The sequence below is a fragment of the Pseudomonas sp. B10 genome (assembly GCF_900156235.1).
GTDB classification, from domain to species: Bacteria; Pseudomonadota; Gammaproteobacteria; order Pseudomonadales; family Pseudomonadaceae; genus Aquipseudomonas; species Aquipseudomonas siliginis.
This window is the reverse complement of sequence record NZ_LT707063.1, coordinates 3,064,818-3,121,690: the sequence shown is the minus strand read 5'-3', so window position 1 is coordinate 3,121,690 and position 56,873 is coordinate 3,064,818. Positions and strand designations below refer to the sequence as shown.

Sequence of the window (56,873 nt, the reverse complement as noted above, 5' to 3'; positions counted from 1 at the left end):
TTGCCGTAGATCTGCTTGCGTCGGGCTTCTTCGGGGTAGTTGAGGTTGCCGATGCGCTCGACCTTCTTGCGCCAGTCGTCCTTGTACCAGGCGCCCTTGTCGCGCATGGTCGAGGCCGCGCTCAAGCGGTGGATGCGCGGGCGTTTGGCGTACAGCTGTTGTTCCTTGGCCAGCTCCGCCTCGAGGCTGGCGATGTCGCTGGACAACTGCGAGCTGTCGAACACCGGCGCGTCGACGGTCGGTTTGACTTCGGTTTTGCTTTCTTCTTTCTTGGTCGGCGCCTTTTTCGGTTTCGGCGCGACGGTGGTCACCGCTGCCTTCGGGGCGGCTTCCTGCACCACTGGCTTGGCGGCGGGCGGCGGGGTGACCTTTTTGACCTGATTGTCCTGGAACGGCGCGACTTCGGTGGTCTTGGGCAGGGCTTTCTTGTCCAGCGTGCCGCTGCCTTCCTGGTTTTCCTGAGCGAGAAAATCTGCCTTTTCCGGCTTCTTCTCGGCCTTGAAGGTGGCCAGGGTGATTTCCAGGGTTTTGCTGATCTGCTGCGGCTCGACCATGGTGAAGCCGACGCCTAGCAGCAGCGCCAGGTGAATCAGCGCCGCGAGAAACAGGGTAAAACCGAGGCGATCGGCCGGGCGCACGCCACGATGGGCGAGTTCAGCGGGCAGATCGGACGGCAGAGTCATCGTAGAAAAACCAACATCGCGTTTTTTTGGGCTCGGCATGATAACGCAATGTTGGTTTTTAGCTGCAAGCGACGAGCTTCAAGCGACAAGCTGCATAGGGGCATCTTCAAGCTTCAAGCTGACGCGGGCCGGCTTCAAGCTTGTGGCTTGCGGCTCGAAGCTTGCAGCTGCTTTTCGATAGCATCCATGAGCATGCCGCCGATGTCCGTGCCGAACGCATTGTCGATTTCGCGGATGCAAGTCGGGCTGGTGACATTGATTTCGGTCAGGTGCTCGCCGATCACGTCGAGGCCGACAAACAGCAGGCCTTTCTCGCGCAAGGTAGGGCCGACCTGGGCGGCGATCCAGCGATCCTTCTCGGTCAGCGGACGCGCTTCGCCACGGCCACCGGCGGCGAGGTTGCCACGGGTTTCGCCCAGAGCCGGAATCCGCGCCAGGCAGTAATCCACCGGCTCGCCATCGATCATCAAAATGCGCTTGTCGCCGTCGACGATCGCCGGCAGGTAGCCCTGAATCATGATCTGCTGCTTGCCGTGCAGGGTCAGGGTTTCGAGGATCACCGAGAGGTTCGGATGGCCGGCGGTGTGGCGGAAGATCGACGAACCGCCCATGCCGTCCAGCGGCTTGAGGATCACGTCACCGTGATGGTCGGCGAACTCACGCAATACGTCCGGGCGGCGGCTGACGATGGTCGGCGGCGTGCACTGCGGAAACAGCGTGGCGAACAGCTTTTCATTGCAGTCGCGCAGGCTCTGCGGCTTGTTCACCACCAGCACGCCGGCGGCTTCGGCCTGTTCCAGCAGATAAGTGGAATAGACGAATTCCATGTCGAACGGCGGATCCTTGCGCATCAGGATCACGTCCAGGTCGCTCAGCAGCTTGTCCTGCTCGGCGTCCAGTTCGAACCACTTGTCCGGGTTGGCGAAGACTTTCAGCGGGCTCATCCGCGCCCGCGCTTGGCCTTCGGCCTGATACAGGTCTTTCTGTTCCATGTAGAACAGTTCCCAGCCGCGCTTTTGCGCGGCCAGCAGCATGGCCAGCGAGCTATCCTTTTTATAGGAGATGCTGGCGATAGGGTCCATGACAATCCCGACGCGAACGCTCATTGGGTTTTCCTCGAAATTTGGCTACCGGATCGGTATTGAAAAAGTGCCGCCAGAGTGGCGCCGGGCGGGTTTCGGGTCAAGGAAAAACCCGTCGATAGATTGCATCTGGAGACTGTGCTAAAAAGGCTGGCAGATCGCGCCGCCCCATGGGTTTCAAGGGTTTCAGGCCATTATTCACAGCAAAACGGACAATTTGATTCGCAAAGGCGACGGTAGAACCCTCTTATGGAACAGCAGTCCAGCGCCTTGAAGGTCATGGTGATCGACGACTCGAAAACGATTCGCCGCACCGCCGAAACATTGTTGAAGAATGTCGGTTGCGAAGTGATCACCGCCATCGACGGTTTCGATGCGCTGGCGAAGATTGCCGACCACCATCCCGGGATCATCTTTGTCGACATCATGATGCCGCGTCTGGACGGTTATCAGACCTGCGCCCTGATCAAGAACAACAGCGCCTTCAAGGCGACGCCGGTGATCATGCTGTCGTCCAGGGACGGTCTGTTCGACAAGGCCAAGGGGCGGATTGTCGGCTCTGATCAATTTCTGACCAAGCCGTTCAGCAAAGAAGAACTGCTCAACGCGATCCAGGCCCATGTTCCGGGCTTCGCCGCCGTTTTGCCGCAGTAAGACACGCACAGTGACGCTCGGCCAGCGGGCCGGCAGTCGACCAGAAAAATGGGGAAGACCATGGCACGTATCCTGATCGTCGATGATTCGCCGACTGAAATGTACAAACTCACCGGCATGCTCGAAAAGCACGGCCATGAAGTGCTCAAGGCCGAGAACGGCGCCGACGGCGTGGCCCTGGCCCGTCAGGAAAAACCTGACGCGGTACTGATGGATATTGTCATGCCCGGCCTCAACGGTTTTCAGGCGACCCGTCAGTTGACCAAGGATGCCGACACTGCGCACATCCCGGTGATCATCATCACCACCAAGGATCAGGAGACCGACAAGGTCTGGGGCACCCGCCAGGGCGCCAAGGATTACCTGACCAAACCGGTCGACGAAGACACCCTGATCAAGACCCTGAACAACGTACTCAACGGCTGATCGCGCGATCATGAACGAATCGCTGACCGCGTTCGAACTGCTCTGGCAGATCGACCAGCGCTGCCGCCTGCTGGCAGCGGACCTGCCGTCGCAAGCGGCGCGCCCGGATCGCTGGAGCGGCATCGGCTTTCGCCTCGGCGAGCATTGGTATGTGGCGCCGATGGGCGAAGTCAGCGAAGTTTTGCATGAGCCGCGCTTCACCCAGTTGCCCGGGGTCAAGCCGTGGGTCAAGGGTGTGGCTAACCTGCGCGGGCGGCTGCTGCCGATCATGGACCTGTGCGGCTTCTTCGGCCATGAACTGTCGCCGCTGCGCAAACAACGGCGAGTATTGGTGGTGGAACATGAAGACGTGTTCGCCGGGGTAATGGTCGACGAAGTCATCGGCTTGCAGCATTTCGAGCAAGGCAGTTTCGAGCCGCTGTCGATCAGCAAGCGCCAGGGCTCCAAGGCCGAATTCGTCAAAGGCTATTTCCGCCGTGAACAGAACTGGCGGGTGTTCAGCCTGTTCGCACTGGCCAGGTCTCCGGTGTTCATGGGTGTGGCTCTATAGCAGGAACAACACAGAACCCATTGGACGGAATGGGCCATGTGATCAGGAAAATTGTGGGTCAGACAGACCTGTGGCGAGGGGATTTATCCCCGATGGTTGGCGAAGCCGACCCAAGACCTGTATTTGAGATGTAGCCGATACGACTCAGGTTTTTGGGGCCGCTGCGCGACCCATCGGGGATAAATCCCCTCGCCACAAAATTTCTTCATCATGAGGTTGCCTCCCACAGGGATTGCAGCAGGCCTCAAAGGTGTGGGTTAAGGCGAGGACCGATGACAAAAGCAAAAACAGGCAAGTCGGCAGAAGCATCGCGCAGCCGCGCACAGATCATCGTGCTGTTTATCGCACTGATCGTGTTCATCATGCTGCTGTTCGCCAACTTCGCGTACCTCAACACCCAGGCGAACTACGACAAGCAGTACATCGGCCATGCCGGTGAGCTGCGCGTGCTCTCGCAACGCATCGCCAAGAACGCCACCGAAGCGGCGGCGGGCAAGGCGGCCGCCTTCAAACTGCTCAGTGATGCGCGCAACGATTTTGCCCAGCGCTGGGGTTACCTGAAAAAGGGTGACCCGAACACCGGCCTGCCACCTGCACCCGTCGCCGTGCGCCCGGAAATGCGCGCCGTGCAAATGGATTGGGAACGCCTGCTGAAAAACACTGATGCGATCCTCACCAGCGAACAGACCGTGCTGTCGCTGCATCAGGTCGCCGCAACGCTGGCCGAAACCGTGCCGCAGTTGCAGATCGAATACGAAAAAGTTGTGGAAATCCTCCTCCAGCGCGGCGCTCCGGCGGCGCAGGTAGCGATGGCGCAACGGCAATCGTTGCTCGCCGAACGCATCCTCGGTGCCGTCAACACCGTGCTCGCCGGTGACGAAAACTCGCAGCAGGCCGCCGACGCCTTTGGCCGTGATGCCGCGCGTTTCGGTCTGGTGCTCAACGGCATGTTGCAGGGCAACCCGGCGCTGAAAATCAGCCAGGTCGAAGACCGCGACGCCCGTGCGCGTTTGAGCGAAATCTCCGAGCTGTTCCAGTTCGTTTCCGGCTCCGTGGATGAAATCCTCGAAACCTCGCCAGAGCTGTTCCAGGTGCGCGAATCGGCGAGCAACATCTTCACCCTGTCGCAAACCCTGCTCGACGAAGCCTCGCACTTGGCCACCGGGTTCGAGCATCTGGCCGGCGGGCGCAACACCGACACCATTGGCGGCTATGTGCTGGGCTTGCTGGCGCTGGCCTCGATCATCCTCATCGGTCTGGTCATGGTCCGCGAAACCAATCGCCAATTGCGTGAAACCGCCGAGAAGAACGAGCGCAACCAGAACGCGATCATGCGCCTGCTCGACGAAATCGAAGACCTCGCCGATGGCGACCTCACCGTGACCGCTTCGGTGACCGAAGACTTCACCGGCACCATCGCCGACTCGATCAACTATTCCGTCGACCAATTGCGCGATCTGGTCGCCACCATCAACCTCACCGCCGGCCAGGTTGCCGCCGCTGTGCAGGAAACCCAGGCCACCGCCATGCATCTGGCCCAAGCGTCTGAGCAACAGGCCCAGCAGATTTCCGAAGCCTCGACAGCGATCAGCGACATGGCCGAGTCCATCGATCAGGTCTCGGCCAACGCTGCCGAATCGTCGGCGGTGGCCGAGCGGTCTGTGGAAATCGCCAACAAGGGCAACGAGGTGGTGCACAACACCATCCACGGCATGGACAACATCCGCGAACAGATTCAGGACACCGCCAAGCGCATCAAGCGCCTCGGCGAGTCGTCCCAGGAAATCGGCGACATCGTCAGCCTGATCGACGACATCGCCGACCAGACCAACATTCTCGCCCTCAACGCAGCGATCCAGGCATCGATGGCCGGGGATGCCGGACGCGGGTTTGCCGTGGTTGCCGACGAAGTGCAGCGGCTGGCCGAGCGTTCGTCCGCCGCGACCCGGCAGATCGAAACCCTGGTGCGGGCGATTCAGGCCGACACCAACGAAGCGGTGATTTCCATGGAGCAGACCACCACCGAAGTGGTGCGCGGCGCGCGACTGGCGCAGGATGCCGGTGTGGCCCTGGAAGAAATCGAAGGCGTGTCCAAGACCCTCGCCGCGCTGATCCAGAGCATTTCCAACGCGGCGCAACAGCAGACGTCTTCGGCCGGGCAGATCTCGCTGACGATGAACGTGATCCAGCAGATCACCTCGCAGACTTCGTCGGGGTCCACGGCCACCGCCGAGAGCATCGGCAACCTGGCGAAAATGGCCAGTCAGTTGCGCCGTTCGGTGTCCGGTTTCACCTTGCCGGCGGCGACAGATAAAGCGTGAGTGGAGTGGTTATGGGTGATCGGCACGACTACGTGGCCCTGGAATGGGTCAAGGGCGAAATTGCCGAAACGCTGAGGCTGGCGCATCAGGCGATCGAAGCCGTGCTCGACGATCCGCAGGCCTTCCCCGGGCTGGACGAATGCCTGGCGTACATTCATCAGGTCCACGGCAGCCTGCAAATGGTCGAGTTCTACGGCGCAGCGTTGCTTGCCGAAGAAATGGAGCACTTGGTCGAAGCCCTGCAACATGATCGTGTATCGCACCGCGACGAAGCCTTGCACCTGATGCTGCAAGCCCTGGGGCAACTGCCGCTTTACCTCGACCGCGTGCAGAGCGCCCGCCGCGACCTGCCGCTGGTGGTGTTGCCGCTGATCAACGATCTGCGTAGCGCCCGTGGTGAAAGCCTGCTGGCGGAAACCAGCCTGTTCAGCCCGCCACTGCCCGAGCTGGCGCCGCTCGGCGACGAGGCGCTCGCGGCATTGGAACCACCCGATCTGCCGAACGTGCTGCGCAAACTGCGGCAGATGCTGCAAATGGCTCTGGTCGGTCTGCTGCGCGAACAGGACGACCAGACTCACCTTGGCTATCTGGCCAAAGTCTTCAGCCGTCTCGAAGCACTGAGCGGCGATGCGCCGTTGAGCCCTTTGTGGCAAATCGCCTCGGCATTGGTCGAGGGCATGCGCGAGGGCGTCATCGCCAACAGTCCGGCGCTGCGCAGCCTGTTCAAGGACGCCGACCAAGAGCTCAAGCGCCTGCTCGAGCAAGGCGTCGTCGGGCTCAATCAACCGGCGCCGGCCGAGCTGCTGAAAAGCCTGTTGTTCTATATTGCCAAAGCCGAACATCCCACCGGGCAGATGCTGACCATGAAAGATCGCTACTCCCTGGACGACGCGTTGCCCGACAGCGCGATGGTCGATGAAGAACGCGCGCGCCTCGCCGGCCCCGACCGCGATGCCATGCGCTCGGTGCTGGCGGCGCTGTGCGAAGAGCTGGTGCGGGTCAAGGAGCGCCTCGATCTGTTCGTGCGCAGCGACCGCCAGCACGCTTCGGATCTGGACAGCCTGCTCGCGCCGCTGCGGCAGATTGCCGACACCCTCGCGGTGCTGGGTTTCGGCCAGCCGCGCAAAGTCATCATCGACCAACTGGCAGTGGTGCTCAGCCTCGCCCAAGGCCAGCGCGAACCGAACGACGCGATCCTCATGGACGTCGCCGGGGCCTTGCTCTACGTCGAAGCGACGCTGGCCGGCATGGTCGGCACGGTGGAGACGCAAAGCGCCGAAGACGCGCGCCTGCCGACCACCGACCTGACGCAGATCCATCAGATCGTGATCAAGGAAGCGCGCATCTGCCTGCAACAGGCCAAGGACATGATCGTCGATTACATCGACGCCGATTGGGACCGCCAGCATCTGCACTCGCTGCCCGAACTGCTGACACAGGTGCGCGGCGCGCTGGCGATGATTCCGCTGGCCCGTGCGGCGAGTCTGGTCGAGGCCTGCAACGGTTTCATTCGCGAGCATTTGATGCTCGATGCCCACGAACCGGGCTGGGAACAACTCGATCATCTGGCCGATGTGATCAGCAGCCTCGAGTATTACCTCGAACGCCTGAGCGACGACCCGCAGGCGCCCGCCGAGCATCTGCTCGATGTCGCGCAAAACAGCCTTGCCAGCCTCGGCTTCTTTGCCAACGAGCAGCCCGGCGAAGCGCAAGTGCCGGTGCTTGATGAGGTACTCAGCCCCAGCGAAGCGCAGCTCATGCAGGATCTGCAAACCCTTGACGACCCTGACGTCGTGCAGTCGCTCGCCGAGGTGCTGGCCAGCCCGCTGTCGGCGCTCAACCCGCCGGCGCGCAACACCCCTGACAGCCTGATGCCGCCGCCGACCGATGAAGAGCCGGTCGACGATGAACTGCGCGAAGTGTTCCTCGAAGAGACCGACGAAGTCCTCGCGGTCCTCCACGAATACCTGCCGCGCTGGACCGCCAATCCCCAGGACCGCGCCGCGCTGACCGAACTGCGTCGGGCTTTCCATACCTTGAAGGGCAGCGGGCGCATGGTCCGCGCGTTGGTCCTTGGCGAGCTGGCCTGGGCCGTGGAAAACCTGCTCAACCGCGTGCTCGAACAAAGCGTCGAGCCCGGCGCAGTGCTGCGCCAGTTGCTCGGCGACACGCTGTTGCTGCTGCCCGAGCTGATCAACGAATTCGCCACCCAGCGCCAGCGCCAGCGCAGCGATGTCGATCAACTCGCCGCCCGCGCCCACGCGTTGGCCAAAGGCGATGAGCCGCTGGCTGCCGAAGATACCGACGACGTCGCCGCGCTCGATCCGCTGCTGCTGGAAATCTTCCGCAAAGAAGCCGAAACCCACCTCGCCAGCCTCAACCGTTTTCTCGATCAGGCCGCCGAACAGGTGCCGTTGCCGGCCAGCGACGAACTGCAACGGGCGCTGCACACGCTCAAGGGCAGTGCCTCGATGGCCGGCGTATTGCCGATGGCCGAACTGGCGGCTTCACTGGATCAACTGGCACGCGAGTTCAAAGCGCATCAGTTGCCGCTGGATCTGGACGAGGTCGAACTGCTGCTCGAAGCCGAGGGCCTGTTCCGCGTCGGCCTGCGCCAGCTCAAACACGATCCGCTGGCGCCGATTGTCGGTGCGCAGTCGCTGATCAAACGCACCGAAGCGCTGCTCGCCGAGCGCCTGCAAGCCAGCTCCGATGGCGCTGACAGCGGCCTGCGCCTCAAGCGCGATCCGCAGCTGATCAACAACTTCCTCGCCCAGGGCATGGACATCCTCCTCGACGCCGAAAACCTCTTGCAGCGCTGGCAGCAGCACCCCGGCGAACGCCAGGAACTCAGCGCCTTGCTCGATGAGCTGACCACTCTGGGCGAAGGTGCGCATCTGGCCGATCTGCTGGCGGTCGATGGCTTGTGCGAAGCCTTGCTCGACCTGTATGGCGCGGTGGAAGAAAGCAGCTTGGCGGTCAGTGAGCGGTTTTTTCACGAAGCGCAACTGGCCCACGAAGCGCTGATCAACATGCTCGACGAACTCGCCGCCGGCCAGGAGATCACCCCGCAGCCGGAGCGGATTCGCGCCTTGCAGGATTTGCTCGACGAAGGCCTCGACCCAGCGGCGATGGGCCTGATCCGCAGCGATGGCAGCCGCACCCTGGACATTCGCGAACTGGGCAGCGCCACCGCGCAATTGCAGCAATCGGTTGCCGCCCTCGAGCCTGACGACGAGATCGTCGAAATCTTCCTCGAAGAGGCGGTGGACATTCTCGACAGCGCCGGGCAAGCCTTGCAGCGCTGGCGCAAGGACCCGGACAACGCCGCGCCGCTGTCGTCATTGCAGCGCGACTTGCACACGCTGAAGGGCGGCGCGCGCATGGCCGAAGTCGAGTCCGTCGGCGACCTCGCCCAGGAACTGGAAAATCTCTACGAAGGGCTGGTCGATCGACGCTACAACCACAGCACCGCGCTCGAAGGTCTGTTGCAGCACAGTCATGAGCGTTTGGCGCTGATGCTGGAGCAACTGCAAGCGCATCAAGCGCTGACCCCGGCGCAGGATTTGATCGACGCGATCCGTCAGTTGCGTCAGGGCCAGGCCGCCAGCGAATCATCCCCCGCAGCGGTGGAACACGACAACGCCGGGCATGATCCGGAACTGTTGGAAATCTTCCTCGAAGAAGGTTTCGACATCATCGAAAGCTCCGGCGCCGCGCTGTTGCGCTGGCAGGCCGAGCCGGGCAACCGGCAGGAAATCGAAACCCTGCTGCGCGATCTGCACACCCTCAAGGGCGGCGCGCGCATGGTCGAAATCGGCCCGATCGGCGACCTCGCCCATGAGCTGGAATTTCTCTACGAAAGTCTTTCCACCGGTGCGCTGCAACCATCCGCCGAACTGTTCGCGCTGGTGCAGCGCGGCCATGACCGACTGGCGCAAATGCTCGATGGCGTGCGCGCCGGGCAACCGTGCCCGCCGGCCGATCGGCTGATCAATGCGATCCAGAATTTCAGTCACCCGGTGCAGGTTGAAGCGCCGCCAGCGCCAGCTCCGGTCATCAAGCCTGAGGCAGCGCCACCGGCCGCCGATGCTGGCGCGGACATGGTCAAGGTCTCGTCCGAACTGCTCGATGAGCTGGTCAATCTGGCCGGGGAAACCTCGATCTTTCGTGGGCGAATCGAGCAGCAGGTCAACGATGCGCAGATTGCCCTCAACGAGATGGAAACCACCATCGAGCGTATGCGCGATCAGTTGCGCCGCCTTGACACGGAAACCCAGGGGCGCATTCTCAGCCGCCAGCAAGTCGATGGCGAACGCCTCGGTTATGAAGATTTCGACCCGCTGGAAATGGACCGCCATTCGCAGTTGCAGCAATTGTCGCGGGCGCTGTTCGAATCCGCCTCGGACCTGCTCGACCTGAAGGAAACCCTCGACCGCCGCAACCACGATGCGGAGAACCTGTTGCAGCAGCAGGGGCGGATCAACACCGAGTTGCAGGAAGGCCTGATGCGTACGCGCATGGTGCCGTTCGAACGCATGGTGCCGCGTCTGAAACGCATCGTTCGTCAGGTCGCCGAAGAGCTGGGCAAGGATGTCGCATTCGTCGTCGGCAACGCTGATGGCGAGATGGATCGCAACGTGCTGGAGCGCATGGCCGCGCCGCTGGAACACATGCTGCGCAATGCCGTCGACCATGGCCTCGAATCTGCCGAGGTGCGATTGGCGGCGGGCAAACCGGCGCAAGGGCAGATCACCCTCGATCTGTCCCGCGAGGGCGGCGACATGGTTTTCGACATCCGCGACGACGGCGCCGGGGTGCCGCTGGAAGCCGTGCGGCGCAAGGCGATCAAACGCGGCTTGCTGGCGCCCGACGCCGAGATCAGCGACCGCGATGTGTTGCAGTTCATTCTCCAGCCGGGTTTCTCCACGGCGGAAAAGATCACCCAGATTTCCGGGCGTGGCGTCGGCATGGACGTGGTCCACGAAGAAGTGCGCCAACTCGGCGGCAGCATGAGCATCGATTCGGTACCGGGGCAGGGCGTGCATTTCCGCATTCGCCTGCCGTTCACCGTGTCGGTCAACCGCGCGCTGATGGTGCAGTGCGCTGAGGATCAATACGCGATCCCGCTGAACACCATCGAAGGCATCGTGCGCGTGTTGCCGAATGATCTGGAAGGGCACTTCCGTCAGGATCCGCCGAGTTATCAATACGGCGGCCAGCGTTATGAGCTGTGTTATATCGGCGAGCTGTTGAAGACTGCTCCACGGCCAAAACTGCTCGGGCAGAACCTGCCGTTGCCGGTGCTGCTGGTGCATTGCAACGACCGCCATGTTGCGGTGCTGGTCGACGCCATGGCCGGCACCCGCGAGATCGTGGTCAAGAGCCTCGGCCCGCAGTTCGCGGCGGTGCAGGGCGTGTCGGGGGCGACGATTCTCGGCGATGGCCGGGTGGTGCTGATTCTGGATCTGCTCGCACCGATCCGTGCGATGCAGGCGCGCCTGGCGCAAGAGCCGGCGCGCACGGAGATCGACAGCGAACCGCACAAGCCGCTGCTGATCATGGTCGTCGATGACTCGGTAACAGTGCGCAAGGTCACCAGCCGTTTGCTCGAGCGTCACGGCATGAACGTGCTGACCGCCAAGGACGGTGTCGATGCGATGCTACTCCTCGAAGAACACACGCCCGACCTGATGCTGCTCGACATCGAAATGCCGCGCATGGACGGCTTCGAGGTCGCCACCCAGGTGCGCGCCGACGAACGCCTGCGCCACTTGCCGATCATCATGATCACCTCGCGCACCGGGCAGAAACACCGCGACCGCGCCATGGCCATCGGCGTCAACGACTACCTCGGCAAGCCGTATCAGGAATCGGTGTTGCTGGAGAGCATCGCCCAGTGGAGCAAGAAACATGCATGAGCACCGGCACAACCCGCGCACCAGTCAGCTCACCGGGCTGTTGCTGCCGCTGGCCGATCGCAACCTGATCCTGCCCAATGTCGCCATCGCCGAGCTGATCGACTACCAGGCCAGCGCCTTCGATCTCGACACGCCGCCGTGGTACCTGGGCCGGGTAACGTGGCGCGAGCGGCAGATTCCGCTGATCAGTTTCGAATCGGCCTGCGGGCAGAAAATCGTCATCGGCGAACGGGCGCGGATCGTCATTCTGAATGCCTTGGGCGGCTTGCCCGAGCTGAGATTCATCGCCCTGTTGGTGCAGGGGATTCCTCGGTCGTACAAGCTCGACAGTCAGTTGAGTTATGTCGATGTGCCGTTGTGCGCGCTGGAGCAGGCGGCGGTGCAGGTGGGCGAGCAGGTGGCGAAGGTGCCGGATTTGTTGGGGCTGGAGAAGTTGTTGGTGGAGGCGGGATTGGCCCGCTGATCCAAGGCTTTCGCTTGATCGTTCCCACGCTCCGCGTGGGAATGCAGCCCGGGACGCTCCGCGTCCCTTTCAGAAGCCGAACGCGGAGCGTCCGTGGAGGCATTCCCACGCAGAGCGTGGGAACGATCAACATCAAGCCACGCCTGTGTTTAAAGACACCCAGTGTTACGCCGCACCAGCCTACAAATCCTTGCGCCGCTGCCTACGCCTGCGCCAGAATCCGCCGGCTTGTGCGCCCAGGGCTTGCTGCGTAACTTGGATCGGGTCACTGATTCCCAGTGATCGGGTTTAGCAGCCCGTGGTAAATCTGAGGTTGCACGAGCACCGTCAGCCAGGCTTCACGTCTGCACTTGATGGCGGCTGTGCGCAGGGCGCTTCGGCGCGCCGGCTTCCTTAGGTTCCCCGGTCTGCTAACCTGCGTTCAGCTGCCACCCCTTCTTTTAGCAGAGATGCGGTTGCGGCTTTATCCGGAACCTGAAGATGAAAAAACCATCGCCCAATCCGCCGACCAAAGACCCGGCATCGCCCTACCAATCCCCCGACTCAAAGAAATTCCACGAAGCCGCCGAGCGTGCCCTCGACCATTACCTCGGCCCGCCCAGCGCTGACTTCATGGCCCCTCCGTACACCCCCAGCACGCTGTACATGGCCAACCCCGAAGCCGACACCGAGTCCTTGCTGGCCGACGCCTGTGAAACCCTGGGTTCGGCGACAGTCATGTTGCACAACCACGCCGCCTCGGTGGACGGCTCACAGCGCAAGACCCTGCAGGGCATCGCGCAGATTGTCATGGTGGCGGAGATGGCGGTGAATCGGGTGCTGGACAAAATGGTGCCCACTGACTGAGCGAATGCGCTGAGGCGACTGGCCTCTTCGCGAGCAGGCTCGCTCCCACAATTGGAATGCGTCCAGACTGTGGGAGCGAGCCTGCTCGCGAAAGCGATCGTGACCATTACTCTCAGCGTAATGATTCACCACCCAGCTTGATTGATGCCCTCACCACACACGCCTAACTTGGCTCCACGACAGCGAACCCGTGGAGTGAGCATGACAACAACAATTTCCCCCGACTCGCGCTGGACGCGGCGGCGTGACGAGAAGCAGCGCCGGCTCGACAAGGTGCGCGGGCTGGCCGATGGTGCGGTGTTGCCCAGCGACAAAATCGTCGCCGCGCTCGAAGCGCTGATCCATCCCGGCGACCGCGTGGTGCTGGAGGGCAACAACCAGAAGCAGGCGGATTTCCTCTCGCGTTCACTGGCCAAGGCCGATCCGGGCAAGCTCCACGATCTGCACATGATCATGCCCAGCGTCGGCCGCTCCGAACACCTTGATCTGTTCGAACGTGGCATTGCCCGCAAGCTCGATTTCTCCTTCGCCGGCACCCAGAGCCTGCGCATCAGCCAGTTGCTCGAAGATGGCTTGCTCGAAGTCGGCGCCATTCATACCTACATCGAACTCTACGCCCGCCTCGTCGTGGACCTGATTCCCAACGTCGTGCTCTCGGCCGGTTTCATGGCCGACCGCGCTGGCAACATCTACACCGGCCCGAGCACCGAAGACACTCCCGCACTGATCGAACCGGCGGCGTTCAGCGATGGCATCGTTATCGTTCAGGTCAACCAATTGGTCGATGACGTCAGCGAACTGCCCCGCGTGGACATTCCCGCTTCATGGGTCGATTTCGTCGTGGTCGCCGACAAGCCGTTCTACATCGAACCGCTGTTCACCCGCGACCCACGGCACATCAAGCCTGTGCACGTGCTGATGGCGATGATGGCGATTCGCGGGATCTACGAAAAACACAACGTGCAGTCGCTCAACCACGGCATCGGTTTCAACACTGCCGCCATCGAACTGATCCTGCCGACCTACGGCGAATCCCTCGGTTTGAAAGGCAAGATCTGCCGCAACTGGACGCTCAACCCGCACCCGACGCTGATCCCGGCGATTGAAAGCGGCTGGGTCGAGAGCGTGCATTGCTTCGGTACCGAACTGGGCATGGAAAACTACATCGCCGCTCGGCCGGATGTGTTCTTCACCGGCCGCGACGGCTCGCTGCGCTCCAACCGCATGGTCTGCCAACTCGCCGGGCAATACGCGGTGGACCTGTTCATCGGCGCGACGCTGCAAGTCGACGGCGACGGCCATTCCTCGACCGTCACCCGAGGCCGTCTCGCCGGTTTCGGTGGTGCGCCGAACATGGGTCACGACCCGCGCGGCCGCCGTCACGGCACCCCGGCGTGGCTGGACATGCGCCACGCCGATGGGCCGCAACCGATGCTCGAACGTGGCAAGAAACTCGTGGTGCAAATGGTCGAGACCTTCCAGGAGGGCGGCAAACCGACCTTCGTCGAAGCCCTCGACGCCGTGGAAGTGGCGAAGAAAAGCGGCATGCCGCTGGCGCCGATCATGATCTACGGCGACGACGTCACCCACCTGCTCACCGAAGAAGGCATCGCCTACCTGTATAAGGCGCGCTCGCTGGAAGAGCGCCAGGCGATGATCGCAGCGGTTGCCGGGGTTACCGCCATCGGCCTGCGGCACAACCCGAAAGACACCGAACGCATGCGCCGCGAGGGCCTGATCGCCCTGCCCGAAGACCTCGGCATCCGCCGCACCGACGCCACCCGCGAATTGCTCGCGGCGAAAAGCGTCGCCGATCTGGTCGAGTGGTCCGGCGGCCTGTACAACCCGCCCGCCAAATTCAGGAGCTGGTAATGCACGCATTCAACCTGCAAGCGAAACCGCTTTCTCTGGCTGATCGACTGGCCGATCTGGCAGTGGACGCGTTGATCGACGAAGCCGATCTGTCGCCGAAACCGGCGCTGGTCGACCGTCGTGGCAACGGCGCGCACACCGATCTGCACCTGGGCCTGATGCACGCGTCGGCGTTGGCCTTGTGGCCAGCGTTCAAGGAAATGGCTGAGGTGGCGCTGGAGCTGGGCGAAGTCGGTGTGCCGTTACGCGAAGCGATTGGCCGCATCGGTCGCGAGGGCGAACAAGCCATGCTTGTGACCACCAACGGCGTCAACACCCATCGCGGTGCGATCTGGGCGTTGGGACTGTTGGTGACGGCCGCCGCGCTGCAACCGAAATCCATCGCCCTGTGTGCCGCACGCCTGGCACTGCTCGACGACCGCTACGCACCGACACCGCTCAGCCACGGCGCACAAGTCGCCCAGCGTTACGGCGCACGCGGTGCTCGCGAGGAAGCGCAACTGGGCTTCCCGTCCGTGCTGCAACGGGGCCTGCCGCAACTGCAGAAAAGTCGCGCCAACGGCCACGGCGAACAGAACGCCCGGCTCGATGCGTTGCTGGCGATCATGACCGAGCTGGCTGACACCTGCGTGCTTTACCGCGCCGGGGAACCGGGCCTGCACGCCATGCAGGCCGGCGCGCAAGCGGTGCTCGATGCCGGCGGCAGCGCCAGCCTCAGCGGTCGTCGGCGCCTGCACGAACTGGATCAACAACTCATCGCATTGAATGCCTCGCCCGGTGGCGCCGCCGACCTGCTCGCCGCCACGCTGCTGCTTGATCGTATCGAGCACGACGGCATCTCTCAGGGAGCGTTTTGATGGAAAACCTATCGTTTGAATTCCCCGCCGGGCAGCCGCCACGCGGGCGTGCGCTGGTCGGTTGTGTCGGCTCCGGTGATCTGGAAGTGCTGATCGAACCGGGTCTGGCCGGCAAACTGACGATCAACGTGCAGACCTCGGTCAACGGCGCGCAGCTGCGCTGGCAGCACCTGTTTGCGCGGATGTTCGACGGCACCACGCCACCGGCGATGGCCATCGATATCCACGATTTCGGCGCGACGCCGGGGGTGGTGCGCTTGCGTCTGGAACAGGGTTTCGAGGAGATCGGCCATGACTGACAGCGCAGCGTTGCTCAACAAACACAGCTTCGTCGAACTTGGCGCACGGCAGCGGGCGCAAGCCTTGCTCGACGCCGGGACCTTTCGCGAACTGCTCGATCCCTTTCAACGGGTCATGTCGCCATGGCTTGAGCGCCAAGGTGTGGTGCCGCAAGCCGACGACGGCGTGATTATCGCCAAGGGCCGCCTCGACGGTTTGCCGGTGGTCATCGCGGCGATTGAAGGTGCGTTTCAGGGCGGCAGCCTTGGCGAAGTCGGCGGGGCGAAGATTGCCGGCGCGCTGGAACTGGCTGCCGAAGACAACCGCAACGGTATCCCCACCCGCGCGGTGTTGCTGCTGGAAACCGGTGGCGTGCGCTTGCAGGAGGCCAATCTGGGGCTGGCGGCGATTGCCGATATCCATGCGGCGATTGTCGATTTGCAGCAATACCAACCGGTGGTCGGCGTGGTCGCCGGCAGTGTCGGTTGCTTCGGCGGCATGTCGATTGCTGCTGCGCTGTGCAGTTATTTGCTGGTGACTCAGGAAGCACGTCTCGGCCTGAACGGCCCGCAAGTCATCGAGCAGGAAGCCGGGATCGAAGAATACGACTCCCGCGACCGGCCATTCATCTGGAGCCTGACCGGCGGCGAACAGCGTTTCAACACGGGACTGGTGGACCGTTATGTCGGCGATGACGTGGCGCAGATTCGTCAGCAGGTTGGCGAATTGCTCCAGCAAGGCCTGCCGGCACAGCCGCGCAGTCAACGCGCCGAGTGGTTCCTGCAACGCCTCCGCAAGCTGAACACTGACCAGCAAATCGAACCGTCGGTGGTTCGCGATCTGTATCAAGGAGAGCGCTCATGAGCGGTTATTCATTGCGCGGTTTGCACTGGTTCAATGCGCTCAGCGCTGGCGCCAGTGTCGTCGAAGGGTTGCCGCCGTCGTTGAAAGTCGCCGACGCTGAGCTCGGCCGCTTTATCGCCGTGGTCGCCGACCCGGACAATCGTTTCCCCCGCGCCCGCAATGGCGAGGTCGGTCTGCTCGAAGGCTGGGGGCTGGCCAAGGCTGTGGATGACGCGATCAGCGCCGACCGCGACAACGCGAAGAAGCGCCCGATCATTGCCATCGTCGATGTGCCGAGCCAGGCGTACGGCCGCCGCGAAGAAGCCCTCGGCATTCATCAGGCGCTGGCCGGCGCGGCGGACAGTTATGCCCGTGCGCGTCTGGCCGGGCATCCGGTGATTGCGCTGCTGGTGGGCAAGGCCATGTCGGGTGCGTTTCTCGCCCACGGTTATCAGGCCAATCGCCTGATCGCGCTGCGTGATCCCGGCGTGATGGTCCACGCGATGGGCAAAGCCTCGGCGGCGCGGGTCACCTTGCGCAGTGTCGAGGAACTGGAAGCGCTGGCCTCCAGCGTGCCACCGATGGCCTATGACATCGACAGCTACGCCAGCCTCGGTCTGCTCTGGGAAACCCTCTCGGTGCAGCAGATTGAACAGCCGACAGAGGAAGATCTGACGCGCGTGACTGAGTGCCTGAAGCAAGCGATCAGCGATGTGACCAGCACTGATTTGAAAGGGCGCCTTGGTGCGAGCAATCGTGCCGCCTCCAGCAAAGTCCGCGAATTGCTGAGGGCGCAGTGGTGAACCTGCCCCTGGCCCACGATCTGCTCTGGGGCATGACCCCGGCGCAGTTGCCGGCGGATGCGCCGCAGTGGGCGATCGCGGCGCTGGCGGCCGGGCAACCGGTGGTGGTGCGGCGGGCCTTGAGCGAGGAAGGTCTGGTCGCGGTCGGCGTTCGTGGTGTGTTGCGCGAGCAGCGGCTGGCGACGTTTATGCCGCTCGATTCGATTGCCTGTCGGGTCAGTCCGGAGGCCCTCTGTCAGGTTGAGTGCGAGCGAGATCTGCCAGTGATGCAGGCGCTCAAACAACTGCGGCCGATGCTCGATGACTGCGGTTGGGTCTGGGGTGTCAGCGGCAGTGTCGGGTTTGAATTGGCCAGCGGTTTTTCAGCGATGCACGCGGCCAGTGATCTCGATCTGATTCTGCGTGCGCCGCAGATGATCACGCGCAATCAGGCATGCAAACTCGTGGAGCTTTTCGATCAGGCTGTGTGCCGGGTCGACACGCAATTGCAGACCCCATTCGGCGCTGTGGCCTTGCGGGAATGGGCCAGCGGTTCGGCCCGGGTGCTGCTGAAAAATGCGCATCAGGCTGCATTGGTGACGAATCCGTGGCACCCGCAGGAGCAGGCAGCGTGAGCAGCCTGTTGGTGTTTCCCGGCCAGGGCGCGCAGCAAGCGGGCATGCTCCAGCGTTTGCCAAGGGAAGCGCTGGTCGAGGCCAGTGATGTGCTCGGCGAGGATGTTTTGCTGCTGGATTGTGCCGAGGCATTGCGCACGACACGAGCGGTGCAGCTGTGCCTGCTGATCGCCGGTGTCGCTGCTTCGCGGCAGTTGTTGCAGGACGGACTGACTGCGGATTACGTCGCCGGCCTGTCCATCGGCGCCTACCCGGCAGCAGTAGTAGCGGGAGCCTTGAATTTCAGCGATGCGCTGCATCTGGTCAGCCTGCGCGGTGAGCTGATGCAGCAGGCTTATCCACAGGGCTATGGCATGACCGCGATCATCGGCTTGCAGTTGTCCACCGTCGAAACCCTGCTGGCGCAAGTGCACAGCGAAGATGCGCCGGTGTATCTGGCCAATATCAACGCGGATAACCAAGTGGTCGTCGCCGGCAGCGACAAGGCCATGCAAGCGGTGGCCGAACTGGCGCGCAGTCGCGGCGCCGGAGTGGCGAAGCGGCTGGCGGTGAGCGTGCCGTCGCATTGCCCGTTGCTGGAAAAACCGGCGCAGGCGCTTGCCGAGGCCTTCGCCAAGGTTGAACTGAGGAGCCCGAAAATCGCTTATCTGAGCGGCAGTCGCGCAAGGCCTGTTGCCAAAGTCGAAGCGCTGCGCGATGACCTCGCTTTCAACATGTGCCGCGTGGTGGACTGGCGCGGCACCGTGCAAAGCGCCTACGAGCGCGGCGTACGTCTACAGATCGAACTGCCGCCCGGTGCGGTGCTGACCGGGCTGGCGCGCCGGGTGTTCGAGCAGGGCACCGTCACTGCCTTCGACAGTGCCCGCCTCGATACCCTGCAAGCGCTGTTGCGCGAGGAGGGTGGCCGCCAACTCTAAAACCGCCGCGACTCAAGCTTCGAACAACAAAAACAACATTCGACGATGCACTTTGAGGACTACAACAATGATTATTTACGGTGTGGCGTTTCTCGCCTTTTGCACGCTGGTCGGTATCTGGGTCGGTGAATTGCTCGGCAAGCTGATCGGCGTGCCGGCCAACGTCGGCGGTGTCGGCATTGCGATGCTGCTGTTGATCGGCCTGGGCAGCTACCTCTACAAGAGCGGCTGGCTCAAGGGCAAGACCGAGCAGGGCGTGGAGTTCTGGAGCGCGATCTACATCCCCATCGTGGTCGCCATGGCCGCGCAGCAGAATGTCTACGGTGCGCTGAAGGGCGGGCCGATGGCGATTCTTGCCGGCACCCTCGCCGTAGTGATCGCTTTTGCCTTGGTGCCGGTGCTGACACGCATGGGCAACAAGCAAGAAACGCCGATTGCTCCAGCCAAGACTGCGGGGTAATCGCCATGTACGAATCAATGATGAAAGTGATCACCGGCTACGGTCTGATCAGCGGCTTTTTGATTGTCGGCCTGACCATGTGGGTGTCCTACTGGATGTCCAACACCTTCACCAAGGGCCGTCTGCACGGTTCGGCGATTGCGATTCTGCTCGGGCTGGTGCTGTCGTATATCGGCGGCGCACTGACCGGTGGGCAAAAAGGCGTGGTGGATATTCCCCTGCTGTCCGGCATCGGCCTGCTCGGCGGTGCGATGCTGCGGGATTTCGCGATTGTGGCGACGGCGTTTGGCGTGAGTGTCGATGAGCTCAAACGCGCCGGATTCGTCGGTGTGCTGGCGCTGTTTGTCGGCGTTGGCACCTCGTTCGTCGCCGGCGTCGGCGTGGCGATGGCGTTCGGCTACACCGATGCGGTAAGCCTGACTACCATTGGCGCGGGTGCCGTGACCTACATTGTCGGCCCGGTGACCGGCGCGGCGATTGGTGCCAGTTCCGAGGTGATGGCGCTATCGATTGCGGCGGGGCTGATCAAGGCGATTCTGGTGATGGTGATGACACCGTTCGTGGCGCCGATGATCGGCCTCAACAATCCGCGCAGCGCGGTGATTTTCGGTGGCTTGATGGGTACCTCCAGCGGCGTTGCCGGCGGCTTGGCGGCCACCGATCCGAAGCTGGTGCCGTACGGTTGCCTGACGGCGGCGTTCTACACCGCGCTCGGGTGTCTGCTCGGGCCTTCGCTGTTGTTTCTGGCGATGCGCGGGTTGATGGGTTAGTCAATTTTGATCGTTCCCACGCTCTGCGTGGGAATGCAGCCCGGGACGCTCCGCGTCCCAAAGCGGACGCAGAGCGTCCATTGAGGCATTCCCACGCAGAGCGTGGGAACGATCATAAGCTGGCCTGGCGATTGGCATACATCCGACACTCCGCCAGCAACGCCAGCAAATTCGGATCACGCTCCTTGGCCTTCAGAAACACCACGCCAATGTGCTGCTGCAACCGGTACTTCTCCTGCAACGGGATGAGCTTCACCCGGTTCTCGTACACCGCCGCAATCCGCCCCGGCAGCAACGCATAACCCACCCCCGAGCTGACCATGCTCAGCAGGGTGAAGATGTCATTGACCTGCATCGCCACCTTCGGCTCGAACCCCGCTTGCTTGAATACCCGCACACCGTCCTGATGCGTGGCGAAGCCTTGGGTCAGGGTGATGAAGGTTTCATCACGCACTTCCGCCAGATCGACTTCACTGCGCTGGGCGAATTTTGAATCGGCCGGGGTGGCGAGGAAGATGTCGTCGGAGAACAGCGCAATCTGTTCGCAATCGGGGTCGTTGATGCTGTCGTCCAGCGACACCAGAATCGCGTCGACTTCCATGTTTTTCAGCTTGTAGAGCAGGTCGATGTTCGAGCCGAGGATCAGGTCGATGTTGAGTTCGCTGCGGCGGATTTTCAGGCCCATGATCAGCTGCGGCACGGTTTTCACCGTCAGCGAATACAGCGAGCCGAGCTTGAAGCGCTCGGCGGAAAATCCGGCGGCTTCGCGGGTCAGGCGCACGCTGTCGACGACGTCGTTGATCAGCTTCTGCGCACGTTCTTCCAGCACATAAGCGCTTTCCAGCGGCGTCAGATTTCGGCCTTCGTGTTTGAACAGCGGGCAGCGCAGGGCGTTTTCCAAAGAGTGAATGGCGCGGTGCACGCTGACGTTGCTGGTCTGCAGTTCAGCGGCGGCGCGGGCGAGGTTGCCGGTGCGCATGAAGGCGAGGAACACCTCGAGTTTTTTCAGGGTCAATTCTTCGTCGATCAGCATGGCGCGGACTCTTTTTGGTATCGGCCGATTGTGCCCAATTCCTGCGGGCCGCGCAGGCGAGGTTGAACGGAAACATTGCGCTTTTACGCTCAAGGCCCGAGCCTTGCGCGCTGCGGTAACGAATGTGAGGTGAGCAATACATGTATCACGGGGAAAAACTCAACGCCTGGACCCATCTGGTCGGAGCCATCGCCGCGTTTATTGGCGGCGTGTGGATGCTGGTGATTGCCAGCCTCGACGGCAGTCCGTGGAAGATTGTCAGCGTGGCGATCTACGCCTTCACCTTGCTGGTGCTCTACAGCGCCTCGACCGTTTACCACAGCGTGCGCGGGCGCAAGAAAGCGATCATGAAGAAGGTCGATCATTTCTCGATCTACCTGCTGATCGCCGGCAGCTACACGCCGTTCTGCCTGGTGACGTTACGCGGGCCGTGGGGCTGGACGCTGTTCGGGATTGTCTGGGGGCTGGCGCTGATCGGCATCCTGCAAGAGATCAAACCACGCTCAGAGGCACGGATTCTGTCGATCGTGATTTACGCGGTGATGGGCTGGATCGTGCTGGTCGCAGTCAAACCGCTGATTGCCGCACTGGGCACGGCCGGGTTTGCCTGGCTGGCGTCGGGCGGGGTTTTGTATACGGTGGGGATTATCTTTTTCGCCCTCGATCACCGGCTGCGGCATGCCCATGGCATCTGGCACCTGTTCGTGATTGCCGGGAGTCTGCTGCACTTTGTGGCGATTCTGTTTTACGTCCTGTAGCCCGGCTGACTGATCGTTCCCACGCTCTGCGTGGTAACGCCTCCTGTGACGCTCTGCGTCACGCTGTTTGGGACGCGGAGCGTCCCGGGCTGCATTCCCACGCAGAGCGTGGGAACGATCAGTCCGGCAAAAAGGTTTAGAAGTCACCCCACAGTTGCTGGGCCACCGCCAACGCCACCACCGGCGCGGTCTCGGTGCGCAGCACCCGTGGGCCGAGGCGGGCGGCGTGGAAGCCATTGCCTTTGGCCTGCTCGACTTCGCCGTCCGTCAAGCCACCTTCCGGTCCGATCAGGAACGCCAGCGTCGCCGGTTTGGCATGGCTGACCAGCGGTTCTGCGACCGGGTGCAGCACCAGTTTCAATTCGGCTTCAGTCTGCTTGAGCCAGTCCGCCAGCAATACTGGTGGATGAATCACCGGCACCCGTGAACGCCCGCACTGTTCGCAGGCACTGATCGCCACCTGGCGCCAGTGCAGCAAGCGCTTGTCGGCGCGTTCGTCCTTGAGGCGCACTTCGCAGCGTTCGCTGAAGATCGGGGTGATTTGCGTCACGCCCAGTTCGGTGGCTTTCTGAATCGCCCAGTCCATCCGCTCGCCCCGGGACAGGCCCTGGCCGAGGTGGATCTGCAGCGGCGATTCGATTTGCCCGGCGAATTGCTCGTCGATCTGCACGACCACGCGTTTCTTGCCGACGTCCACCAAGGACCCGCGAAATTCATGGCCGGAACCGTCGAACAACTGCACCGCATCGCCTTCGGCCATGCGCAACACGCGGCTGATGTAATGCGCCTGGGCCTCCGGCAGTTCGTGTTCGCCAGTGCTCAGCGGGGCGTCGATAAAGAAGCGGGACAGTCTCATTTCGGGTCTCTCAGATTAGATCGTTCCCACGCTCTGCGTGGGAATGCCTCATCGGACGCTCTGCGTCCGCTTTTGGGACGCGGAGCGTCCCGGGCTGCATTCCCACGCGGAGCGTGGGAACGAGAAATTACGGTTAGCCCGGGTCGCGGAAGCCGGGGTGGAAGTCTTTCGGCACCGCCACGCTGACGCTGTCACGCGTAGCGATATCAATACCTTCACTGGCCACTTCGGCCAGGAAGTCGATCTGCTCCGGGGTGATCACATACGGCGGCAGGAAATACACCACGCTGCCCAGCGGGCGCAACAACGCACCACGTTCCAGCGCATGCTGGAAAACTTTCAAGCCACGACGCTCCTGCCAAGGGTAGGCCTCTTTCGTGGATTTATCCTTGACCATTTCGATCGCCAGGACCATGCCGGTCTGGCGCACTTCCGACACGTTAGGGTGATCGACCAGATGCGCCGTCGCCGAGGCCATGCGCTGAGCGAGCGCCTGGTTGTTCTCGATGACGTTGTCCTGCTCAAAGATATCCAGAGTCGCCAGTGCCGCAGCGCAGGCCAGCGGGTTGCCGGTGTAGCTGTGCGAGTGGAGGAAGGCGCGCAGGGTCGGGTAGTCGTCGTAGAAGGCGCTGTAGACCTCGTCGGTGGTCAGGCACGCCGCCAGCGGCAGGTAGCCGCCGGTCAGGGCTTTCGACAGGCAGAGGAAGTCCGGGCGGATGCCGGCTTGTTCGCAGGCGAACATCGTTCCGGTACGGCCGAAGCCGACGGCGATTTCGTCGTGGATCAGGTGCACGCCGTAACGGTCGCAGGCCTCGCGCAACAGCTTGAGGTACACCGGGTGATACATGCGCATGCCGCCGGCGCCCTGAATCAACGGCTCGACGATCACTGCCGCGACGCTGTCATGATTTTCCGCCAGGGTCTGTTCCATGGCGGCGAACATGTTGCGCGAGTGTTCCTCCCTGCTCATGCCTTGCGGGCGCAGATAGCAATCCGGGCTCGGCACTTTGATGGTGTCCATCAACAGGGCTTTGTAGGTCTCGGTGAACAGCGGCACATCGCCGACCGCCATCGCTGCCATGGTTTCGCCGTGGTAGCTGTTGGTCAGGGTGACGAAGCGCTTTTTGTTTGGCTGGCCGCGATTGAGCCAGTAGTGAAAACTCATCTTCAGCGCGACTTCGATGCAGGACGAACCGTTATCGGCGTAGAACACCCGGTTCAAGCCTTGCGGGGTCATCTTCACCAGACGCTCGGACAGCTCGATCACCGGTTGATGGCTGAAACCGGCAAGGATCACATGTTCGAGTTGATCGACCTGATCCTTGATGCGCTGGTTGATGCGCGGGTTGGCGTGGCCGAACACGTTGACCCACCAGGAACTGACTGCGTCGAGGTAGCGCTTGCCTTCGAAGTCTTCGAGCCAGACGCCTTCGCCGCGCTTGATCGGGATCAGCGGCAGCTGTTCGTGGTCTTTCATCTGGGTGCAGGGATGCCACAGCACCGCAAGATCGCGTTGCATCCACTGGTTATTCAGGCCCATTTACAGTCTCCTCGAGGCGGCTCGCGTCTGGCGCGGGCGAACAATCGCGCAAGCCTATGCAATGCATCGCGCGGGAACAACCCATTGTGTCGATTGAGCTACTTTGTCTGAGCCGATAGACGTCGCTGGCGGCGTTTTGATGGCTAACGTATTCTTCGCGGTTCTTTGAGTCGTCTGACTCGCAAAGCTGCTTTTTCCCACATGTTTTTCCGGAGTTCGCTGAATGTCTGTCGGTTGGCTGCGCGCCTGTGCGCTGGTGATGTTGGGGCTGTTCAGCGTTACGGCGCTGGCCAAGGATAAAACCGCAATCGTGATCGGCGGCGGCCTGTCGGGTCTGACCGCCGCTTACGAACTGCAGAACAAAGGCTGGCAGGTCACCCTGCTGGAAGCCAAACCGAGCCTGGGCGGCCGCTCGGGCATGGCCACCAGCGAGTGGATCGGCAACGACAAGACTCAGCCGGTGCTGAACAAGTACGTGTCGACCTTCAAGCTCGGCACCACGCCGGCGCCGGAATTCGTCCGTACCCCGGGCTATCTGATCGACGGCGATTATTTCTCCGCCGCTGATCTGGCCACCAAGCAGCCAGCCACCGCCGATGCGCTCAAGCGCTACCAGAAAACCCTCGACGATCTGGCGCGCTCGATCGACGACCCGCAGAACCCGGCGGCGACCGCCACCCTGCATGCACTGGACCAGATCACCGTATCGAGCTGGCTCGACAAGCAGAACCTGCCGGCCACCGCGCGTCAGTTGATCAACCAGGACATTCGCACCCACTACGACGAACCTTCGCGTCTGTCGCTGCTGTATTTCGCTCAGCAGAACCGCGTTTATCGCGGCGTTTCCGACCGCGACCTGCGCGCCTCGCGTCTGGTCGGCGGCAGCCAGGTCCTGGCCCAGGCCTTCGTCAAACAGATCAAGACCATCAAGACCAGCTCGCCGGTCTCGGCCATCATCCAGGACAAGGACGGTGTGACCGTCAAAGTCGGCAGCGTCGGCTATCAGGCCGACTACGTTGTGCTGGCGGTACCGCTGCGCGCGCTGAACAAGATCGCCCTGACCCCTGCGCTGGATGCCCAGCACCTCGCCGCGATCAAAGGCACCAACTACGGCTGGCGCGACCAGATCATGCTGAAGTTCAAGACGCCAGTGTGGGAAAGCAAGTCGCGCATGTCCGGTGAGATCTACAGCAACGCGGGTTTAGGCATGCTCTGGATCGAGCCGGCGCTGAAGGGCGGCGCCAATGTGGTGATCAACCTGTCCGGCGATAACGCCCGTGTGATGCAGGCGTTCGGCGACAAGCAGATGGTCGATCAGGTGCTGATCCGTCTGCACGCGTTTTACCCACAGGCCCGTGGCTCGTTCACCGGTTATGAAATCCGTCGCTACAGCACCGACCCGTCGATGGGCGGCGCCTACCTGGCTTACGGCCCGGGGCAGATCAGCAAGTTCTGGCGCCTGTGGGAACGTCCGCTGCAACGCGTAGCGTTCGCCGGTGAACACACCGACACCTTGTACCCGGGCACCTTGGAAGGCGCACTGCGCACCGGCCAGCGCGCGGCCAGCCAGGTTGAAGATCTGGCGGCAGGCAAGTCGTTCGAACCGGCCAAAGTGGTTCCGGCTGCAGCTGCGGCAGGCGCGGCGGGTGCGGTAGCGGCGAAGAAGGGCAACTTCTTCAGCAACCTGTTCGGCGGTTCGGATGACGAGAAGAAGCCTGAGCCTGCGAAAGCGCCAGAGCCAGCACCTGCTCCGGTTGCTCCAGCGCCTGCGCCGACCCCGGCACCTGCACCTGCGCCGGTGGAAGCACCGAAACCAGCGGCCCCGGTAAAAGCCGAGCCAGCGAAGAAAGCGGCGGCCAAGCCAGCAGCGAAGAAGCCTGCGGCCAAAACCGAAACGAAAAAGCCGGCGGCCAAACCGGCAGCGAAAAAGGCTGAACCGGCGAAGAAGCCAGCGGCCAAGCCTGCTGCAACGACCGAGACCAAGGCGCAGTAAGGCTTTGCGGTGAACGAAGAAGCGCGGCGTATATGCCGCGCTTTTTTTTGCCTGCAAAATCGCTATCGCGAGCAGGCTCATTCCCACCTTTGACCGAGTACTGTCAGTAGGAATGCGATTACCTGTGGGAGCGAGCCTGCTTGCGAAGGGGCCAACTCAGACACCCAAATTCCATTGCCTGGCGACAACAATCCGCCACTCTTTCGCCTTTAATCTTTTCTTAACTCGTCACTTCCAGACTCTTGATCGTATTTCTCGATATTTCAAAGCAAAATTTTCCGCTTTAATTCGATAGATAACTCGCTAGTCTTGGTTCGCAGTTCTCACAGGATTTGGGCAATGCAGCTACGTAACTCTTCTTCGCGCTATGGTTGGGTCAGCATCTTCATGCACTGGGGCGTGGCGCTGGCGGTCTTCGGGCTGTTTGCGCTGGGTCTGTGGATGGTTGGGCTGGATTACTACAGCACTTGGCGCAAAGACGCGCCGGACCTGCACAAGAGCATCGGTCTGGTGCTGCTCGGTGTGATGGTGTTGCGGGTGTTGTGGCGTTTCATCAGTCCGCCGCCGCCAACGCTGCAAAGCTACAGCCGCATGACCCGTATCGGCGCTAAGTTCGGCCACGGGTTTCTGTATCTGGCGCTGTTCGCTGTGATGATTGCCGGTTACCTGATTTCCACCGCAGACGGTGTCGGGATCCCGGTGTTTGGCCTGTTTGAAGTCCCTGCTCTGCTCTCCGGGCTACCGGATCAGGCAGATACCGCTGGGGTGATTCATCTGTGGCTGGCGTGGGCACTGGTAATTTTTTCCGGTCTCCATGCGTTGGCAGCATTGAAGCACCACTTTATCGATCGTGATGCGACCCTCAATCGAATGCTCGGTCGCAAAGCCTGAAATTCAACCTCGACTCAAAGGAAAAGAAAGCATGTTGAAAAAGACTCTGGCCGCTCTGGCAATCGGTTCTGCCGTGCTGTCCGCCAACGTAATGGCTGCTGACTATGTAGTAGACAAGGAAGGCCAGCACGCCTTCGTCGACTTCAAGATCAGCCACCTGGGCTACAGCTACATCACCGGTACCTTCAAGGACATCGACGGCAAGTTCAGCTTCGACGCTGCCAAGCCTGAAGACAGCAAGATCGAGTTCAACGTCAACACTGCCAGCGTGTTCACCAACCACGCCGAGCGCGACAAGCACATCGCCAGCGCTGACTTCCTCAACGCCAGCAAATTCGGCAAGGCCACCTTCGTGTCCACCAGCGTCAAGTCCACCGGTGCCAATACCGCTGACGTGACCGGCGACCTGACCCTGCTGGGCGTAACCAAGCCGGTTGTCGTCAAGGCCACCTTCCTGGGCGAAGGCAAGGATCCATGGGGCGGCTACCGTGCCGGCTTCGAAGGCACCACCACCATCAAGCGTTCCGATTTCGGCAAGCAGAAAGACCTCGGTCCGAAGTCCGATGCGGTCGAGCTGTATGTTTCGTTCGAAGGTGTGAAAGCGAAATAAATTTCGCCGTCACATGAAAACGCCCCCGGTCGCAAGGCCGGGGGCGTTTTTTATTGCTGTAACACGCTATTCCGTGTGGGAGCGAGCCTGCTCGCGAAAGCGGTGTGTCAATCGGCAAAGATTCAGCTGACCCGCCGCCTTCGCGAGCAGGCTCGCTCCCACAGGGGTATTGCGGTGTGGCAGAGATAATCGAGGTAAAAAAATGCCCCGGCTCTTTCGAGTCGGGGCATTTTTTATGCGGTTTGAGACTCAGCGATTGCGGGTCAGCAGTGCTGGTTTCTCGCCACGCGGGCGGCTTGGCAGTTGATCGAGCTGCTCAGGCGTCGGGAAGCGGTCGGCTTTCGATTCCTTGTGCATGATCTTCGGACCGTTGCTGCGCGGGTTCTGCACGGCCGGTTCGCTGCGTGGCTGATCGTCACGGGCCGGGCGGCGGTTGCGTGGCGCGGATTCGTCGCGACGACCCTGACCGTCACGCGGTGCGCCATTGCGCGGGCCGCTGCGTTTGGCTGGTGGCGTCCCGGTGCTCGAGCCGTTGCTGTTGCGCGGACCGTTCTGACGACCCTGAGGCTGGCCACCGCGTGGTGCGCCCGCGCCTTGCGCCGGTGCGCCCGGACGACGGCCACGGCCACCGGCAGGAGCGGCTTTCGGCACGTAGTCGACGCGGTTGCCGAAGTTATCGATATCGTCGTCAAGGAATTCGTCCGGGGCACGGTCAGCCGCTGCACGCGGTGGCTGGCTCGGGCGCTGTTCGCGGCTCGGGGTGCCTTCGCGCGGTTTCTGCTGACGGGCAGGGCGCTCGCCACGTTCACCGGCCGGTTTTTCCTTGCCCTTGTCTTTGCCTTTGTCCTTGCGACCGCCGCCACCGCCGCCGCCATTCGGACCGTCGCCACGCGGGCCACGAGAATTGCGCGGGTTGCGGATGTCCGGACGCTCGCGGGCTTCCGGCTTCTCGGCTTCGATGGTGCTGGAGTCGAAGCCCATCAGATCGCCGTCGGCAATCTTCTGCTTGGTCATGCGCTCGATGCTTTTCAGCAGTTTTTCTTCGTCCGGTGCGACCAGGGAGATCGCCTCGCCGGAACGACCGGCGCGGCCGGTACGGCCGATACGGTGCACATAGTCTTCATCGACGTTCGGCAGCTCGAAGTTGACCACATGCGGCAACTGATCGATGTCCAGGCCACGGGCAGCGATGTCGGTGGCAACCAGAATGCGTACTTCGCCGGCCTTGAAGTCGGCCAAGGCTTTGGTGCGCGCGTTCTGGCTCTTGTTACCGTGGATCGCCACCGCCGGCAGGCCGTGTTTGTCCAGGTATTCAGCGAGACGGTTGGCGCCGTGCTTGGTGCGGGTGAACACCAGTACCTGTTCCCACGCGCCGGCGGTGATCAGGTGTGCCAGCAGCGCACGTTTGTGGCTGGCGGGCAGGCGGAACACGCGTTGTTCGATGCGCTCGACCGTGGTGTTCGGCGGCGTCACTTCGATGCGTTCCGGGTTGTGCAGCAGTTTGCCGGCGAGGTCGGTGATGTCTTTGGAGAAGGTCGCCGAGAACAGCAGGTTCTGACGCTTGGCCGGCAGACGCGCGAGGACTTTCTTCACGTCGTGGACAAAACCCATGTCGAGCATGCGGTCGGCTTCGTCGAGAACGAGAATTTCCACGTGGGACAGATCGACGCTGCCCTGGCCGGCGAGGTCGAGCAAGCGACCCGGGCAGGCGACGAGAACGTCGACGCCACGGGACATGGCCTGGACCTGCGGGTTCATGCCGACGCCGCCGAAGATGCAGGCGCTGACGAATTTCAGGTCACGGGCGTAGATCTTGAAGCTCTCGTGCACCTGGGCCGCGAGTTCGCGGGTCGGGGTCAGGACCAGCACGCGCGGTTGGCGCGGGCCGTGACGCTGGGATTTGTCCGGGTGACCGTTGGGGAACAACCGCTCCAGAATCGGGAGGGCGAAGCCGCCGGTTTTACCGGTACCTGTCTGAGCCGCCACCATCAGGTCGCGACCTTGCAACACGGCGGGAATGGCCCGCTGTTGCACCGGAGTAGGCTCGGTATAGCCCGCATCTTCGATGGCACGGACTAAAGCCTCGGAGAGACCGAGGGAAGCAAAGGACATGAGTAATCCTGTTTTAGTTAGGGCTTGGCCCAATGGGAGTCTTGCCTGGCGCGAATCACGTTTAAGAGGACGCAATCCCGTCCGGTCCAGCGGCGGTTCCGAAGGCACGTCAGGAGCGCTCGCGCGGGCTGGAAGCTGCGCTGTAGCGGGTCGAGAGGCCTGTTACGGTTCCGGGCGTCCGGGCGTGAGCCTGGCGGGAACGCCGGAGTATAACAGAGCAATCACTGCGCGCTGCTTTCCTGCTGCTCAACGGTTTCGCCGCTGGCCGTAGCCGAGCGCAGTGATGCGCTATCAACAGGCGCGGCACCATAGCGCGCGCTGAGCTCGGCGTAGGCCGGTTCGCGCTTGAAACGCTTGAGCTCGGCGCCGAAACGCTGCACCAGCAAATCCATACCGGCATTGCGCCGAACCGCAAGAAACTGGCTCTGGCGGCTGATCACCGTCGGGTTTTCCGTGATCAGATCGCGAATATCCAGTTCATCGAGCAAATGCTGACCGACGCGGCGATCGGTAATCAGCAGGTCGATCCGCCCGCGCACCAGTTTGCCGAAATTGGCTTCATGAGTTGGCGCCGGCTCACGGGTAAACAGGTCCGACTGGCTGAAGTCAGGGCTGTACAGATAACCCGGCGAGGTGCCGATGGTCAGGCCTTTGAGTTGTTCGAGGGTGTTGAAGGGATGCGGCCGCTCGTTGGCGTAGAACATCACGAATTCGACGTCGGACAAAGGTTCGCTGGGATATAGCAGGGTGGCGTCGCGTTCGGCGCTGTGAAAGATGTCCAGCGCACCGTCGGCCTGGCCGGTCTCGAGCATCGACAGGCAGCGCTTCCACGGCAGGAACTGCCATTCCACTTCAATGCCCAGGCGCTGGAACACGATGGCGGTAGTTTCGTAGTCAAGACCAAGGTTTTTGCCACCCTGTTCGTAGACGTACGGCGCCCACGGCTCGGTGACAATACGCAACTTCTCCCCCCGAGCGGCGACGCTCAGGCAAGCAAAAACCAGCACGGCGAATAACTGCGTGATCAAAGGCATGGCTGGAGATTACGACGAGAATCGCGAAAGAGCCAGAAAGCCGCTGCACAAGCTCTGTTTCGCGGCTTCAAACAAAAAAAATCGCAGCCCTGACAACCCAACAAAGACGTTGCCAAAGACTGCGATCTCTTGGTCCAGCTTGTAGCTTTCAGCTCGAAACTTGCAGCTGCTTCACCGCGGCAGCTTCAGGTTGTTCCAGATGGCCAGGCTAGGTTCGGCCTGGTTCATCGAGTAAAAGTGCAGCCCCGGTGCGCCGCCCTGCAGCAGGCGTTCGCACATTTCGCTGACGACTTGTTCGCCAAAGCTTTGAATGCTTCGCGTGTCATCGCCGTAGGCTTCCAGTTGCTTGCGGATCCAGCGCGGAATTTCCGCACCGCAGGCATCGGAGAAGCGCGCGAGTTTGCTGTAGTTGGTGATCGGCATGATCCCCGGCACGATCGGCAGATCCACGCCCAGCGCCTGCAAACGGTCGACGAAGTAGAAGTAGCTGTCGGCGTTGAAGAAGTACTGGGTGATCGCGCTGTCGGCACCGGCCTTCGCCTTGCGCACGAAGTTGGCGAGATCGTCTTCGTAGTTGCGCGCTTGCGGATGCATCTCCGGGTAAGCGGCGACTTCGATGTGGAAATGATCGGCGGTTTCTTCACGAATGAATTCCACCAGTTCATTGGCGTGACGCAGCTCACCGCTGGTCATGCCCATGCCGGACGGCAGGTCGCCACGCAGGGCAACGATGCGCTTGATGCCGGCAGCCTTGTATTCGTTCAGCAGGCCGCGCAGGTCGTCCTTGCTGTCACCGACGCACGACAGGTGCGGTGCGGCGGGTACTTTGACTTCGCTTTCCAGCTGCAACACGGTGTTGAGCGTGCGATCACGGGTCGAACCGCCAGCGCCGTAGGTGCAGGAAAAGAAATCAGGATTGTAGGTGGCCAACTGGCGGGCAGTGGCAAGCAGCTTTTCTTGCCCGGCATCGGTCTTGGTCGGGAAAAACTCGAAGCTGTAGCGACGGTCTTGGGACATTGGAGGGGGCCTCCAGCTACGAGCTGCAAGCTTCAAGCTGCAAGAGGGCGGAGCGCCGGGATCCTGTGCCTGAAGCTTGCAGCCAGCGGCTGCGTAATAACGATGAAGAAGCCAGCGACAGCTACAAGCCTCAAGTAAACCAACCGCTTTTACTTGCCGCTTGCAGCTTGAAGCTCGCAGCTGCTCTTAATAGCGATAGGCGTGCGGCTTGAACGGGCCTTCGACGGTGACGCCGATGTAGTCAGCCTGTTGCTTGGTCAGTTGGGTGACCACGCCGCCGAAGCCGCGAACCATTTCCAGGGCCACTTCTTCGTCGAGTTTCTTCGGCAGCACTTCAACGGTCAGACGCTCGGCTTTCTGCGCTGGCGACAGGTCGGCGTATTTCTGGCCGAACAGGAAGATCTGTGCCAGAACCTGGTTGGCGAACGAACCGTCCATGATGCGGCTCGGGTGACCGGTGGCGTTGCCCAGGTTCACCAGACGGCCTTCGGCCAGCAGGATCAGGTAGTCGTCGTTCTGTGGATCGAAGCTGCCAGCGCCGGTGCGGTGAACCTTGTGCACCTGTGGCTTCACTTCTTCCCAAGCCCAGTTCTTGCGCATGAAAGCGGTGTCGATTTCGTTGTCGAAGTGACCGATGTTGCAGACAACGGCGCGCTTCTTCAGGGCTTTGAGCATGTTCGCGTCGCAAACATTGACGTTACCGGTGGTGGTCACGATCAGGTCGATCTTGCCCAGCAGCGCTTTGTCAATGCTTGCTTCGGAACCGTCGTTGATACCGTCGATGAACGGCGACACCAGTTCGAAACCGTCCATGCAGGCTTGCATGGCGCAGATCGGGTCAACTTCGGAGACTTTAACGATCATGCCTTCCTGACGCAGCGACTGAGCCGAGCCCTTGCCCACGTCACCGTAACCGATGACCAGCGCTTGCTTGCCGGACAGCAGGTGGTCGGTGCCGCGCTTGATCGCATCGTTCAGGCTGTGACGGCAGCCGTACTTGTTGTCGTTCTTGGACTTGGTCACCGAGTCGTTGACGTTGATCGCAGGGATCTTCAGCTCGCCCTTGGCCAGCATGTCCAGCAGACGGTGTACGCCAGTGGTGGTTTCTTCGGTTACGCCGTGAACGCGATCGAGCACTTGCGGGTATTTCTTGTGCAGCAGCTCGGTCAGGTCGCCGCCGTCGTCGAGGATCATGTTGGCGTCCCAAGGCTGGCCATCCTTGAGGATGGTCTGCTCCAGGCACCACTCGTACTCTTCTTCAGTCTCGCCTTTCCAGGCGAACACCGGGATACCGGCGGCAGCGATAGCGGCAGCGGCCTGATCCTGAGTGGAGAAAATGTTGCAGGACGACCAGCGCACTTCGGCACCCAGGGCAACCAGGGTTTCGATCAGCACGGCAGTCTGAATGGTCATGTGGATGCAGCCGAGGATTTTCGCGCCCTTGAGCGGCTGCTCGGCAGCGTATTTGCGGCGCAGACCCATCAGGGCAGGCATTTCCGATTCGGCGATGATGGTTTCGCGACGGCCCCAGGCAGCCAGGGACATGTCGGCAACTTTGTAATCGGTAAAATCGGCAGGCGTGTTGACAGCGCTCATGAAGAGCCTCCATTCGTAAAGTATGCGAATGGGCGCCGTTGTGCGTTTAGTGTCCGGCGTGAGCCGGTCAACGCCCCATCCGAGCCTGACAGGTCGAACCTGCTGCAGCGCCCCTCGGACAGGTGGCGGGAAAACGGCATAGCCGTTCTGAATCGGTGGCGATTATAGCGGTCTTCGCCCGGCTAGTGGCAAGCGGCAAGCTACAAGCGGCAAGTAAAAGCCAATCCGCTTTTACTTGCAGCTTGTAGCTGAAAACTTGAAGCTGGGGGCCAATACCCCTAACGCTCAAACGCCTCGACCCAGGAGCCCCCCATGAATTTCCACACCCGCAAATGGGTTAAACCCGAAGACCTCAACCCCAACGGCACCCTGTTCGGTGGCAGCCTGCTGCGCTGGATCGACGAAGAAGCGGCGATCTACGCCATCGTGCAACTGGGCAACCAGCGCGTGGTGACCAAGTACATCTCGGAAATCAACTTCGTCAGCGCCTCGCGCCAGGGCGACATCATCGAACTGGGCATCACCGCCACCGAATTCGGCCGCACCTCGATCACCCTGACCTGCGAAGTGCGCAACAAGATCACCCGCAAGAGCATCCTCACCGTCGAGAAGATGGTTTTCGTCAACCTCGGCGAAGACGGCCTGCCGGCGCCGCACGGGCGGACCGAGATCAGATATGTGAAAGACCAGTTCAAGGATGACGAAGCTGTTCAATAAGATCGGCGGCGCATTCTTCGCGAGCAGGCTCGCTCCCACAGGTACAGCGTGATCCTTGTGGGAGCGAGCCTGCTCGCGAAAGCGGTTGCCAATTCAGCGGAGATTCGCCTGGCCACTGAACAGCCATGAAGCGCAACGGTCGTAGCTACATCCCCCCCACCGGTTGCCACGCCATGACCACCCCCACCAGCGAAAAGACCCCCGACCTCTCGGCCAAGGAGCAGCACGAAGTCGAGAAGAGCCAGCCGCCGCGCGCGGCCGTTCTGCATGAAATCATCCGCACTCAGGGCGACCAGGAACTGGAGCGCAGCATTGCCGCGCTGTGGTGGTCGGCGCTGGCGGCAGGGTTGACCATGGGCCTGTCCCTGATGGGCATGGGCCTGCTCAATTCGCGTCTGCCCGATGGCGATGAGTTCAAGGTGATCGCCAGCTTCGGGTACTGCGCCGGTTTCCTCGCGGTGATCCTTGCCCGCCAGCAACTGTTCACCGAAAACACCCTGACCGCCGTGCTGCCGGTGATGACCAAGCCGACGCTGAAGAATTTTCTGCGACTGATCCGTCTGTGGACAGTGGTATTGGTCGGCAACCTCTGCGGGACGATTCTGGTCGCGTACGTGATGCTGGAACTGCCGATCTTCGACAGCAAGACCGACGTCGCCTTCCTCGAGATCGGCCGCAAGGTCATGGAACACAGCGCCAGTCAGATGTTCGCCAAGGGCATCGTCTCCGGCTGGATGATCGCCACCATGGTCTGGATGATCCCCTCCATGGAGAGCGCGAAGATGTGGATCATTATCCTCATCACCTACTTCATGGCGCTGGGCGACTTCACCCACATCGTGGTCGGATCGGCGGAAGTGTCCTATCTGGTCTTTGCTGGCGAGTTGCCGTGGAGTGATTTCTGGGCGGTGTTCGCCGGGCCGACGCTGGCGGGAAATATCATCGGCGGCAGCTTTATCTTCGCGCTGATCAGCCATGCGCAGATTCGCAGCGAAAGCGGTGCGCCGAAGGAATCTGCGGATCAGGCTGTTAAGCCCGATCCGCAGTCGATCAAGAAATGATCAATGGTGAGCTGGCTCAGGCACGCTGGCCGGCTCATTGCGCGTCGCGTGCTTGACCAGTTTGCCGATGGTCAGGCCCTGCAGCAGGATCGACGACAGCACGACGATGTAGGTGATGCTCAGCAGCAGATCGCGTTCCGGGCCCAGCGGCAGGGCCAGCGCCAGTGCCACCGAAACACCGCCGCGCAAACCGCCCCAAGTGAGGATGCGGATGGTGCCGGCCGGCACTGAGCGCCAGCGCCGCAGCAGCAGGATCGCCGGCGCCACGGTAAGCAGGCGCGACAACAGAATCGCCACCGCCAGCAGACCTGCGGCGGCCATGTGCAGCCAGTTGAACGGCAGCAGCAACAACTCCATGCCGATCAGCGCAAACAGCAGCGCGTTGAGCATGTCATCGAGCAATTCCCAGAAACCGTCCAGATAACGGCGGGTCATGTCGTTCATCGCCAGATTGCGCCCGAGGTTGCCGATGATCAGACCGGCCACCACCATCGCAATCGGCGCCGAAACGTGCAGTTCGGTGGACATCGCCGAACCGCCGATCACCAGGGCCAGGGTCAGCATCACGGTGATCTGATGCTGCTCGACGCTTTTGATCATCCGATAGACCAGATAACCGATCAGCCCGCCGAACAACACACCGCCAATGGCCTCATGGACGAAGAGCATGGCCGTGGCGCTGACGGTCGGGGTTTCGCCCAGTTGCGCGATGCCCAGCAGCACGGTGAAGACCACCACCGCCGTGCCGTCGTTGAACAGTGATTCGCCGACGATGGTGGTTTTCAGTGGCTTCGAAGCGTTGGCGGTACGCAACACGCCGAGTACCGCAATCGGGTCGGTCGGTGAGATCAGCGCGCCGAACAACAGGCAGTAGAGGAAACTCACGTGCCAGCCGAACAGGGCAAAAATGTAGAAGGCCAGGCTGCCGATCACCACGGTGGCGATCAACACGCCGAAGGTCGCCAGCAGGCCGATCGGCCAGCGGTAACTGCGCAAATCATTCAGGTTGACGTGCAGGGCGCCGGCGAACAGCAGGAACGAGAGCATCCAGTTCATCAGCAGATCGCCGAAATCGATCTGGCCGATCAGTTGTTGCACGCGATCTTCGAGGCCGGGAAAGCCGAGGACGCTGAGGCCTTGCAGGAGCAATGAGAACAGCAGTGCGGTAACCATCACGCCGATGGTCGGCGGCAGGCCGATAAAGCGGAAATTGACGAAGGTCAGGAGGGTGGTGAGGCAGATGAAAGCGGCGACAAGTTCAAGCATCCGGGGTCCTTTGGATGGAGAGTGAATGGAGCGCGACCGGAGGTTGGACGCAGGGGTTTGATGGGCGAACAGCGACATGGGACACACCACAGTTCATTGTGGCGAGGGGATTTATCCCCGCTCGGCGGCGAAGCCGTCGCAATCCGGTTTATCGATTATTCCTGACAAAACCCGATTGAAGGTTTTTGGGGCTGCTGCGCAGCCCAACGGGGATAAATAGAGGTCTCAGCCAGGCACATTGACCGCACTCGCCTGCCGACGTTGCAGGTAAATGAACAACAGCGCCGTCAGCACCGTCAGCACGCCGACCAGCGCCCCGGTCCACGGCAGGTCCGCCAGATCCGCGCCGCTGGCAACCACCAGTCCACCGATCCAGGCACCTGCTGCATTGCCAAGGTTGAACGCGCTCTGGTTCAGCGTCGAACCCAGATTCGGCGCTTCATGCGCCTGATCGATGATCAGCAGCTGCAGAATCGGGCACAGCGCAAAAGCGAAAATCCCCCACAGCACCAGGGTGATCGCCGCCGGAATCACCGCACGGCTGGTCTGGCTGAACGCCGCCAGAATCACCACAACTGCCAGTGCCACGCCGACCAGTGACGGCAGCAAGCGGCTATCGGCCAGACGCCCGCCGAGCATGCTGCCCGCTGTCAGGCCGACGCCGAACAACAGCAGCATCACCGTCACGCCGTGGGGGCTGACGCCAGTGATGTCTTGCAGAATCGGCGCGATATAGGTGAACACGCTGAACAGGCTGGTCGAGGCCAGCACGCTCATGCCCAGCGCCAGCAGCACGTTGGCCTTGCCCAGCACTTTGAATTCGCTGGCGAGGTTGGCTTTGTCCATCGCGATGTGTTTTGGCAGCCACAACCACTGCGCCAGCGCCGCAACAATGCCGATCACCGACACCGCCCAGAAGGTCGAGCGCCAGCCAGCGTATTGGCCAAGCGCTGTGCCGAGTGGCACGCCAAGCACGTTGGCCAGGGTCAGGCCGGTGAACATCATGGCAATGGCTTGCGCGCGTTTGTTCGGCGCAACCAGGCCGGCAGCAACCACCGAGCCAATGCCGAAAAACGCGCCATGACACAGTGCCGTGACCACCCGCGCCGCCATCAGCGTCGCGTAGTTCGGCGCGAGCGCGCAGAGCACGTTGCCGAGGATGAACATCAGCGTCATGCCCAGCAGTGTCGCTTTGCGCGGCATATTGGCGGTGCCGATCGCCAGGATCGGTGCGCCGAACACCACGCCCAGGGCGTAACCGGTGATCAGCAGCCCGGCGTGAGGAATGCTCACCGCCAGATCGCGGGCGACGTCGGGCAGCAGGCCCATGATGACGAATTCGGTAGTGCCGATGCCGAACGCGGCAACGGCGAGTGCAATTAAAGCGAGGGGCATGCGCAAGGTCTCTGTCGGTAGTCTTGACGCTTTGATCAGGCATACGCGTGCCAGCGACCGTTTTCGAAGAAAGCGGAGCAGGCAGCTTTTATTGGAGTTTTTGGTGTGCAGCTGAGTACGGCGTGGTGGGTTGCAGTATAAACAGCTGCTGACACATGACGAATCAATAATCTGACTAATCGACGGCTCACTGGAATTGCCGTGTTATATCCAGCTGAAAGAACCTTTCGGCCGGGCGCTGCTCTTAGCCTGTGGGCAGGTGCTGATCGGCATGCTGGTGATGAAGTTCTGACCGCTCGCCAATTTCTCCAATCGAAAAAAGGACGACGTTATGACAGTGGCTCTGTGGTGTGTGTTGATCGCGATTTTCCTGCCGTACGTGTGCACGATCGTGGCGAAGGCCACCGGCGGTTTCCGCCTCAAGGACAATTATGATCCACGGGACTTTCTCGACAGCGTCGATGGCGTCGCCCGTCGCGCCCATGCCGCGCAACTGAACAGCTTTGAAGTAACGCCTGCGTTTGCCGCTGCGGTGATCGTTGCCCACTTGGTCGGCACTGCGCAGCTGGTGACGGTCAATGTGCTGGCCGTGCTGTTTATCACCAGTCGCCTGCTGTACATCATCTGCTACCTGGCTGACTGGGCTGCACTGCGTTCGGTGGTGTGGTTTATCGGGATGGGGCTGATTGCTTCGTTCTTCTTTGTGTCGATCTGATTATCGGCTGTTGCTGCCGGCCTCTTTGCGAGCAGGCTCGCTCCCACATGGAAATGCATTCCAGATGTAGGAGCGAGCCTGCTCGCGAAAGCGATGGATCAGGCCACGAAGAATTTAAGATTTTTGCTTCGGTGTATCCGCCACCTGCGGGACCTGCGGCAACGCCGCCCCTTTAGGCCAGAGCATCCATATCTGCCCCTGCTGTTTCATGTCCCCGGCCAGTTGCCCGGCCGCATCACCCGTGCCCCAGAACAGATCCGCGCGCACCTCACCGGCAATCGCGCCGCCGGTATCCTGCGCCGCGACCGGGCGCACCAGTGGGGTGCCATCCGGCTTGGTGGTCGACAGCCATAACAGACTGCCCAACGGAATCACCTTGCGATCCACCGCCGCGCTGTAGCCGGCGGTCAGCGGCACGTTCAGCGAGCCGCGCGGGCCTTCGTTGCTGTCCGGGTTGCGGGTGAAGAACACGTAGCTCGGGTTGCTGGCGAGCAGTTCCGGAATGCGCGTCGGGTTGGCCTTGGCCCAGTTGCTGATCGCGCTCATGGTCACGTCTTCTTTCTTCAGCTCGCCTTGCTCGACCAGCCAGCGACCGATCGGCCGGTACGGGTGGCCGTTCTGATCGGCGTAGGCGATGCGCAACTGTTTGCCGTCCTCGGTCTGAATCCGGCCCGAACCCTGGATCTGTAGAAATTGCAGATTCATCGGATCAGTCAGATAGGCGACCACTGGCGCTTTCACGCCTTTGGATTCGATGGTCGCCGCGTCGTCGTAAGGCTTGAGCACGCGACCTTCGAGGCGGCCGCGCAGGCGCTTGCCTTTCAATTCCGGGTAGATGCTGTCGAGCGAGACGATGATCATGTCTTCCGGCACGCCGTACACCGGCACGTTCGCCGTTGCGGTGGGCGTCAGGCTGCCGGGGTACACCGGTTCGTAGTAGCCGGTGATCAGACCGTTGGGGTTGTCGTTCTCGGCGCGCAGGCCGTAGACATCGAGATTCTGCTTGAGGAATGCACGAATCTCGGCGGCGCTTTGCGGCACATTCACCGCCGCAGCGCAGGTCGGCCCCCAGACTGCGTCGGCTTTGAGTCGTGTGCAGGCGCTGCGCCACGAGCCGAAACCGGCGACCAGATCGCTGTCGGAGACCGCGGGCAAGGCTTCCCAGGTCGCGCTGGAATAGGTGGCCAGCGCATGGGTTTTTGGTTTGGCGCTGTCGCCGCCTGTGCAACCGGCGAGGATGGCGAGCAGTGGAAGGGTGACGATAAGCGGGTGACGCCAGGCCGTGAAGCGGCTGTTCATGGAGTGATTCCTGTGCCGGTTGGCCGAGAGCTCCATGCGCTCGACCAACCCGTATTTTTAATAGGGCTATTGGTGTTTGGCGGTGAGCCGAGGATACTGGCCGCCGATTTCCGCGACCTGAAGCCATCATGACTCTGAAACCAATTGCTGTTGTATTGCTGGCCTGTCTGACCTTGTCCGCCTGTGGCGGCGTCGACCCGAATTCGCCGCTGGGCCAGCGCAAGGTCATCTTCAAGCAGATGCTCAAGACCAGCGAAGACCTCGGCGGCATGTTGCGTGGGCGCATTGCCTTCGACGGGCCGAAATTTGCCGAAGGTGCGGTCAGACTTGATGCGTTGGCCCATGAGCCGTGGAAGCATTTTCCGCAGGTGCGCGAGCAAGATCACACCAGCGCCAAGGACGATGTCTGGCAGAAACAGGCGCGTTTTCAGGAACTGGCCCGCGCCCTTGAAGCGGCTACCGGTGAATTGGTGGTCGCCAGTCAGGTTCAGCCGTACAGGGCCAGCAATCTTGGGCCGGCAGTGCAGAAAGTTGAAGATGCCTGCAGTGCTTGCCATAAAGAGTTTAGGGATCATTGATTCCTGAAGCTGCTGAGTGCCTTGTGGCGAGTGAGTACCTTGTGGCGAGGGGATTTATCCCCGATGGGCTGCGAAGCAGCCCCAAAACCATACAACCGGTTTTTTTCAGTCGGACCCGACTAGCCAAATTTGCGACGGCCTCGCCGCCGGACGGGGATAAATCCCCTCGCCACAGGGCTTTGGTTACTTATCGATCTCGTCCAGCGCTTCCTGCAGTTCCTTGCGCGACTCCGCGAGCTTTTCCTTGCGCTTGTTGATCTTCTCCGGATCGCCTTTCTTCATGGCCTTGTCGAGGTCCGCCTGACGCTGGCTGACTTCATGCTTGGCCTCAAGCACCTTGTTCTCACGTTCTTTCTTCAGCCCTGCGTCGGTGCAGTGTTCGGTCACTTCGCGCAGTGTGGTTTCCAGGCCCGCCTGCTGCTCCATGTTGCCGCGCGACTTGGCCTGTTCGATCTGATTGATGATGCCCTGCTTCTTGGCAGCGCAACCGGTCAGGCCCGGGCCGTCTTCTTCGGCCATGACCGGGGCGGCCATGACGCCGCAAAGAGTAAGCAGGGCGAGCGGTGCGAGAAATTTCATAAAAGCTCCATGTGCAAAGGCAATCGGGGTGGGAGGGCACTGCGCTGTTGGAGCGTCTGGCCGGCCGTTGGGTTCCCGCCGGGCGGGGATTGCAGGTTCAGAAGCCGTCGATTCCGGCGGCTTTCAAGGTTTCACTCAAAGCCAGTACCTGCGGGTCGCGAAAGAATGCGCTCAGTTGCGCCGCGCGTCCCGGGCCGATGCCGGCTTCTGCCTGCCATTGTTCAGTGTCGCGTTGTGCCAAGGCCTGCCACGAATCGTCCAGTTGTGCCTGTCCGGTCGGCGGCATGCCCAGCGCTTTCAACCATCGAGCAAGCGGCTGTTGCCGCGCGCCGTGAAAACTCTGGATCAGGCGTGCGCTGCTGCGCTCGCCGAGGCCGGCAATGTTAGCAAGCTCTGACGCATCGAGGGTCAGCCAATCCAGCAGGTGTTTCAGACGGCCTGTTTCCAAAAGTTTCTCCCAGGTGCCGCGACCGACATGCTGCATGGCCAGGCCCTGCTTGCCACTGAGCCAGGTCAGACGCGCGAGAAACTGGCTTTCACACCCCGGCGTCGGTTGCCAGCAGCTCAGGGCGTGGTAGTCGCCAGCATCGGGGATGTTGATGTCCGCCCGTTCGCTGGTGCGCAGCACGACACTGTCGAGGCGCGGAATGGTCAGCCCGGCCAGACTGATTGCCACCTGATCGCCGGGACGGATGTCGAGGGTTTGCCAGCGCTTGAGTGAGCTGACGCTGACCCGTTTGATTTCGCGGTCATCGAGTCTGACCGGCAGCAGTTCCAGCACCGGCGTGATCCGCCCGGTGCGGCCGATCTTGAAATTGACCTTGCGCACTTCGGCCAATGCCTGGGCGAAAGGGTATTTCCAGGCGATCGCCCAATACGGCGCGCGAGCCTGCCAGCGTTCGGCGGGTGGCCGTTGGCTCTGGCGCAGCACCACGCCGTCGCTGGCAAAGGGCAGTGGCGAGCGATACCAGTGCTCGCGCCATTTTTGCGCGTCTTCGAATCGGGTGACGGGCTGGGTATAGGGCTCGGTTGTGGCGAACCCCAATGTCTGAAGTTCGGACAATCTTTCCGGCAGCCGCACAGGACCTTGCGGCCAGTCCCAGACAAACAGGCCGATCCCGGCAGCCTGTTCAACATCGAGTGTTTTACGTCCCATCAGCCCGGCGACGGTGGCGCGGGCATTGACGCTGCCGGACTGTGATTGAACATGCGCGCTCAGGCGCCAATAGAGTTCGCCCTGTACCAGCAGATCCCGTGGCTGCCTCAAACGTTGCGGAATGGCTGCAATCCTGCGCGCGGAGGCTGTCCAGTCCTGGCCGTTGACCCCATCACCGCGACTGATCGCCTGCTGCAATACCCCCTGGCGGTAGATCAGCGTGACAGCCACGCCGTCGACCTTGGGTTGCACCCAGACGTTCTGGCGATCACGCAACCAGTGGGCGACGTCTTCGACTTTGTGCAGCTTGTCCAGGCCGGTGTGGGCGATGGGGTGGGTGACCGTGCCGGACGCGGTGCGCAACGGCTGCGGGGATGAGGGCTGGTTGAAACAGGCTTGCCATTCTTTCAGCCGCAGTTGGGACTGGTCATAGAGTTCGTCGCTGATCAATGAGCGGCCTTCGCGGTGATAGGCGTCGTCCCATTGGTCGATCTGGTTTTGCAGGGTGGTGATTTCGCGTTGGGCTTGGGAAAGATCCCAGTTCGGGCAGTTGGCTTGGCTGACGAGGGTGATGAGTGCCAGCAGGAAGGCCAGCAACAGGCGCAGTGTGAAGAGCATCGTTGAGCGTCCTTGCTCGGGGGTAATATTTGAAGGGTAGGTGAGGATTCGAAATGCGTTACCGGGGGTGTTTTTCGAGGTGTTTCCGGATTCTGAATTGACGTTGCATGAGCGGGCGCCTTCGCGAGCAGGCTCGCTCCCGCAGGGATCTCAAAAATCTGTCAGGCATGAAAAAGCCCCGCACGGCGCGAACCGTGCGGGGCTTTCTTGCAGCCAGGGTATTACAGGCCAGCGGCGGAACGCAGGGCGTCGGCGCGGTCGGTTTTTTCCCAGGTGAACGTGGTGAAGCTGTCTTCGCCAACGGTCTTGGTCTGCGGCGCGCGACCGAAGTGGCCGTAGGCTGCGGTTTCCTGGTACATCGGGTGCAGCAGGTCGAGCATGGTGGTGATCGCGTATGGACGCAGGTCGAACACTTCACGCACCAGTTTGATGATCTTGTCATCGCTGATCTTGCCGGTGCCGAAGGTGTTCAACGAGATCGACGTAGGCTGGGCCACACCGATCGCGTAGGACACCTGAATCTCGCAACGCTCGGCAAGGCCGGCCGCAACGATGTTCTTGGCCACGTAACGGCCTGCGTAGGCAGCCGAACGGTCAACCTTCGATGGATCCTTGCCGGAGAACGCGCCGCCGCCGTGACGGGCCATGCCGCCGTAGCTGTCGACGATGATCTTGCGACCGGTCAAACCGCAGTCACCTACCGGGCCGCCAATGATGAACTGGCCGGTCGGGTTGATGTGGAACTGGGTGTCCTTGCTCAGCAGTTCGGCAGGCAGTACGTGCTTGACGATCAGCTCCATTACGCCTTCGCGCAGGTCTTTGTACGACACTTCCGGGTTGTGCTGGGTCGACAGAACCACAGCGTCGATGCCGACAACCTTGCCGCCTTCGTAACGGCAGGTCACTTGCGACTTGGCATCCGGACGCAGCCAAGGCAGCAGGCCCGACTTGCGTGCTTCAGCCTGACGCTGCACCAGCTGGTGCGAGAAGGTGATCGGCGCTGGCATCAAAACGTCGGTTTCGTTGCTGGCGTAGCCGAACATCAGGCCCTGGTCGCCGGCGCCCTGATCTTCAGGCTTGGCGCGGTCAACACCCTGGTTGATGTCAGGGGACTGCTTGCCGATGATGTTCATCACGCCGCAGGTCGCGCCGTCGAAGCCGACTTTGGAGCTGGTGTAGCCGATGTCGCAAATCACGTCACGAACGATCTGCTCCAGGTCGACCCAGGCGCTGGTGGTCACTTCACCGGCAACGATGGCCACGCCGGTCTTGACCAGGGTTTCCACAGCCACGCGAGCGTGTTTGTCCTGGGCAATAATGGCGTCCAGCACCGCATCGGAAATCTGGTCGGCGATTTTGTCCGGATGTCCTTCAGACACGGACTCGGAGGTGAAGAGGGAGTATTCGCTCATCTCGATGTTTTCCTGAATTTACCGATGGTGAGTGTCGCCAGCCGGTCGCTGAAAGTGGCGAACCTGGATCTGGAAACCATTACGTAAGCCTACATAGAGGCTTTCCCCGGGAACGAGTCCCGCAGCGGTGGCCCAACGGGCCAGATCGTCCTGTTCAAACCCCAACCAGAGATCACCGCAGGCCTCCCTGGCCCAACTCTGGTTGTGGCTACATAACTCTGTCACGAGCAGGCTACCGCCCGGTTGCAGCAAATCGGCCATGTGCCTGAGCGCATCGGCCGGAGCGGCGAAATGGTGCAGGACCATGTTCAACACTACGCAATGGGCCTTGAGGCTGGTGCCGTTCAATGCATCGGCCAATTGCAGGCTGACGTTAGCCAACTGTTCACGTTCACACACCTGACGCGCCAGTTCGAGCATCGCCGGGCTGTTGTCCAGCGCGGTTACGGTGCCGAAGCGACGGGCCAGTTCCGGCAGAAAAGCACCATCGCCGGGGCCGACTTCAATGGCCGTGGCTGCACCATCGAAGTTCAGTTTGTCGAGCAGGGCCAGCACGCTGTCACGGTACTGCGGCAGGCCTGCGATCAAATCCTGCTGGGCACGGAATTTTTCCGCGACCCGGGCGAAAAAATCCCGGCTGGCGGCGGCACGCTGGCCGTGAACCTGCACGATGCGCGCTTGCACTTCATCAGGCAGATCCAGATCGTCGACTTCTTCCAGCAATGCCGCGTGCAGCTTGCCGCCGAGCAATCCGCTGTGGGGCAGCGCGCGACGATAAAAAATCGCGTTGCCCTCACGGCGTGTCGCCACCAGGTCGGCTTGCGCCAGCACCTTGAGGTGGTGGCTCATGCCCGACTGGCCGATGCCGAAAATCTGCGCCAGCTCCAGCACGCCAAACGAATCGTTGGCCAGCGCGCGCAATACATTCAGCCGCAGCGGATCGCCGCCGGCCTTGCACAGGGCCGCCAGCTCGTCGCAATCGTCATGGCGAATGGAAGGCACGCGTAAGTTCATAGGGCTGGCAGTCTAGAGACGGGGGCAAGGCACCGCAAGGCCAATATCAAAAAGTTTTGATATTGCTCGATAAATGGCACTTCTCAGCGCACGGCAGTCTCTACAAACGAATAGCGGAAAGGTTTCACCAAGCGAAACCTGTGCTATCGATTGGAAAAACGCCTGCCGATGACTATCTGTCATTGCCCCGAGGCGCATGGGTGAGGGAAAATGCCCTCCTTTTTTCCGTTTCAGTCTATTCACACCCAGGAGATCAGCGATGCCTAGCCGTCGTGAGCGTGCCAACGCCATTCGTGCCCTCAGCATGGATGCCGTGCAAAAAGCCAACAGCGGCCATCCCGGTGCCCCTATGGGTATGGCAGATATTGCCGAAGTGCTGTGGCGCGACTACCTCAAGCACAACCCGAGCAACCCGTCGTTCGCCGACCGTGACCGCTTCGTGCTGTCCAACGGCCACGGCTCGATGTTGATCTACTCGCTGCTGCACCTGACCGGCTACGACCTGTCCATCGACGACCTCAAGCAGTTCCGTCAACTGCACAGCCGCACTCCAGGCCACCCGGAATTCGGTTACACCCCGGGCGTCGAAACCACCACCGGCCCGCTGGGTCAGGGTCTGGCCAACGCCGTCGGTTTCGCTCTGGCTGAAAAAGTCATGGGCGCGCAGTTCAACCGTCCCGGCCACAACATCGTTGACCACCACACCTATGTGTTCCTCGGTGATGGCTGCATGATGGAAGGCATTTCCCACGAAGTCGCTTCCCTGGCCGGCACGCTGGGCCTGGGCAAGCTGATTGCCTTCTACGATGACAACGGCATTTCCATCGACGGTGAAGTCGAAGGCTGGTTCACCGATGACACGCCGAAGCGTTTCGAAGCCTACAACTGGCAGGTGATCCGCAACGTCGACGGCCACGATCCGGAAGAGATCAAGACCGCCATCGAAACCGCACGCAAGAGCGCTCAACCGACGCTGATCTGCTGCAAGACCACCATCGGTTTCGGTTCGCCGAACAAGCAGGGCAAGGAAGATTGCCATGGCGCCCCACTGGGTGACGCGGAAATCGCCCTGACCCGTCAGGCGCTGAACTGGAACCACGGCCCGTTCGAAATCCCGGCCGAGATCTATGCCGAGTGGGATGCCAAAGAAGCTGGCCGCGCGGTCGAAGCCGAGTGGGATCAGCGTTTCGCCGCTTACTCCGCTGCATTCCCGACTGAAGCCAATGAGCTGATCCGCCGTCTGAGCGGCGAACTGCCGGCCGACTTCTCGGAAAAAGCCTCGGCCTACATCGCCGAAGTCGCGGCCAAGGGCGAAACCATCGCCAGCCGCAAAGCCAGTCAGAACACTCTCAACGCCTTCGGCCCGCTGCTGCCGGAAATGCTCGGCGGTTCGGCTGACCTTGCCGGCTCCAACCTGACCCTGTGGAAAGGCTGCAAAGGCGTCAGTGCTGAAGATGCCAGCGGCAACTACATGTACTACGGCGTGCGCGAGTTCGGCATGACCGCGATCATGAACGGCGTCGCCCTGCACGGCGGTCTGGTGCCTTACGGCGCGACCTTCCTGATGTTCATGGAATACGCACGCAACGCGGTACGTATGTCGGCTTTGATGAAGAAGCGCGTGATTCACGTCTACACCCACGACTCCATCGGTCTGGGCGAAGACGGCCCGACGCACCAGCCAATCGAGCAATTGACCAGCCTGCGCAGCACGCCGAACCTCGACACCTGGCGTCCAGCCGATGCCGTGGAATCGGCAGTGGCCTGGAAAAACGCTCTGGAGCGCAAGGACGGCCCGTCGGCGCTGATCTTCTCCCGGCAGAACCTGCAGCACCAGGAACGCGACGCTGGCCAGATTGCCAACATCAGCCGTGGTGGTTATGTGCTCAAGGATTGCGCAGGCGAGCCTGAGCTGATCCTGATCGCCACCGGTTCGGAAGTCGGTCTGGCGGTTCAAGCCTTCGACAAACTGACCGAGCAGGGCCGCAAGGTTCGCGTGGTCTCGATGCCGTGCACCAGCGCGTTCGATGCTCAGGATGCGGAGTACAAGCAGTCGGTTCTGCCGTTGCAGGTCAGCGCGCGTATCGCCATCGAAGCGGCCCACGCCGATTTCTGGTTCAAGTACGTGGGTCTGGAAGGTCGTGTGATCGGCATGACCACCTACGGTGAGTCGGCGCCGGCTTCGGCATTGTTCGAAGAGTTCGGTTTTACCCTGGAAAACATCTTGGGTCAGGCTGAAGAGCTGCTGGAAGACTAAATCTGACAGTTATGTTGTCCGGGCTGACGCCTTCGCGAGCAGGCTCGCTCCCACATTGGAATGCATTTCCCTGTGGGAGCGAGCCTGCTCGCGAAAGCGTTGGTTCGGGCAACATCGCACTGCCTGATACACCACGGTAATCGAGAACCCCATGCCTCAACCGCGTCCCTACAAAGTTGCACTCAACGGCTACGGCCGCATTGGTCGTTGCGTCTTGCGGGCGTTGTTCGAGCGCGGCGCGAAGGCCGGGTTTGAAATTGTCGCGATCAACGATCTGGCCGACATGGCCAGCATCGAATACCTGACACGCTTCGACTCCACCCACGGCCGCTTTCCCGGCGAAGTGCGGGTTGAAGGCGATTGTCTGCATATCAATGGCGACTGCGTGAAGGTCTTGCGCAGTGCCACCCCCGAAGGCATCGATTGGGCGTCGCTGGGCGTCGATCTGGTGCTGGAATGCTCCGGCGCTTACCACACCCGTGCCGATGGCCAGCGGTTTCTCGACGCCGGCGCACCGCGCGTGCTGTTCTCGCAGCCGATGGCCAGCGAAGCGGATGTCGACGCCACCATCGTCTACGGCGTCAATCAGGACTGCCTGACCGGCGACGAACTGCTGGTGTCCAACGCCTCCTGTACGACAAATTGCGGTGTGCCGCTGCTGCGCCTGCTCGATCAGGCGATCGGTCTGGATTACGTGTCGATCACCACCATTCACTCGGCGATGAACGATCAACCGGTGATCGACGCCTATCACGACGAAGACCTGCGCCGCACGCGTTCGGCGTTCCAGTCGGTGATCCCGGTGTCCACTGGTCTGGCGCGTGGTATCGAGCGCCTGCTGCCGGAACTTGCCGGGCGAATTCAGGCCAAAGCCGTGCGCGTGCCGACAGTCAACGTGTCCTGCCTCGACATCACGATGCAGACCGCCACCGCGACTGACGCCAATGAGGTCAACCGGATCCTGCGCGAAGCCGCCACCAGCGGCCCGCTCAAAGGCCTTTTGGCCTACACCGAGTTGCCGCACGCCAGCTGTGATTTCAACCATGACCCACATTCGGCCATCGTCGATGCCAGTCAGACCCGTGTTTCCGGCCCCAAGCTGGTGAACATCCTGGCCTGGTTCGACAACGAATGGGGTTTTGCCAACCGAATGCTGGACGTTGCAGACCACTATCTGCAAACAGCAACTTCAAAAAAACCGTAGGAAGTGCGACCCATGACCGTGTTGAAGATGTCCGACCTCGATCTGCAAGGTAAGCGCGTATTGATCCGCGAAGACCTCAACGTCCCCGTCAAGGACGGTGTTGTCACCAGCGACGCGCGCATCCTGGCTTCGCTGCCGACCATCAAGCTGGCCCTGGAAAAAGGCGCGGCAGTGATGGTCTGCTCGCACCTGGGCCGTCCTACCGAAGGCGAATTCTCCGCCGAAAACAGCCTGAAACCTGTCGCCGACTACCTGAGCAAAGCGCTGGGCCGTGAAGTGCCGCTGGTGGCTGACTACCTCGGTGGCGTGGAGGTCAAGGCTGGCGACATCGTGCTGTTCGAAAACGTACGCTTCAACAAGGGCGAGAAGAAGAACGCCGACGACCTGGCGCAGCAATACGCGGCCCTGTGCGACGTGTTCGTGATGGACGCCTTCGGTACTGCTCACCGCGCCGAGGGTTCGACCCATGGTGTAGCCAAGTTCGCCAAAGTCGCTGCCGCCGGCCCGTTGCTGGCCGCTGAGCTGGATGCGCTGGGCAAAGCCCTCGGCGCGCCGGCCAAGCCAATGGCAGCCATCGTTGCCGGCTCCAAGGTGTCGACCAAACTCGACGTGCTGAACAGCCTGAGCCAGATCTGCGATCAACTGATCGTCGGCGGCGGCATCGCCAACACCTTCCTCGCGGCGGCTGGTCACCCGGTCGGCAAGTCGCTGTACGAACCGGACCTGCTCGACACCGCGCGTGAAATCGCTGCCAAAGTCAGCGTACCGTTGCCGGTTGACGTCGTGGTCGCCAAGGAATTTGCCGAAAGCGCTGAAGCGACCGTCAAGCTGATCGCTGACGTGGCGGCTGACGACATGATTCTCGACATCGGTCCGCAAACTGCAGCCAATTTCGCCGAGCTGCTGAAGTCGTCGAAAACCATTCTGTGGAACGGCCCGGTTGGCGTGTTCGAGTTCGATCAGTTCGGCAACGGCACCAAAGTGCTGGCCCAGGCTATCGCCGAAAGCTCGGCATTCTCCATCGCGGGCGGTGGCGACACCCTGGCGGCGATCGATAAATATGGCGTGGCTGAGCAGATCTCCTACATTTCCACCGGTGGTGGCGCGTTCCTCGAATTCGTCGAAGGCAAGGTGCTGCCGGCCGTTGAAGTCCTGGAAAGCCGGGCCAAGGCCTGAGGCCGCCCGTTTGGCCAGGCAAAGGAGTGTTTACATGGTCAAGTCGTTAGCGCTGTTGTTGCTGACCGGTACGCTGGCGGCCTGCGGAAGTAACCCGAAGGCCGAAGCCACGCCGGCGCCGAGCGAGCCGCAGAAGGGCTGTTATCAGGCCGACTGGCAGGCCGAAACCAACCCGGTGCTGAACAAGCGCTCGGGGCCGGACGGCCTGGACAAATACGAGACGCAAACCCCGGTCAAGGAACATGGTTGTCCTTGACGGGTCTGACTCTTTAACTCAGGGCTGGCGGCATGCGTCGTCAGTCGAGGAACACGGATGAAAGGCTTGATCGCCGTTGCGGCGTTGGCATTGTTGGGCGGTTGCGCGCAGTTGAACCTGTTTCAGTCGTCCGCCCCGGCAGACGACTGGACGACCTGGACCTGCGACAGCCAGGCCAAGGTGTTGTGGCGTTACGCCGATGCCGGCCAGAAGGAAGTCGACGTTCGCCTCGGCGGCGGTGATCAGGTCTATCGCCTGAAAGAAGAGCCGGGCGCCTCTGGCACGCTGTACAGCGATGGCATGCTGGCGTTTCACGTCAAGGGTGACGAAGGCCTGGTGTACTGGGTCGCCACCAATGACCTGATTGGCCGTGGTTGCAAGGCCGAGTAAGACGATTGAATTGGTGTACAGAGATCCAAATGTGGGAGCGAGCCTGCTCGCGAAAGCAATCTTGCCGTCGATGATGCAGTGTCTGTCAGACCGCTTTCTCGAGCAGGCTCGCTCCCACAGGGATTCTCTGTTGTTCACACAGTTTTGGTAACACCGAATCACCAGGCCGGGCCTCAACCCCCGATCTGCATTAACTTGAATAGCCGCCGCCGCTCCGGCAGGCTGGCACGATCAACGACCCTCAACCGGGAGAGACACACACAATGGCACTTATCAGCATGCGCCAGATGCTGGACCACGCAGCCGAGTTCGGCTACGGCGTTCCAGCCTTCAACGTCAACAACCTTGAGCAGATGCGCGCCATCATGGAAGCCGCTGACAAGACTGACTCCCCGGTGATCGTCCAGGCTTCGGCCGGCGCCCGCAAATACGCCGGCGCGCCATTCCTGCGTCACTTGATCCTGGCCGCGATCGAAGAATTCCCGCACATCCCGGTGTGCATGCACCAGGACCACGGCACCAGCCCTGATGTCTGCCAGCGTTCGATTCAACTGGGCTTCAGCTCGGTGATGATGGACGGCTCGCTGGGCGAAGACGGCAAGACCCCGACCGACTACGACTACAACGTCCGCGTTACCCAACAAACCGTGGCCATGGCCCACGCCTGCGGCGTTTCGGTAGAAGGCGAGCTGGGCTGCCTGGGTTCGCTGGAAACCGGCATGGCCGGTGAAGAAGACGGCATCGGCGCCGAAGGCGTTCTGGATCACAGCCAGATGCTGACCGACCCGGAAGAAGCCGCTGACTTCGTCAAGCGCACCCAGGTCGACGCCTTGGCCATCGCCATCGGCACCAGCCACGGCGCCTACAAGTTTACCAAGCCACCTACCGGCGACGTGCTGGCGATCGACCGCATCAAGGAAATCCACAAGCGCATCCCGAATACCCACCTGGTGATGCACGGTTCGTCCTCCGTGCCACAAGAGTGGCTGGCGATCATCAACCAGTACGGCGGCGACATCAAAGAAACCTACGGCGTACCGGTTGAAGAAATCGTCGAAGGCATCAAGCACGGCGTGCGCAAGGTCAACATCGACACCGACCTGCGCCTGGCCTCCACTGGCGCCATGCGTCGCCTGATGGCCACCAACCCGAGCGAATTCGACCCACGTAAATTCTTCGGCGCCACCGTGACCGCAATGCGCGATGTATGTATCGCTCGTTACGAAGCGTTTGGTACTGCCGGCAATGCTTCGAAGATCAAACCGATCTCCCTGGAAGCGATGTACCAGCGTTATCTGAAGGGTGAGTTGAACGCCAAGGTCAACTGAGCCTGAGTGTTGAGCTGATTAAAAAGAAACCCGCCGAGAGGCGGGTTTTTTTTGTGGTGCAAACGCCGTGACAAGACATCGGCACCCTTTTGCTTGATATGTCACCTAAAGTGGACTTTACTACCGATAATCTACTTAAAGTCCGATATGGGTGACATTTTGCTTCTCGATAATCCAGCAACGTTTGCCCAGCGTATTCGCCAATTGCGCAAAGCCAAGGGCTACAGTCAGGCGTTGCTTGCGCATAGGGCTCATTGCAGCCGCAAAACCATCATCGATCTCGAAGCAGGCGAAAACGTCGCTTTTTATACGGTGTTTAGAGTTATTGCCGCGTTAGGCATGGCGTTGGAGATTGTCGATAACCGAATCGATCTCAAATCACTCGCCGAATTGGTGGAGCATGATGAGTAAGGTGAAACGACTGAATGTCATGACGCCTCAGGGCCATTCCGGCGAGTTGTCCAAAGGTTCGCAGTTTTCATTCGCTTACCAGTCAGCGTCGCCACTCAGGGAAGTTTCCCTGGTCATGCCCTATGACCCGACACCGTCGGTGAGCAGCATATTGCAGCCCATCTTCGATATGAATGTGCCTGAGGGATATCTGGCCGACCAAATCAAGCGGCGCATGGCCAAGCATATGCAAGTGGATGAAATGCGCCTGTTGTCCGTCATCGGCGGTAATCAGATCGGTCGCCTCACGTATGAGAATCCGATAGAACCTTCAGGCTCTGTTCGTGCGCAGGTCGGCTTGCAGGAGATCCTGTCGGCGGACACCTCTCAGCATGTTTTCGGTTTTTTGGTCGAAACCTACTTCGAGTCGGGCATTTCAGGTGTTCAGCCCAAGGTTCTGGTGCCCGATCTGGACAAGCTGACTGGTAGCCGAAAAACAGTGATCAGCTCCGACCTAATCGTCAAATCAGGAGCGGAAGAGTATGAGCACCTGGCTCAAAACGAGTTTCTGTGTCTGGAAGCAGCGCGGCTGGCTGGACTGCACACGCCGCCTTTCTGGCTTTCCGATAACGGTGAGCTGTTTGTCATGGAGCGTTTTGATCTGACGGCGTCTGATCGCCTTGGCTTTGAAGACATGGCGGTGCTGCTGGGGTTAAACAAGGATCCCCACGATAACTATAAATATTCGCAGAGCTACGAAACCCTTGCTGCAGTGATCCGTCAGGTATGCAGGCATGCCGACCCGATACGAGAACTGGAACGTTTTTTTTCATCCGTCTGTCTTTCGGTCATGGTGCGTAACGGCGATGCGCATTTGAAAAACTTCGGGGTGACCTACACGCACCCTGCGGCCACTGAAACGGTGCAGTTGGCGCCGGTATACGATGTCACGACCACAACCGTATACGAGAACTACAACCCCAGGACCGGGCGATCGCTGGTTGACCGTACTCTCGCCATCAAGATGAACAAGGCCAAAGCTTATCCGGATCGTCAGCAATTGATTGAGTTTGGTCGTAAACACTGCGCTGTGGATAAGCCAGCACTGGTCGTCGACCGGATAGCCGAGGCAATGAGTCAGGCGCTTTTGATTCACCGACCACGGATAGACGTTGAATTGTTTGCAAGGATGCAACGCGAATGGGACACCGGGCGCATGGTTGCGTTGAATGACTCGGTCGGTTCGGGTTTGAAGCGTCATCCTTTATCAAGCGGTAGAAAGGAAAAGGCTGATAAATGATGCGCGGTGTACCGCTACCGTGACATTTGCTTCTCAAAGTCGCGTATGCGCGACATTTCGCCAATGCAGCGGCCCGCATGTTGAGGCGGCGCATTCCGCGGCCCACCCCTGAAGCCCTTGTAGGAGTGGGCCTGCTCGCGATAGCGGAGTTTCAGACGCATGAATATTGAATGGCACACCGTTAGCGCGAGCAGGCTCACTCCTTCAATTGGAGCGAATGTGGTCTGCAAGTTATGGGTTGTTTGTCATTTTGGCGGCTAGCTACTTGTCGTGATCAATATCCAGTTTGGTAAACGTCACCTGTCCACCCTCACTCGTATACCCAGTGTTGTCCTGCACATACACCCCGGCCTTGAAGTACAGCGGCTTGTCGCGCCAGGTCGCGCTGATCTGGGAGTCCCACTGATACCCCGCCGCACTCACGCCCAGGGCACCGCCGGGGCTCAAGTGGATGAGGTAGTTGAATTCGCGATCAAGCTTGACGCCGGTGGCGAGGGTGATGACGCGGCTTTCGGCGTCGTCCGGGCGCATGCGCACTTTGATCACCAGATTGCCGGTCTGGGTTTTTTCCTTGTACTGATATTCGAGCTTGACCATCGGCCGCTGGCTTTCGTACGCGTGAATCTGGCCGATGACGATCTTGCCCGAGCTCGGCACCTTGTTTACCGCGAGGGTGGCGCGCAGCAGGTTGTCGGCGTCCGGGTAGTACCAGTTGCGCAGGGTGCCGTTGCTGTAGGTTTCGCGCAGTTCGGTACGCGGGTAGATGGCGTTTTCGGTTTTCGAGCCAGTCACCGGGGACCAGAAGAACAGGGTGCCGGTATCGGAATGGAAGTACTGATCCTTGAAGCCATCCACCAGTTTTGAGGTCTCAACGGTGTACGGCGGGCTGCCAACAGGAACGCTGAGGTTCCAGGTTGCGAGGTCGATCATGACGGTTCTTCCAATCAATTCATCCGGAACGCCGGTGCCAGAAGCTCTAGCCCGCGCGTTTTCGGGCGTCTTTATAAGCGTAGCGACAATTTTTGTTAATGCCCGTCCGGCGATTACTTGACGTCAACATCCTGTCGAAATGCCATCTCGCCCGGTTTTCGGGGGCTCTGGCGGTGACCGTTAGTCGGCTCGACGGAACATTGGCCAAATGATGGCGTGACGACAGCTTCTGCTTTGCGGCATCCGCGTCTAGAGTGAAGGCTCAGTTACGTCTATGGTTTTGCCGGCAACCGGTCCCGATAAGAGAAGCAGCATGGAATGCGCGCAACCCCAGCCAGGTGAAGGCAGCTCGGTCCTTTTGATCGTCGATGATTACCCCGAAAATCTGATCAGCATGCGCGCGTTGCTGCAGCGTCAGGATTGGCACGTGATGACCGCCGCCTCCGGTTTCGAGGCGCTGAACCTTTTGCTCGAACACGACATCGACCTGGTCCTGCTTGATGTGCAGATGCCCGGCATGGACGGTTTCGAGGTCGCACGGTTGATGCGCGGCAGCCAGCGTACGCGCCTGACGCCGATCATTTTCCTCACCGCCAACGAGCAATCTCAGGACGCCGTGATCAAAGGCTATGCCAGCGGCGCGGTGGATTACCTGTTCAAGCCGTTCGATCCGCAAATCCTCAAGCCCAAGGTTCAGGCGCTGCTCGAGCACCAGCGCAATCGCCGTGCCCTGCAACGCCTCAGTCATGATCTGGAAGTGGCGCGCGCCTTCAATGCCTCGGTGCTGGACAACGCCGCCGAAGGCATTCTGGTGTTGAGCGAGGACGGCGTGATCCGTTTCGCCAACCCGGCGATTTCGCGACTGCTCAATGCGCCGGTGAAGGATCTGGAAGGCAAGGAGTTTCTCGATTTCCTGCAGAAGCCACACATTCCCCTGTGGGCCGATTCCGAGTTCTACGCCGGCTACCAGCGCGGTGAAACCCTGCGCCTGCATGATGCGTTGCTGCGTACAGCGCCCGGTCAGCAAGTACCGGTGGCATTGTCCTGCGCGCCGCTGCCCTCGGAGCAGCACGCCATGGTGGTGACGGTGCTGGACATGTCGGTGGTGCGTCACTTGCACCAGCAACTGGAGTTCCAGGCGGTGACCGATCCGCTGACCGGGCTGCTCAACCGGCGCGGGTTCTACCAGACCGTGGAAAACCTGCTGTTGCGCGGCGAACGCAGCGACAGCAGTTGGGTGTTGCTCTACCTTGATCTTGATGGCTTCAAACGGGTCAACGATTCCCTCGGTCACGATGCCGGCGATCGCGTGTTGCGCTGGGTTTCCGAGCAATTGAAAGCGTGCCTGCGGCCGTTCGATATTCTCGCGCGCATGGGCGGCGATGAATTCACCGCGCTGCTGGATCTGGAGTTTCCCGAGCAAGCGGCGAAGATTGCCGAAAAACTCATCGAACGGGTATCGGTGTGTCAGCAGATCGAAGGTCTGGATATCGTCCTTGGCGCCAGTATCGGCATCGCCACCTATCCTGACTGCGGGCGCAATCTCGACGGTTTGCTGCGCGCCTCGGACATCGCTATGTACGAGGCCAAGCGCGCCGGGCGTCAGCAATATCGTTTCTATGACCCTGAAATGAACGGCCGCGCACGCTCGCGTCTGATGCTGGAAGACAGCGTGCGCGAGGCCATCGAGAATCGCGATTTCAATTTGGTCTATCAGCCGCAGGTGGCGATCGGCAGCGGACAGATCCGTGGGTTCGAAGCGTTGCTGCGCTGGCAGCATCCGAGCGTCGGCGATGTGCCTCCGGGGTTGTTTCTGCCGTTGCTGGAAGAGGCGCGCTTGATCAGTCGCCTCGGCAGCTGGATCTATCACCGTGGCGCCGGTCAGCGTAAAGCCTGGGAAACCTTGTTCGCTGAAGATCTGGTGCTCGGCGTGAGCCTGAGCAATACCCAGTTCGGCCTGCCGAATCTGGTCACTGAGTTGCGTCAAGTCATGGAACGCCATGCGCTGCAACCGCGGCAACTGGAAGTCGA

At 61.2% G+C, this 56,873-nt stretch carries 50 protein-coding genes and 1 riboswitch (2 of these 51 cut by a window edge); of the genes, 33 read left to right on the top strand and 17 right to left on the bottom strand.

Translation table 11 applies throughout. From position 1 onward, the window contains the following. Positions 1-683 carry the 5' portion of an energy transducer TonB gene (locus BXA01_RS14150; protein WP_039757551.1) on the bottom strand. The gene continues 217 nt to the left of window position 1, outside the view, so the window shows 683 of its 900 coding nt (coding positions 1-683); it begins with the start codon at positions 681-683; its stop codon lies beyond the left edge, outside the window. 134 nt (positions 684-817) lie between these two features. After that, a complete protein-coding gene (gene gshB / locus BXA01_RS14145; protein WP_076564433.1) occupies positions 818-1,789 on the bottom strand; it encodes a glutathione synthase in 972 nt (323 codons plus the stop codon). 225 nt (positions 1,790-2,014) lie between these two features. On the opposite strand from gshB, the gene pilG reads away from it, so the two are divergent. The 16 genes from pilG to madM all read left to right on the top strand — a co-directional run bounded on the left by pilG (position 2,015) and on the right by madM (position 20,361). Beyond that, positions 2,015-2,419, top strand: coding sequence for a twitching motility response regulator PilG (pilG, locus tag BXA01_RS14140; RefSeq protein WP_016772743.1), 405 nt, complete (start codon positions 2,015-2,017; stop codon positions 2,417-2,419). A gap of 60 nt (positions 2,420-2,479) precedes the next feature. Further along, positions 2,480-2,845, top strand: coding sequence for a twitching motility response regulator PilH (pilH, locus tag BXA01_RS14135; protein WP_016772744.1), 366 nt, complete (start codon positions 2,480-2,482; stop codon positions 2,843-2,845). 10 nt (positions 2,846-2,855) lie between these two features. After that, complete coding sequence (locus BXA01_RS14130; protein WP_016772745.1) at positions 2,856-3,395, top strand: chemotaxis protein CheW; 540 nt, start codon at positions 2,856-2,858, stop codon at positions 3,393-3,395. A gap of 272 nt (positions 3,396-3,667) precedes the next feature. After that, positions 3,668-5,716 (top strand): methyl-accepting chemotaxis protein, encoded by a 2,049-nt coding sequence (locus BXA01_RS14125; RefSeq protein ID WP_076564432.1) that lies wholly within the window; start codon positions 3,668-3,670, stop codon positions 5,714-5,716. A gap of 11 nt (positions 5,717-5,727) precedes the next feature. After that, on the top strand, positions 5,728-11,637 hold the full coding sequence (locus tag BXA01_RS14120) for an Hpt domain-containing protein (protein WP_076564431.1): 5,910 nt from the start codon (positions 5,728-5,730) through the stop codon (positions 11,635-11,637). Next, the gene (locus tag BXA01_RS14115; RefSeq protein WP_076564430.1) at positions 11,630-12,100 is read left to right on the top strand and encodes a chemotaxis protein CheW; all 471 of its coding nucleotides are present in this window, start codon (positions 11,630-11,632) and stop codon (positions 12,098-12,100) included. The genes BXA01_RS14120 and BXA01_RS14115 overlap by 8 nt, the downstream gene beginning before the upstream one ends. Before the next feature lie 480 nt (positions 12,101-12,580). Beyond that, positions 12,581-12,946 carry a DUF6124 family protein gene (locus BXA01_RS14110; protein ID WP_076564429.1) on the top strand — a complete coding sequence of 122 codons (366 nt, stop codon included), beginning with the start codon at positions 12,581-12,583 and terminating at the stop codon, positions 12,944-12,946. A gap of 201 nt (positions 12,947-13,147) precedes the next feature. Then, positions 13,148-14,818, top strand: coding sequence for a malonate decarboxylase subunit alpha (mdcA, locus tag BXA01_RS14105; protein ID WP_076564428.1), 1,671 nt, complete (start codon positions 13,148-13,150; stop codon positions 14,816-14,818). Further along, positions 14,818-15,675 (top strand): triphosphoribosyl-dephospho-CoA synthase, encoded by an 858-nt coding sequence (locus BXA01_RS14100; RefSeq protein ID WP_076564427.1) that lies wholly within the window; start codon positions 14,818-14,820, stop codon positions 15,673-15,675. Before mdcA ends, BXA01_RS14100 begins: the two co-directional genes overlap by 1 nt. After that, positions 15,675-15,974, top strand: a complete 300-nt coding sequence (locus tag BXA01_RS14095) for a malonate decarboxylase subunit delta (protein WP_041476801.1) — start codon at positions 15,675-15,677, stop codon at positions 15,972-15,974. Before BXA01_RS14100 ends, BXA01_RS14095 begins: the two co-directional genes overlap by 1 nt. Next, entirely contained in the window at positions 15,967-16,818 is an 852-nt protein-coding gene (locus BXA01_RS14090; protein ID WP_076564426.1) for a biotin-independent malonate decarboxylase subunit beta, read from the top strand. The genes BXA01_RS14095 and BXA01_RS14090 overlap by 8 nt, the downstream gene beginning before the upstream one ends. Then, a complete protein-coding gene (gene mdcE / locus BXA01_RS14085) occupies positions 16,815-17,600 on the top strand; it encodes a biotin-independent malonate decarboxylase subunit gamma (RefSeq protein ID WP_076564425.1) in 786 nt (261 codons plus the stop codon). The genes BXA01_RS14090 and mdcE overlap by 4 nt, the downstream gene beginning before the upstream one ends. Next, positions 17,594-18,214, top strand: coding sequence for a malonate decarboxylase holo-ACP synthase (locus BXA01_RS14080; protein WP_076564424.1), 621 nt, complete (start codon positions 17,594-17,596; stop codon positions 18,212-18,214). The genes mdcE and BXA01_RS14080 overlap by 7 nt, the downstream gene beginning before the upstream one ends. Beyond that, positions 18,211-19,131 (top strand): malonate decarboxylase subunit epsilon, encoded by a 921-nt coding sequence (gene mdcH, locus BXA01_RS14075; protein WP_076564423.1) that lies wholly within the window; start codon positions 18,211-18,213, stop codon positions 19,129-19,131. Before BXA01_RS14080 ends, mdcH begins: the two co-directional genes overlap by 4 nt. Positions 19,132-19,198: 67 nt before the next feature. Then, positions 19,199-19,591 (top strand): malonate transporter subunit MadL, encoded by a 393-nt coding sequence (gene madL / locus BXA01_RS14070; RefSeq protein ID WP_016772756.1) that lies wholly within the window; start codon positions 19,199-19,201, stop codon positions 19,589-19,591. Between the two features lie 5 nt (positions 19,592-19,596). Next, positions 19,597-20,361, top strand: coding sequence for a malonate transporter subunit MadM (madM, locus tag BXA01_RS14065; protein ID WP_041476796.1), 765 nt, complete (start codon positions 19,597-19,599; stop codon positions 20,359-20,361). 112 nt (positions 20,362-20,473) lie between these two features. On the opposite strand, the gene BXA01_RS14060 is transcribed toward madM, so the two are convergent. Further along, on the bottom strand, positions 20,474-21,394 hold the full coding sequence (locus tag BXA01_RS14060) for a LysR family transcriptional regulator (protein WP_076564422.1): 921 nt from the start codon (positions 21,392-21,394) through the stop codon (positions 20,474-20,476). Between the two features lie 140 nt (positions 21,395-21,534). Here BXA01_RS14060 and trhA point away from each other — a divergent pair, with 140 nt between their 5' ends. Further along, the gene (gene trhA, locus BXA01_RS14055; RefSeq protein WP_039757573.1) at positions 21,535-22,152 is read left to right on the top strand and encodes a PAQR family membrane homeostasis protein TrhA; all 618 of its coding nucleotides are present in this window, start codon (positions 21,535-21,537) and stop codon (positions 22,150-22,152) included. A gap of 136 nt (positions 22,153-22,288) precedes the next feature. Here the strand turns inward: trhA and BXA01_RS14050 are convergent, their stop codons facing one another. Both BXA01_RS14050 and BXA01_RS14045 read right to left on the bottom strand, forming a co-directional pair. Then, on the bottom strand, positions 22,289-23,008 hold the full coding sequence (locus BXA01_RS14050; RefSeq protein ID WP_041476795.1) for a 16S rRNA (uracil(1498)-N(3))-methyltransferase: 720 nt from the start codon (positions 23,006-23,008) through the stop codon (positions 22,289-22,291). A 133-nt stretch (positions 23,009-23,141) separates the two neighbouring features. Continuing rightward, positions 23,142-24,548 (bottom strand): adenosylmethionine--8-amino-7-oxononanoate transaminase, encoded by a 1,407-nt coding sequence (locus BXA01_RS14045; RefSeq protein WP_076564421.1) that lies wholly within the window; start codon positions 24,546-24,548, stop codon positions 23,142-23,144. Positions 24,549-24,771: 223 nt separating this feature from the next. Between BXA01_RS14045 and BXA01_RS14040 the strand changes: the two genes are divergently transcribed. From BXA01_RS14040 to BXA01_RS14030, 3 genes are all read left to right on the top strand, one after another. After that, positions 24,772-26,541, top strand: coding sequence for a flavin monoamine oxidase family protein (locus tag BXA01_RS14040; protein WP_076564420.1), 1,770 nt, complete (start codon positions 24,772-24,774; stop codon positions 26,539-26,541). 339 nt (positions 26,542-26,880) lie between these two features. Beyond that, positions 26,881-27,432, top strand: coding sequence for a cytochrome b (locus BXA01_RS14035; RefSeq protein WP_076564419.1), 552 nt, complete (start codon positions 26,881-26,883; stop codon positions 27,430-27,432). A 31-nt stretch (positions 27,433-27,463) separates the two neighbouring features. After that, entirely contained in the window at positions 27,464-28,042 is a 579-nt protein-coding gene (locus BXA01_RS14030; protein ID WP_039757580.1) for a YceI family protein, read from the top strand. A gap of 249 nt (positions 28,043-28,291) precedes the next feature. Here BXA01_RS14030 and BXA01_RS14025 read toward each other — a convergent pair whose 3' ends face one another. From BXA01_RS14025 to ahcY, 4 genes are all read right to left on the bottom strand, one after another. Beyond that, a complete protein-coding gene (locus BXA01_RS14025; RefSeq protein WP_016772767.1) occupies positions 28,292-30,154 on the bottom strand; it encodes a DEAD/DEAH box helicase in 1,863 nt (620 codons plus the stop codon). A 221-nt stretch (positions 30,155-30,375) separates the two neighbouring features. After that, entirely contained in the window at positions 30,376-31,188 is an 813-nt protein-coding gene (locus tag BXA01_RS14020) for a substrate-binding periplasmic protein (RefSeq protein WP_076564418.1), read from the bottom strand. A 171-nt stretch (positions 31,189-31,359) separates the two neighbouring features. Beyond that, positions 31,360-32,205 carry a methylenetetrahydrofolate reductase [NAD(P)H] gene (gene metF / locus BXA01_RS14015; RefSeq protein ID WP_056786871.1) on the bottom strand — a complete coding sequence of 282 codons (846 nt, stop codon included), beginning with the start codon at positions 32,203-32,205 and terminating at the stop codon, positions 31,360-31,362. 186 nt (positions 32,206-32,391) lie between these two features. Next, complete coding sequence (gene ahcY / locus BXA01_RS14010; RefSeq protein WP_016772771.1) at positions 32,392-33,801, bottom strand: adenosylhomocysteinase; 1,410 nt, start codon at positions 33,799-33,801, stop codon at positions 32,392-32,394. Positions 33,802-33,824: 23 nt separating this feature from the next. Beyond that, positions 33,825-33,923: riboswitch (S-adenosyl-L-homocysteine riboswitch) on the bottom strand. A gap of 190 nt (positions 33,924-34,113) precedes the next feature. Between ahcY and BXA01_RS14005 the strand changes: the two genes are divergently transcribed. Then, on the top strand, positions 34,114-34,518 hold the full coding sequence (locus tag BXA01_RS14005) for an acyl-CoA thioesterase (RefSeq protein ID WP_042561508.1): 405 nt from the start codon (positions 34,114-34,116) through the stop codon (positions 34,516-34,518). Positions 34,519-34,691: 173 nt separating this feature from the next. Then, on the top strand, positions 34,692-35,579 hold the full coding sequence (locus BXA01_RS14000; RefSeq protein ID WP_041476959.1) for a formate/nitrite transporter family protein: 888 nt from the start codon (positions 34,692-34,694) through the stop codon (positions 35,577-35,579). Here the strand turns inward: BXA01_RS14000 and BXA01_RS13995 are convergent, their stop codons facing one another. Together BXA01_RS13995 and BXA01_RS13990 are read right to left on the bottom strand one after the other, a co-directional pair. After that, positions 35,580-36,845, bottom strand: coding sequence for a cation:proton antiporter (locus BXA01_RS13995; protein ID WP_016772774.1), 1,266 nt, complete (start codon positions 36,843-36,845; stop codon positions 35,580-35,582). It abuts the gene before it with no gap. 225 nt (positions 36,846-37,070) lie between these two features. Next, complete coding sequence (locus BXA01_RS13990; RefSeq protein ID WP_076564417.1) at positions 37,071-38,240, bottom strand: MFS transporter; 1,170 nt, start codon at positions 38,238-38,240, stop codon at positions 37,071-37,073. 331 nt (positions 38,241-38,571) lie between these two features. Between BXA01_RS13990 and BXA01_RS13985 the strand changes: the two genes are divergently transcribed. Further along, complete coding sequence (locus BXA01_RS13985; protein WP_039757593.1) at positions 38,572-38,955, top strand: MAPEG family protein; 384 nt, start codon at positions 38,572-38,574, stop codon at positions 38,953-38,955. Between the two features lie 114 nt (positions 38,956-39,069). On the opposite strand, the gene mltA is transcribed toward BXA01_RS13985, so the two are convergent. After that, complete coding sequence (gene mltA / locus BXA01_RS13980; protein WP_076564416.1) at positions 39,070-40,254, bottom strand: murein transglycosylase A; 1,185 nt, start codon at positions 40,252-40,254, stop codon at positions 39,070-39,072. Positions 40,255-40,382: 128 nt separating this feature from the next. Between mltA and BXA01_RS13975 the strand changes: the two genes are divergently transcribed. After that, positions 40,383-40,832, top strand: a complete 450-nt coding sequence (locus BXA01_RS13975) for a c-type cytochrome (RefSeq protein WP_076564415.1) — start codon at positions 40,383-40,385, stop codon at positions 40,830-40,832. A gap of 183 nt (positions 40,833-41,015) precedes the next feature. Here the strand turns inward: BXA01_RS13975 and BXA01_RS13970 are convergent, their stop codons facing one another. From BXA01_RS13970 to BXA01_RS13955, 4 genes are all read right to left on the bottom strand, one after another. Then, positions 41,016-41,411 carry a DUF1090 domain-containing protein gene (locus BXA01_RS13970; protein ID WP_076564414.1) on the bottom strand — a complete coding sequence of 132 codons (396 nt, stop codon included), beginning with the start codon at positions 41,409-41,411 and terminating at the stop codon, positions 41,016-41,018. Between the two features lie 97 nt (positions 41,412-41,508). Then, a complete protein-coding gene (ligB, locus tag BXA01_RS13965; protein ID WP_076564413.1) occupies positions 41,509-43,185 on the bottom strand; it encodes an NAD-dependent DNA ligase LigB in 1,677 nt (558 codons plus the stop codon). 221 nt (positions 43,186-43,406) lie between these two features. Next, positions 43,407-44,597 (bottom strand): methionine adenosyltransferase, encoded by a 1,191-nt coding sequence (metK, locus tag BXA01_RS13960; RefSeq protein ID WP_076564412.1) that lies wholly within the window; start codon positions 44,595-44,597, stop codon positions 43,407-43,409. Positions 44,598-44,615: 18 nt separating this feature from the next. After that, entirely contained in the window at positions 44,616-45,611 is a 996-nt protein-coding gene (locus tag BXA01_RS13955; protein ID WP_076564411.1) for an ArsR/SmtB family transcription factor, read from the bottom strand. 259 nt (positions 45,612-45,870) lie between these two features. On the opposite strand from BXA01_RS13955, the gene tkt reads away from it, so the two are divergent. From tkt to BXA01_RS13915, 8 genes are all read left to right on the top strand, one after another. Continuing rightward, the gene (gene tkt, locus BXA01_RS13950; RefSeq protein WP_024014622.1) at positions 45,871-47,868 is read left to right on the top strand and encodes a transketolase; all 1,998 of its coding nucleotides are present in this window, start codon (positions 45,871-45,873) and stop codon (positions 47,866-47,868) included. 151 nt (positions 47,869-48,019) lie between these two features. After that, positions 48,020-49,072, top strand: coding sequence for an erythrose-4-phosphate dehydrogenase (epd, locus tag BXA01_RS13945; RefSeq protein ID WP_024014621.1), 1,053 nt, complete (start codon positions 48,020-48,022; stop codon positions 49,070-49,072). A 12-nt stretch (positions 49,073-49,084) separates the two neighbouring features. After that, positions 49,085-50,248 carry a phosphoglycerate kinase gene (locus BXA01_RS13940; RefSeq protein ID WP_016772785.1) on the top strand — a complete coding sequence of 388 codons (1,164 nt, stop codon included), beginning with the start codon at positions 49,085-49,087 and terminating at the stop codon, positions 50,246-50,248. A gap of 34 nt (positions 50,249-50,282) precedes the next feature. Beyond that, positions 50,283-50,504 (top strand): hypothetical protein, encoded by a 222-nt coding sequence (locus BXA01_RS13935; RefSeq protein WP_041476780.1) that lies wholly within the window; start codon positions 50,283-50,285, stop codon positions 50,502-50,504. Positions 50,505-50,561: 57 nt separating this feature from the next. Beyond that, positions 50,562-50,894, top strand: coding sequence for an MliC family protein (locus BXA01_RS13930; protein WP_076564410.1), 333 nt, complete (start codon positions 50,562-50,564; stop codon positions 50,892-50,894). A 263-nt stretch (positions 50,895-51,157) separates the two neighbouring features. After that, on the top strand, positions 51,158-52,222 hold the full coding sequence (fba, locus tag BXA01_RS13925; protein ID WP_008081027.1) for a class II fructose-bisphosphate aldolase: 1,065 nt from the start codon (positions 51,158-51,160) through the stop codon (positions 52,220-52,222). Between the two features lie 147 nt (positions 52,223-52,369). Beyond that, positions 52,370-52,633, top strand: coding sequence for a helix-turn-helix transcriptional regulator (locus BXA01_RS13920; RefSeq protein ID WP_024014619.1), 264 nt, complete (start codon positions 52,370-52,372; stop codon positions 52,631-52,633). Beyond that, positions 52,626-53,912: a type II toxin-antitoxin system HipA family toxin gene (locus tag BXA01_RS13915; protein WP_076564409.1), complete on the top strand. Its 1,287-nt coding sequence runs from the start codon at positions 52,626-52,628 to the stop codon at positions 53,910-53,912. The genes BXA01_RS13920 and BXA01_RS13915 overlap by 8 nt, the downstream gene beginning before the upstream one ends. Before the next feature lie 261 nt (positions 53,913-54,173). Here BXA01_RS13915 and BXA01_RS13910 read toward each other — a convergent pair whose 3' ends face one another. Next, positions 54,174-54,842, bottom strand: a complete 669-nt coding sequence (locus tag BXA01_RS13910; protein WP_016772792.1) for a polysaccharide lyase family 7 protein — start codon at positions 54,840-54,842, stop codon at positions 54,174-54,176. 313 nt (positions 54,843-55,155) lie between these two features. Here BXA01_RS13910 and BXA01_RS13905 point away from each other — a divergent pair, with 313 nt between their 5' ends. After that, positions 55,156-56,873, top strand: the 5' portion of a protein-coding gene (locus BXA01_RS13905; protein WP_041476777.1) for a putative bifunctional diguanylate cyclase/phosphodiesterase. 406 nt of this gene lie beyond the right edge of the window; 1,718 of the gene's 2,124 nt are visible here — the first part of the coding sequence; the start codon lies at positions 55,156-55,158; its stop codon lies beyond the right edge, outside the window.

Excerpts from the sequence above, each read along its gene's own strand:
- gshB (WP_076564433.1), bottom strand. The coding sequence starts at position 1,789 with ATGAGCGTTCGCGTCGGGATTGTCATGGACCCTATCGCCAGCATCTCC.
- pilG (WP_016772743.1), top strand. The coding sequence starts at position 2,015 with ATGGAACAGCAGTCCAGCGCCTTGAAGGTCATGGTGATCGACGACTCG.
- pilH (WP_016772744.1), top strand. The coding sequence starts at position 2,480 with ATGGCACGTATCCTGATCGTCGATGATTCGCCGACTGAAATGTACAAA.
- BXA01_RS14130 (WP_016772745.1), top strand. The coding sequence starts at position 2,856 with ATGAACGAATCGCTGACCGCGTTCGAACTGCTCTGGCAGATCGACCAG.
- BXA01_RS14125 (WP_076564432.1), top strand. The coding sequence starts at position 3,668 with ATGACAAAAGCAAAAACAGGCAAGTCGGCAGAAGCATCGCGCAGCCGC.
- BXA01_RS14120 (WP_076564431.1), top strand. The coding sequence starts at position 5,728 with ATGGGTGATCGGCACGACTACGTGGCCCTGGAATGGGTCAAGGGCGAA.
- BXA01_RS14115 (WP_076564430.1), top strand. The coding sequence starts at position 11,630 with ATGCATGAGCACCGGCACAACCCGCGCACCAGTCAGCTCACCGGGCTG.
- BXA01_RS14110 (WP_076564429.1), top strand. The coding sequence starts at position 12,581 with ATGAAAAAACCATCGCCCAATCCGCCGACCAAAGACCCGGCATCGCCC.
- mdcA (WP_076564428.1), top strand. The coding sequence starts at position 13,148 with ATGACAACAACAATTTCCCCCGACTCGCGCTGGACGCGGCGGCGTGAC.
- BXA01_RS14100 (WP_076564427.1), top strand. The coding sequence starts at position 14,818 with ATGCACGCATTCAACCTGCAAGCGAAACCGCTTTCTCTGGCTGATCGA.
- BXA01_RS14095 (WP_041476801.1), top strand. The coding sequence starts at position 15,675 with ATGGAAAACCTATCGTTTGAATTCCCCGCCGGGCAGCCGCCACGCGGG.
- BXA01_RS14090 (WP_076564426.1), top strand. The coding sequence starts at position 15,967 with ATGACTGACAGCGCAGCGTTGCTCAACAAACACAGCTTCGTCGAACTT.
- mdcE (WP_076564425.1), top strand. The coding sequence starts at position 16,815 with ATGAGCGGTTATTCATTGCGCGGTTTGCACTGGTTCAATGCGCTCAGC.
- madL (WP_016772756.1), top strand. The coding sequence starts at position 19,199 with ATGATTATTTACGGTGTGGCGTTTCTCGCCTTTTGCACGCTGGTCGGT.
- madM (WP_041476796.1), top strand. The coding sequence starts at position 19,597 with ATGTACGAATCAATGATGAAAGTGATCACCGGCTACGGTCTGATCAGC.
- BXA01_RS14060 (WP_076564422.1), bottom strand. The coding sequence starts at position 21,394 with ATGCTGATCGACGAAGAATTGACCCTGAAAAAACTCGAGGTGTTCCTC.
- trhA (WP_039757573.1), top strand. The coding sequence starts at position 21,535 with ATGTATCACGGGGAAAAACTCAACGCCTGGACCCATCTGGTCGGAGCC.
- BXA01_RS14050 (WP_041476795.1), bottom strand. The coding sequence starts at position 23,008 with ATGAGACTGTCCCGCTTCTTTATCGACGCCCCGCTGAGCACTGGCGAA.
- BXA01_RS14045 (WP_076564421.1), bottom strand. The coding sequence starts at position 24,548 with ATGGGCCTGAATAACCAGTGGATGCAACGCGATCTTGCGGTGCTGTGG.
- BXA01_RS14040 (WP_076564420.1), top strand. The coding sequence starts at position 24,772 with ATGTCTGTCGGTTGGCTGCGCGCCTGTGCGCTGGTGATGTTGGGGCTG.
- BXA01_RS14035 (WP_076564419.1), top strand. The coding sequence starts at position 26,881 with ATGCAGCTACGTAACTCTTCTTCGCGCTATGGTTGGGTCAGCATCTTC.
- BXA01_RS14030 (WP_039757580.1), top strand. The coding sequence starts at position 27,464 with ATGTTGAAAAAGACTCTGGCCGCTCTGGCAATCGGTTCTGCCGTGCTG.
- BXA01_RS14025 (WP_016772767.1), bottom strand. The coding sequence starts at position 30,154 with ATGTCCTTTGCTTCCCTCGGTCTCTCCGAGGCTTTAGTCCGTGCCATC.
- BXA01_RS14020 (WP_076564418.1), bottom strand. The coding sequence starts at position 31,188 with ATGCCTTTGATCACGCAGTTATTCGCCGTGCTGGTTTTTGCTTGCCTG.
- metF (WP_056786871.1), bottom strand. The coding sequence starts at position 32,205 with ATGTCCCAAGACCGTCGCTACAGCTTCGAGTTTTTCCCGACCAAGACC.
- ahcY (WP_016772771.1), bottom strand. The coding sequence starts at position 33,801 with ATGAGCGCTGTCAACACGCCTGCCGATTTTACCGATTACAAAGTTGCC.
- BXA01_RS14005 (WP_042561508.1), top strand. The coding sequence starts at position 34,114 with ATGAATTTCCACACCCGCAAATGGGTTAAACCCGAAGACCTCAACCCC.
- BXA01_RS14000 (WP_041476959.1), top strand. The coding sequence starts at position 34,692 with ATGACCACCCCCACCAGCGAAAAGACCCCCGACCTCTCGGCCAAGGAG.
- BXA01_RS13995 (WP_016772774.1), bottom strand. The coding sequence starts at position 36,845 with ATGCTTGAACTTGTCGCCGCTTTCATCTGCCTCACCACCCTCCTGACC.
- BXA01_RS13990 (WP_076564417.1), bottom strand. The coding sequence starts at position 38,240 with ATGCCCCTCGCTTTAATTGCACTCGCCGTTGCCGCGTTCGGCATCGGC.
- BXA01_RS13985 (WP_039757593.1), top strand. The coding sequence starts at position 38,572 with ATGACAGTGGCTCTGTGGTGTGTGTTGATCGCGATTTTCCTGCCGTAC.
- mltA (WP_076564416.1), bottom strand. The coding sequence starts at position 40,254 with ATGAACAGCCGCTTCACGGCCTGGCGTCACCCGCTTATCGTCACCCTT.
- BXA01_RS13975 (WP_076564415.1), top strand. The coding sequence starts at position 40,383 with ATGACTCTGAAACCAATTGCTGTTGTATTGCTGGCCTGTCTGACCTTG.
- BXA01_RS13970 (WP_076564414.1), bottom strand. The coding sequence starts at position 41,411 with ATGAAATTTCTCGCACCGCTCGCCCTGCTTACTCTTTGCGGCGTCATG.
- ligB (WP_076564413.1), bottom strand. The coding sequence starts at position 43,185 with ATGCTCTTCACACTGCGCCTGTTGCTGGCCTTCCTGCTGGCACTCATC.
- metK (WP_076564412.1), bottom strand. The coding sequence starts at position 44,597 with ATGAGCGAATACTCCCTCTTCACCTCCGAGTCCGTGTCTGAAGGACAT.
- BXA01_RS13955 (WP_076564411.1), bottom strand. The coding sequence starts at position 45,611 with ATGAACTTACGCGTGCCTTCCATTCGCCATGACGATTGCGACGAGCTG.
- tkt (WP_024014622.1), top strand. The coding sequence starts at position 45,871 with ATGCCTAGCCGTCGTGAGCGTGCCAACGCCATTCGTGCCCTCAGCATG.
- epd (WP_024014621.1), top strand. The coding sequence starts at position 48,020 with ATGCCTCAACCGCGTCCCTACAAAGTTGCACTCAACGGCTACGGCCGC.
- BXA01_RS13940 (WP_016772785.1), top strand. The coding sequence starts at position 49,085 with ATGACCGTGTTGAAGATGTCCGACCTCGATCTGCAAGGTAAGCGCGTA.
- BXA01_RS13935 (WP_041476780.1), top strand. The coding sequence starts at position 50,283 with ATGGTCAAGTCGTTAGCGCTGTTGTTGCTGACCGGTACGCTGGCGGCC.
- BXA01_RS13930 (WP_076564410.1), top strand. The coding sequence starts at position 50,562 with ATGAAAGGCTTGATCGCCGTTGCGGCGTTGGCATTGTTGGGCGGTTGC.
- fba (WP_008081027.1), top strand. The coding sequence starts at position 51,158 with ATGGCACTTATCAGCATGCGCCAGATGCTGGACCACGCAGCCGAGTTC.
- BXA01_RS13920 (WP_024014619.1), top strand. The coding sequence starts at position 52,370 with ATGGGTGACATTTTGCTTCTCGATAATCCAGCAACGTTTGCCCAGCGT.
- BXA01_RS13915 (WP_076564409.1), top strand. The coding sequence starts at position 52,626 with ATGAGTAAGGTGAAACGACTGAATGTCATGACGCCTCAGGGCCATTCC.
- BXA01_RS13910 (WP_016772792.1), bottom strand. The coding sequence starts at position 54,842 with ATGATCGACCTCGCAACCTGGAACCTCAGCGTTCCTGTTGGCAGCCCG.